The following is a 57,671-nucleotide window of genomic DNA, read 5'->3' as shown; positions in this document are numbered from 1 at the left end:
AGGGTCTTGCCAGCGAGAGACCAGCCAGGCGCTGTGCCTTATCAACCGGTAGGCACGCAGTGGTTCAATCAGCTCTATCTGCTGATGGGGAAAGGGCCGCGTTTCTTCGTACCCTTCGACAATCTCACTCATCTGACGCTGCCACTCAACGGGCTCATTCGCCGATAGCAGCATCCAGATATCCTGGATCGCTGGCGCCATCAGGCAATCATCAAAATCCACCAGTGAAAACTGCTCATCGCGCCCCAGAATATTGCCCAAATGACAGTCACCGTGACAACGTATCATTGTTTCATCACCCCATTGATAGGGACGAAGCGCTTCCAGCATGCGGGTAATGACGCTTTCATAACCCCGACGCTGGTAACGATCCAAACGCTGGCTATCGAAGACCCGTTGCTGAGCATCTTTCACTCCTTCCACTAACTCCAGACGTGGACGATGGATAAAAGTGCCCTTGCTTGACGACTCGTGCAACTGCCCCATCAGTTCACCAAGCGCGAAAAGGTGGGCATCATTGTCCAACTCGGGGGCCTGTCCAGGGCAGTGGCGGAATAACGCAAAACGATACCCTTCATAGCGATGCAGGCTTTGCCCGCGACGATCACGCCAAACGGTGGCTACCGGCACTCCGGCCTGGCTAAGCTCGACAAGAAAATCGTGCTCTTCCTGGATAGTGGCGTCCTGCCAGCGTTCTGGACGATAGAACTTGATAATCCATTGACCGCCTTGCTCATCGCGGAACATCATCACGCGGTTCTCATAGCTGTTTAGCGCAAATGGTTCCGACGTTGGCCATATATCCAACGACTCCACCGCTGACATCACAAGGCCAGGAGAAAGCTGGTGAAAAGCATGCGTCATGGTGTCTCCAGGGATCAATCAGTAAAAGCGTATCATCGACGAGGGCATCGTGCTGTCAGGCGTCATCAACCACCAGAGGTGTGCGCGCCGCCGCCCACACATCAACACGCTGCGCTCCAGCCCGGCGCAATGCCAAAGCGAGTGCATGGGCCGTAGCCCCCGTGGTGACAACGTCATCAACAATCGCGACATACGCAGGCGGCGGTTTATCAATCACGAAAGCACCCGCCAGATTGGCAAAACGCGCCTGCCGGTTCAAGCGGCGCTGCGAAGGCCCCTGCTTGAGTCGACGGGCTTCGAGCACGGGCAAGCCGCTTCGCTTGGCGAGCTCGAAAGCCAACCAGTGCGCTTGATTGAACCCGCGGTCGCGAGCGCGCTCTGGCGTCATTGGCACGGGCAGTATCGCATCAAAGGGTGGCGACGGCAGGCTTTGTTGCATTAACTCACACAACAACATGCCAGCCCGAGGCCGGGCGTTAAATTTGAAATCGCGCACCAGTGCATTAACGGGAAATTCATAGCGTAACGCCACATAAGCAGCCTCGAAGGCAGGCCGCTTACTGAGGCAATGCCCGCACAAGAATTGGTGATCGTTCGTTAACTGATCACCACAGCACGGACAGGCAGGTCTATTCCAGGGCAACTGCTCGAAACATTCCGAGCACCAGCTTGCGTCCCCTTCAAGCGGTGCCAAACAAAACGCACAATAACCCGGCAGTCCCCGTTTTAGCAGAGCACTACCGGCAGCTACCCAGCGTTTCAATCGCATGAGCACTCCTTGGCTGGCGGCTTGTACACTTTATCATTGACTTTATATAAAAGATTGATAGTATACGCATCGTTCTGCGGATGTGGTGGAATTGGTAGACACGCTAGATTTAGGTTCTAGTGCCGTAAGGCGTGGGAGTTCAAGTCTCCCCATCCGCACCAATTAAGCTTTATTTTTCAATCAGCTAGATTTATCCCCTCCTTGCTTTTAGTGCTCATATAGTCTGTTTTGGGCATGCTTCGGTCAGTTTTTAAGCCAACATTTGCATCCCTTCTAATCGTCTTTATCTGCTTTCTTATGTCCCCGCAATGCTTTTTTATTGCCCAACAAATCAGGTTTACCTGATTAAAATTGAACCACAACTCATTGGCTAACTGGATTTTTTAGCCTGTTGAGCTAGCTTTTGTTCTACTCGCTAACTCCAAACCATTAAACGGGCTAAGGAACAGACCTATGGACTGGCTTAACGGAAATAGTCAGGCGATTTCCGCCGCCACAAGCATCTTCACCGTTCTCCTTTGGTTATTTTACCTGCAGCTACTCTATAACGGCTACGTTCGCCAGCGGCGTCCACGCATCATTATCAATCGCGGCCTTGGCACCGGCCAGAATGCGCTTTGTCTAATAAGCAACATGAGTAGTGAATCCATCTACATTCAACATGTGGCAGCACTTCTTCATACCCAAGAAAGCAGCTACATGGTCGACGTCGCGGAGTACCAGGAAGAGAAAGAGAATGAGCAGGAAGGGAAATCCATCAGAAGTCACCAGGGGCCGCTAGCCTCTGGCGATTACCTGCATATGCAACGCTTTGCCGACATTGCCGATCAGATCTGCGCTACCTGGCAACTGGACAACACCATTTACGATCAGACCGGGCTTCAACTGGAGCTGCGAGTGATTGCCATCTATGGCTCGGAAGACAGGCCCGTCGGAGCGTCGCGGTCATTCTATCTAAGCGACCCATCCACTTCCGAAAAGACATTGATCCCCATCAGCGTGGATACCAAACGTCTCAACGGGCGGCTTCAGCGCCGTAAAGTAAAGCGCTGGGCTGAAGAAGTGGATAACCTTGAAACGAATCGCTAGCCCGGCGTTGGCCATACGCCACTATCAACACGGCACCCATGGACTATGGCTACAGCCGCAGCCCACCGTCGCACTCGATGATTCGACCAGAGAAATAATCATTATCGAGGATAAACGCCACGCTTTGCGCAATATTATCCGCCTCCCCCAGACGCCTTAACGGCACCTTTGAGGCAATGCGTTCCAGCATATCGGGGCGCATCGAGGCGGTCATGTCAGTATTGATGAAGCCCGGCGCCACCGTACCGGTGCGAATACCATAGCGCGCCAGCTCGCTTGCCCAGGTGACAGTCAATGCATGTACTCCCGCCTTCGCGGCCGCATAATTGCTCTGCCCGGGGTTACCCGCTTTAGAGATACTGGAAATATTGACGATCACGCCTTCATGCTGGGCTTCGATCATTTGCGTCGCCGCTTCTCGTCCGCACAAAAACACGCCCGTCAGGTTGATATCAATCACGCGCTGCCAGGCCGCCAGGGACATGCGTGTTTCCACCTGCCCCTCTTTGGCTTTCACCATGAGGGCATCGTCGGTAATGCCCGCATTATTGACACACCCGCTGACCGGACCCTGCTTCTCGGCAATTTCCGCAAATGCTTGCACCACTGATGCTTCATCGGCAACATCAACGACCACTCCCTGCGCATCGATCCCCTGCCGTGCCAATGTTGAGACAGCGCTATCCAGAGCTTCACCACTAATATCCAGCAACGCCAGCCGCGCTCCCTTCTGCCCCAGTTGCTGAGCCACGGCATAGCCCAGGCCTTGTGCACCTCCAGTTATCGCAATTACCCGACCATCCAGCTTCATTTAACGCTCCTTCCCGTCCGTTTTGATCACGTTGATACATCTCGTCGTTCAAACTGACACGCAAACCATCACCCGGCAATCCCCTAAAAGCGCAATGCAGCTTCGCTAGGCTATTTAGTCCGGCTTGTTTTTCAACCAGACTGTCACCATATCTATCACGACGTTTATTACGGAGTTAGTTATGCCCATTTTGGTGTTTGTTTCCCTGTTCACGCTGCTTGACTTTGTCATCCTGTTCTCGATTGGCAGCCAGATCGGTTTATTAATGACTCTGCTGCTGGTGATTGGCACCGGGGTCGTGGGTCTGCATCTTATTCGCAAGGAAGGCGTGGCAACGTTTGCCCGCGCTCGTCAGCGCATGCAGGCAGGTGAAATTCCCTCTAATGAGCTGTTTACCGGTGCCGCCCTGATATTTGGCGGTGCGTTATTAATGGCACCGGGTTTTCTCTCCGATGCCCTCGGCCTTGCCTGCCTTGTGCCGAATGCCCGTCGCCTGCTGTTTAAACTGCTTACCGCGCTGGGTTTAAAGGTCGCCACCCACCGCACGACCGGGCATGATCCGTCGTGGGCCTCTCATCAGGATGAGCCCCGCTATCGTCACAGCGAGAGCGCGTCGTCCACCGAAAAGCCGGAAGGACCGATCGAAGGGGATTTTATTAGCCGGGATGAGCCGAAACACCGCGGCTAGCGAATAGACAGCGCTTGAGATTTTTTTATTAGCGCCCCCTTGAAAGGCCACCCGCAGCCCCCACTTTTCAAGCAGCACACAAGTTCGGTAACTGCTTCACTATAAAGTGGTTGCCATTTACAGCGAAGACATCTTGTCTTCATTTTTCGCGGGCACCGCCCACGAAAACTATCAACACTAACCGCCCTGATTGGGGCTTTGACGATACTCAGGAGAACGTAAGCATGAATATCCGTCCTTTGCACGATCGCGTCGTCGTTCGTCGCGTGGAAGAAGAGCAGAAAACCGCTGGCGGCATCGTGCTTCCGGGCAATGCGCAGGAAAAGCCTACCCGTGGTGAAGTTATCGCCGTTGGTAATGGCCGCATTCTGGAAAGCGGCGACGTTCGCCCCTTGGACGTGAAAGTTGGCGATAACGTGATCTTCAAAGACGGCTTTGGCGTTGAAAAGCAGAAAATCGACGGCGAAGAAGTCTTGATCATGAGCGAAGCCGATATTCTGGCAGTTGTCGAAGGCTGATCACCGCCTCGACCTATTACTTTCCCATTTCTTGAAATTTATTAGGAAGTAACGAACATGGCAGCTAAACAAGTCAAGTTTTCCGATGATGCTCGCAAGCGCATGGCGCGCGGTGTTGACGTTCTCGCCAATGCAGTGAAGGTCACACTGGGTCCGAAGGGACGCAATGTTGTTCTCGAAAAATCCTTTGGTGCACCGACCGTCACCAAAGACGGTGTATCGGTGGCCAAGGAAATCGAACTGAAAGACAAGTTCGAGAACATGGGCGCCCAGATGGTCAAGGAAGTTGCTTCGCAGACCTCTGACGTCGCGGGCGACGGCACCACCACCGCCACGGTTCTGGCCCAGGCTATTATCGCGGAAGGCCTGAAAGGCGTAACTGCCGGCATGAACCCGATGGACCTCAAGCGCGGTATTGACCATGCCGTCACGGCAGCCGTCAAAGAAATCCAGGCGATGTCAGTGCCCTGCACCGATACCAAATCCATCGCTCAGGTAGGCACCATCTCCGCTAACGGCGACAAGCGCATCGGTGAGATCATTGCCGAAGCAATGGAAAAAGTCGGTAAAGAAGGTGTCATCACCGTTGATGAAGGTCGTGGCTTCGAAGACGAACTGGAAGTCGTCGAAGGTATGCAGTTCGATCGTGGCTACCTGTCGCCCTACTTCGTGACCAACCAGGACACCATGTCCGTTGAACTGGAAGATCCTTACATCCTGTTAGTGGATAAGAAGATCTCCAACATCCGTGAGCTGCTGCCGGTTCTCGAAGCCGTTGCCAAGCAAGGCAAACCGCTTGCCATCGTTGCCGAAGACATCGAAGGCGAAGCGCTGGCCACGCTGGTCGTGAACAACATGCGCGGCATCGTGAAAGTCGCGGCCACCAAGGCGCCTGGCTTTGGCGATCGTCGCAAGGCGATGCTTCAGGATATTGCGATCCTCACCAACGGCACCGTGATTTCTGAAGAAGTCGGTCTGACCCTCGAGCAGGCGAACCTGGATCATCTGGGTACTGCCAAGCGCATGACCATGTCCAAGGAAAACACCACCATCATCGATGGCGCCGGCGTTGAAGCCGATATCGAAGCTCGCGTGGGTCAGATTCGCACCCAGATCGAAGATACGTCTTCCGATTACGACAAAGAGAAGCTGCAAGAGCGGGTTGCCAAACTGGCAGGCGGCGTTGCGGTTATCCGCGTCGGTGCGGCCACCGAAGTGGAAATGAAAGAGAAGAAAGCCCGCGTTGAAGATGCGCTGCATTCGACTCGCGCCGCCGTTGAAGAAGGCGTAGTGCCTGGCGGTGGTACCGCGCTTGTCCGCGTCATGGCCAAGGTACAGGGTCTGACGGGTGATAACGAAGATCAGAACCATGGCATCAACATGGCACTGCGTGCGCTGCAGTCGCCGCTGCGTCAAATCGTCAGCAACGCTGGCGAAGAACCCGCCGTCGTCATCAACCGCGTGAAGGACGCTGAAGGCAACTTCGGCTACAACGCGCAGACCGGTGAATTCGGGGACCTGTTTGAAATGGGCGTCCTCGACCCCGCCAAGGTAACGCGTTCGGCGCTGCAGTCTGCAGGCTCCGTTGCTGGCTTGATGATCACCACCGAGTGCATGATCGCCGACGATCCGGACGAGAAAGAAGCCGCTCCGGACATGGGTGGCATGGGCGGAATGGGTGGTATGGGCGGCATGATGTAAGCTGCCCCCCGAGCCTTATCGCTCTGACGGCTAGCCGTCATCAAGAACCCCGCCTTGTGCGGGGTTCTTGTCGTTAAAGCGTGGTAAAATCGTCGTTTTCCATTCGCTATTCAGGCTGTCTTATCACCGTGCTTTCCAACATTCGCATTGTGCTGGTGCAAACCTTCCATCCCGGTAATATAGGCGCCACCGCCCGGGCCATGAAAACCATGGGGCTGACGAACCTGGTGCTGGTCAACCCCCGTCAATTTCCCGACGAGGAAGCCACCCGCCTTGCCGCCGGGGCGACAGACGTTATCGACAACGCCCGGGTCGTCACCCGGCTTGACGAAGCGGTGAGTGACTGTGTTCAGGTAGTAGGCGCCAGTGCGCGGCTTCGCAGCCTCCCCCTGCCCCATTTTGAAGAACCCGACGATATGGCCCAGGCGGTGACACAGAACGCGCAGCATGCGCCGGTAGCACTCGTGTTTGGCCGCGAACGCTCAGGGTTGACCAACGACGAGATTCGCTGCTGCACGCATCAAGTCAGCATTCCCGCCAACCCTGACTACGGCATCTTGAACCTCTCTCAAGCGGTGCAAATCCTTGCCTACGAAGTACACCGCGCATGGCGCAGGCGCGACGACAGCCACTATGTTTATCAGCAGCCGACTGAAACCACGCCGCCGAGCCGCGAACAATTCTTGTACTTTCAGGAGCACTTAGGGCGATTGATGCAGCAAAGCGGCTTTATCACCCAGCCCCATGCGCGCACTGAGGAACAGTTGCAAGCCCTGTTTACCCGCGCTCAGCCGAGCCGCAAAGAGCTTTCTCTGCTGCGTGGCTTGCTCAGCGCTTTCGAGTCCCACTTGCCGGATCGATAACTCATGCCACACAGCCATCAACCCATCCATCGGGCACGGTGCGTAATACCTACCCACAAAAAACGGCGAGCTTGTGCTCGCCGTTCGTCTATGCCGCTAACAGTTAGTGTGCGTAACGCTGATTAACGGTCCAACCACGCCACCAGCGCTTCACCGGTGGCCGCTGAGGATGGCGGGTTTTGGCCGGTGATCAACTGACCATCTTCACGCACATAAGGGGTGAAGTCGTCTGCCTTGCTGTAAATACCGCCACATTGCTGAAGCGCATCTTCTACCAGATGAGGAACAACATCCGTCAGCCCCACGGCCTTTTCTTCACCGTTGGTAAAGCCGGTCACTTCACGACCTTTCACCAATGGTTCGCCATTCCTGTCCTTCGCATTGACGAGCACAATCGGCGCATGGCAGACCGAGGCCACCGGCTTACCTTGTGCGATAAAGGTTTCGATCAGCTTGATAGAATCTTTATCATCGACCAGATCCCACAGCGGGCCATGGCCTCCCGGATAGAACACGGCATCAAAGTCATCTGCTTTCATATCGCTCAGGCGATGCGTGGCGGCCAAGGCGGCATTGGCTTGCTCATCCTTTTTGAAGCGCCGCGTTTCATCGGTTTGGCCATCTTCGGCATCGCTTTTTGGATCAAGCGGCGGCTTGCCACCTTTCGGCGATGCCAACGTCACCTCGGCCCCGGCGTCCTTGAACACGTAGTAAGGCGCGGCAAGCTCTTCCAGCCAGAAACCCGTCTTTTCTCCGGTATCGCCCAACTGATCGTGAGACGTCAGTACTACCAAAATACGCTTGCTCATCTAAATTCTCCTAGCGTGATGCGTTCAAAACTCCGCCTAACACTCTTTTAGGTGGGGGCATGCGCCCTGAGTTGCAAGCCGAACCCGTCCGTCCTTGTTAGACGCCGCGCCCTGGATGGTTAAAGCATCATCGTCGCCAGCCAGCCAAAGCCGATAAGCGGTACGTTATAGTGCAAGAATGTCGGTACGACACTGTCCCACATGTGATCATGCTGACCGTCGACATTGAGGCCTGCCGTAGGACCGAGCGTAGAATCTGATGCGGGGGAGCCCGCGTCACCCAAGGCAGCAGCAGTGCCCACAAGTACGACGGTGGCCATGGGCGAGAAGCCGAACTGAACCGCTAACGGCACAAAAATAGCCGCGATAATGGGAATCGTCGAAAATGACGAGCCGATTCCCAGGGTGATAAACAACCCGACCAACAGCATAACCAGCGCAGCGAGCCCGCGATTATCACCAAACAGGTCGACAGCACCCGCGACAAGCGTGTCGATATCGCCGGTGGTTTTCATGACTTCCGCAAAACCGGCCGCCGAAATCATGATAAAGCCAATCAACGCCATCATGCGCATGCCACTGGTAAACAAGTCATCGGCTTCGCGCCATTTAAAAATCCCCCCCAGCGACAGCAGCCCAATCCCTACCAAACCGCCCAGGATCATCGAGCCGCTATAAAGCTGGAGCCCGAGAGCGGCGACAATGGCGACCCCGGACATGACCAGCCCAAGTGTGTGGGGCGTGGCGGGCGTGGCCGAATGCCCTGCCGGTGTATTGGCTAACGGCTTGACCGCATAATCGCGACGGCCGCGGTAGCTGAAAGTAAGCGCCACGACCAAACCAACAAGCATCCCGCCGACCGGTATGGCCATCGCCATGGGCAGCATCTCGCGGGTGATTTCCAGGCCCAGCGGTTCACCCGCACTCCTCAGGTTGGCCAGTAAAATATCATTGAGGAAGATAGCCCCAAAGCCCACAGGCAGTAGCATATAGGGGGCCGTCAAGCCGAATGTCAGGGCACAGGCTACCGCCCGACGGTCCAGCTGTAGGCGGTTCATGACGGCCAACAAGGGTGGTATCAATACCGGGATAAACGCGATATGCACGGGGATCACATTCTGGGACAGAATCGCGACCAGCACTACCGCGGCCAACAGCACCCACTTCACTCGATTCTGGTTGGCTGCATGGGTTTCTTTACCCAGCATCCTGATCAACACGTTGGCCAGCATGTCCGGCAGCCCGGAGCGGGAAATCGCCACGGCGAAAGCGCCCAGCGTCGCGTATGCAAGCGCCACCTGGGCACCGCCGCCCACCCCATCGTTGAATGCTTCGAGCGTCTGATCCAATGAGAGCCCGCCCACGAGCCCACCCACTAACGCGCCCACGACAAGGGCGAACACAACTGAAACTCGCGCGAGCGAGAGCGCGACCATCACAAGTACGGCAATAATTACGGCGTTCATCAATCTTCCTAAAATAGGCAGTGAGAAGTGGTAAGCGAGAAAACGCGGGATTTTATCAGAGAAAATCGCTATTCGCGGCGCCATTTACCCGATATATCACCAAGAACAACAGCTCCGCATTGCTGCTATGCAACACGAAGCCTGATATGTTGGTATCCTGGCTCTTGGATTAACTCAGATTCATGCTGCTCCGGAGCGCCCATGAGCACCTTTGCCATTGTCATTTCGCTGCTTCTGCTCATCTTCCTTGCCTACCGTGGGCTGACAGTTCTGCTGCTCGCCCCGCTGATGGCGGCGCTGGCGGTTACACTTTCGGGTGAAGCCGCCTTTTTGTTGCCGATGTATACCGACACTTTCATGGGGGCCCTCGGCAGTTTTGCCATTCAGTTTTTTCCGCTGTTCTTTCTGGGCGCCCTGTTTGGGCAGCTAATGTCGGATTCCGGCGCGGCTCAATCCATCGCCAACGGCATCGTCAACAAGCTGGGCACCCGCCATGTGGTACTGACGGTCGTGCTGGCCTGCGCCATTCTTACCTACGGCGGCGTTTCGTTATTTGTCGTAGCCTTTGCCATTTATCCCATCAGCCGCGAATTATTTCGCCGCACCGATATTCCCAAACGATTGATTCCAGGCGCGATTGCACTGGGATCTTTCACCTTTACCATGACCGCTCTACCCGGCACCCCGGCCATTCAGAACGCAATCCCCATTCCTTATTACGCCACCAACAGCTTTGCCGCTCCCGGCCTGGGAGTCATCGCCGGGCTCGTGATGCTCGGGCTGGGAATGGCCTACCTGCAATCCCGAGTAAAACGGGCGGCCGCACTGAATGAGGGCTACGGCCTTCATAAAGAACGCGAGACGGATGAAAGCGACTCACAGAATTCGCCACCCACCATGCGGTTAACCACGGCGCTGATTCCGTTGATCATGGTGATCGGTCTGAATGGCCTGCTGACGTACCTTGTTTTCCCATCGATGGACCTGAGTTTTATCAGCGATGAATTCGCCAGCGTAACGCCCGCCCGGCAGAGCGGCCTGTGGTCAATCTTGATCGCCCTGCTGAGCGCTTCCATATGGCTGGTCATCAGCCGCTGGCGACACTGGATAGCCCTGAAAGATACGGTTAATGGCGGCTGTGTCGACTCGTTGCTACCGATTTTCAACACCGCCTCCGTCGTCGGCTACGGTGCCGTGATTGCCAGCCTCGAGGGCTTTACCATCATTCGCGATACGGTGCTCAACGCATCGCCGGGTAATCCGCTGATTTCCGAAGCGCTGGCGATGAGCGTGCTGTCAGGTATTACCGGCTCCTCGTCGGGGGGCCTGTCGATTGCACTGGAAACGTTGGGCGGCGAATACCTGGCGATGGCACAAGCGGCCAACATCGACCCCGAGCTCATGCATCGCGTTGCCACACTGGCCGCCGGCGGCATGGATACACTGCCCCACTCTGGCGCCGTCATTACGCTGCTGACCATCTGCGGACTCACCCACCGACAGGCCTACGGCAACGTGGCCATGGTCACGATCGTGCTGCCTATCGCCGCACTGGTGAGCGTTATCACCCTCGGCACGCTGTTCGGCAGCTTCTAAAATAACCGCGCGCATGAGATAGTTAACCCAAAACCAGCGTTTGCAACCACGGGCCCAGCTTTTCGTGACCATTCCGTACCCTGAACACGTCGTGGTGGTCATCACCACGTCTATCACCGTCGTGCTCGCGGTTCTGCTGCACTACGAAGCCCTCTGGCTTATTTCCCGCCAGATTGAGCGATCACACAGACCCCACCGTCAGCGCATTCTGGCCATGGCATTCGGCGTTCTGATGACCCACATCGCCGAAATCTGGCTGTTTGGGCTTACAGGGTGGTGGTTGGTCGAGCTGCGAGGTATCGGCGCATTAAACGGCTATAGCGTTTTCAACCTGCTGGATCATATATTCTTCGCTGCCGTGACCTACACCACGGTGGGCTACGGCGACATTTATGCAACCGGCCCGATCCGTTTCTTGTATGGCACATTAGCATTGACCGGTTTTGTCTTGATCACCTGGTCGGCGTCGTTCACGTTTGTCGAAATGCAAAAGCATTGGCGAGTAAGAAAATAATCTGTCTGTTCCATACGCTAGGGATTGTGCATGTTTGAAGTCATTATTTTATCGTTTGCCTTTATCTTCGGGATTATAGCTCGCCAACTCAGTCTGCCACCTCTGGTGGGTTTTTTAACGGCCGGTTTTGCACTTAATTTTGCCGGGCCCTATTTGGGTTTACCGACCGAGGCTGGCCCATTGCTCGAACACCTGGCGCATCTGGGCGTATTGCTGCTGTTATTCACCATTGGCTTGAAACTCAACCTAAAAAACCTCGTCGAACCTGCTGTGCTGGGCGGTGCTTTTATACACCTCAGCATCACCACATTTATTTTCACTGCCGGCTTCGTGGTCTTGATGGGCCTGGCGCTTGATACCGCCATTCTGCTGTCCATTGCGCTATCATTTTCCAGCACGGTACTGGCTGCCAAGGTGCTCGAGGGCAAAAGAGAATTGCGGGCGCTGCATGGACGACTGGCTATCGGCATCCTGATTATCCAGGATCTGGTGGCACTGGCCGCCATCAGCATTTACAGCGGCCAGTCTCCCTCCTGGTGGGCACTTTGGATCCTGGCGCTGCCGCTACTACGGCCGGTGCTTTACTGGCTGATGAGCATTGCCCAGCACGATGAAATGCTGGTTCTGATGGGGGCAGTGTTGGCCATTGCCATCGGCGGCATGGGCTTTGATGTCGTGGGGCTCAGCGGCGAAGTGGGCGCTCTGGTGATGGGACTTTTGCTGGCCAAACATCCACGTGCCCAGGAAATGTCCAAGGCGCTCTGGGGGCTAAAGGAAATACTGCTGATCAGCTTTTTCCTGCAGATAGGCATGTCGGGCCTACCCGACGCTAATGCACTGATCTTCGCTGGCGTGATGGCAATGCTGCTGCCACTAAAAACCGCGCTGTTTTTTGCCCTTCTGGTTATATTCAAGATCCGCGCCCGTAGCGCTTTTCTGGGGAGCCTCAGCCTCACAGCCTACAGTGAGTTCGGCCTGATCGTGGCGTCCAGCATTCTGGAAGAGTGGCTGGTACCGCTGGCGCTGACGGTGGCGCTTTCATTTATCATCTCCGCGCCGCTCAACCGAGTCGCCCACGCCCTGTTTGATCGTTACGAAGTCCGCCTGACCCGCTTTGAACGTCATTTACGCCATCCCGATGAGCAGCCCGTCACCCTCGGCGATGCCAAAATGATGGTGATCGGCATGGGCCGGACCGGCAGTGCCGCCTACGACTTTTTCGTCGAGAACCATTTGCGGGTGATCGGCATTGATTCTGACCCGAATAAAGTGGCGGCCTCCGAGCGCGACATACGTTATGCCGATGTGGAAGATGTTGCTTTCTGGTCGCACCTGGATATTCATGCCCTTGAAGCCGTAATGCTGGCAACGCCCAACACTGAGAGTAAGCTGTTTGCCACTCGCCAGCTTCGTAAAGCGGGTTTTAAAGGTACGATCATTGCGGGTATCAACTATCCCGATGAAGAAGCCCCCTTGATGGCGGCTGGCGCTGACCAAACCTATTTGCTGATGGCCGGTGCCGGTATCGGTATCGCCGAAAAAACCTGGGAAAACCTACAGTCTACTGCGCCAATCAGGTTTTGAGGGCGTTAGCTCAACAAAAAAGCACCATGCAAATAGTTTAACCTTGGCTAACAATTATTCCAAAAAATACGTTACCATCCTAATCAACGTTTATACTCACTCTGATATAGCCAACCTATATAGCCATTATGAGCGATCACGAACAGCCGCCATTGCCGCCTAATTCACGCCTAAGTGGCGATGCGCTGCCGCCTGTCGAGCAGCATGCACAACAGTACGAAACCGTGCGCAACGCCCACGAAACTGAACTGATCGAAGATTATGTGGAACTGATCGGGGATCTTTTGCGCCATCGTGGCGAAGCACGCGCAGCTGATATCGCCAGCCGCATGGCGGTTAGCCAGGCCACTGTATCGAAAATGATCCGACGTCTGAATGAGCTGGGGCTGGTAACGAGCCGTCCCTATCGGTCGCTCTTCTTGACTGAGGAAGGCCATAAAATGGCCGAAACCTCACGCGCACGTCATGATATTGTGCTGCATTTCCTGCGCGCCCTGGGCGTTCGCGACAACACCGCCCGCATTGATGCAGAGGGCATGGAGCATCACGTCAGCGATGAAACACTGGCCATCATGCGGCGTTTTACTGAAAAGCATCAGACATAAAACAGCCACTTCATTGTTTTTACGATTTTTTTACGACCTTGATACGGCTGAAAGCCGATTAACCTGGGCGATGTCACCATTCCAGATCATTTCCAGGTGAGTGGTCTGAATCATCTGCTTGACACGACGCGGCGTCATCAGCGCCCAACAGACACCTCCCTCGTGCCGCACCGAGTGATATCGCAGCCCCGTTCCAGTTGAACGACGTAATGCTTCGCCCAAGACCTGCGATGCCCGGTAATCATCAGCGCAATAGATGGGGTGGCTCGGTGCTAACACCAACCCATCTCGGCATCCCCCTTCATCGAACACACATTTCAGCCCTCTAAACACGAAGCGTTCATAGTGCAGCGACGGCACTTTTCGCCAGTACGCTTGCTGGTGATATTTTACTTCCGTAATCGCAGCAGTCAGTGAATCCGCGACATAGAGTACGCCAAAGCTGCCATCGCTAAAGCGCGAGCCATTAGGATTGACATGGGTAAACGGTGCGGTGGCATAAGAGCAGCCGCGAATGCCGAAGGGAATATCTTCAATTGGCAAAAGCCCCAAATCGCCAACCTCGTTTCGCAAGCGTGGATTGGTTAATGCCTGAAGCGCGTAGAGGGCTTCAAACTCCTCGGCATTGGCAACGTCGTCAAACAGCTCAATCGGTGGAAACTTGCTGTTGACCAGGCGGTAACTTTCCACCCGTTTTGCGGAACATGACGGCAGCTCGTCAGGCATTACCACTGGGCACTCCGCAGGCTATCGATACGCTTGAAGGTCTCGTAAAGCGCGGCAAAATCACCGCTACTGATAACGTCAAGCGGCGTGCGGCCGTTAAAATAGGGGTTGTAGTTGGCCATCGAGACAAACCCATACAGGTTATCAGGGTTCTCAAACAGCATGCGCAATGCCGCATGAATATTGAGCAGATAGCTAATTCGCGTAAGTTGATCGTTGTCGAGCTTGATTTCAGCCACGTCACCACGGCGCGCCCGGGCATAGGTACTGTGGGAAACACGCAAAATGGCTTCTCCCTGCTCACCGGTCGCGCGCCACTTATCCAGAATACGCACCGCTGCTTTCAGCCCTACCGCTGCCGCTGCCTTGTTATGAGCAAGTTCGTTTGCCGTTTGCATCGTCATCTCATGGCCTATTCTGCAAATACAATAAATCTATAAAGGTATCTACAGACAGTGTACACCATTAAGCTCTTATCTGCCTTCTTGCTGGCTGCGAGGCAGCCAACAAGCGCGCCAACATTTAATGATTCCCCATGGCCCGGGCGGGCATCCCCAACCGGCCGACACCCGGCAGCTTGATCGCCGGCCGCATGAAATCAATCCCCACGCCAAGCCCCAAGATATTCACCTCAACCCCCTCTTCACGGGCGACAAGCAATCCCACCACACCCCCCAGAGAAAGCTGATAACCGGTACCACTCGGCGCAGGTGCGAAAACACTGTCAAACAGGTAGTCTTTACCAATCGCCGTGATCGGCAGAGACACATTGAACCCAGGCACCTCCCGAGCCACCCAGGCAATAAAGCTATTGCTGTTGGGTCCCGGCCACACGCGGTACAGGTCAGCATAGGGAAAACGTGCCGCCGCATCGGCAATCCGGGGAATCATGGTTTGCGCTGGCTCGCCGCGGTAATCCGCCAGCAGTTCGGGGGAGTTGCCAAACCAAAAGCGATCAGGCATATCGATCGACGACACCACCGTAGGTCGACGCCAACTCAACACCTGATGCAAGCGATAGTAGTCAGCGTTTTGCGCTTTGGTGGCAATCCATACATGAACCCCGAAGGCACCTCGCCAGTTATACGCACGTGCGGCGTAAACCTGCACGACCGCCTCAGAGACATCCTCCGGCGACGGGGCGATATCCGCCGACGAGCGATCAAGCGCGGACCAGTGCCCATCTGTCACGATCTGGTCACTGGCCAGCATCCACACCGGCCCAGCCAGCAGAGCCCCTAGCAGCAAGAGCAACACCGCTGCCCAGCGCCCCAGCAACGCTAGTGTTTTTTTCATAGAAGCCTCTTGTCGCTAACAGCCGTTATGGCAAGACGGTAAAAGTACCGTGAGGTGAGATACAAATCGAGCGATGACTCTAAACGTGGCTCACACGCAACAACGTTATCAGCCAGCTTTATTGTGACGTGACCTTCTGCCAATCTCGGTTCGCGAGGCTAGAGAGGCAATCATTCAACCAATGCCAAATGGAAGAAAACATGAACAGATCATGGAACTGCCATAGCGGTTTGCCGTCGAGCATACAAAGAGGTTGAAAATCAACAGGAGGGAGAATCAAAAAACGGGGGATCAGAAATGGAGGCGGCCCCAAAAGCCACATCCCGGCACACGCATCCACCACTACCGTTGCTCCCTTCCGGGCCTGGCGGGGTTTGCAGTTTAGCGTTGCGGGAGGACCTAAGGGGCCACCATAACAGCTGACTCATTTGCGAGTCTGCCTACGCTGAGTGGTGGCTACGCCCTGATTTGAACAGGGGACCCCATCATTATGAGTGATGTGCTCTAACCAACTGAGCTACGTAGCCTTTCCGACATCAGCGGAGACGCATTGTGCCTATCTTAACGGCAAAAGGCAAGCCGTTATCGACCTGCCTTTTGCTCCAAGCACCTTTTATTGCAATGCGTTACGCACAGCTTCTTCAGCAGGCTCGCCATCGATCGTTTCCACGCCGGCTAACCACTCGCCTAGCAGCTCATCATTTTCCTGCAGGTAAGCACGCGCGGCATCACGGGGGTCTTCACCATCGTCCATGATTTCGCCCATCAACTGATTTTCCATTTCGAGTGTGAACGTCATGTTGTTGAGCAGTTCACCAACATTAGGGCACTCTTCCGCGTAACCACCACGGGTGTTGGTATACACCGTCGCACCACCCAGGTCAGGGCCAAAGTAATCGTCAGCCCCTTCAAGATACGCCATGTCGAAGTTGGTATTCATGGGGTGTGGCTCCCAACCCAGAAATACCATCCAATCTTCATTGGGTACCCGCGCTGTCAGTTCGGCCAGCATGCCGGCTTCACTGGAATCGACCAACTGCCAATCGCCAAGGCCGAAAGCATCGTCATCGATCATTTGCTGGATCAATTCGTTGCCATCGTTGCCTGCTTCAATACCATGCAGTTGCTGGTCAAACTGGTCGGCATGCTCTGCCAGGTCTTCGACCGACGTGACGCCTGCATCGTAAACATACTGCGGCACGGCCAGGGTGTATTTGGCACCTTCTAAATTGGCCGTTAACCGATCAACTGTGCCTTTTTCAACGTAAGGGTCACTGATTGAGGCCATTGACGGCATCCAGTTGCCCAAAAAGACATCAAAGTCACCGTTTTCCATGCCCGAGTACGCGATGGGTACCGATACGGTATCCACTCGTGCCTCGTAGCCCATACCTTCAAGCACTTCGCTGGCAAGCGCTGTGGTCGCAGTGATGTCGGTCCAGCCTACCTCGGCGAAGCGAACAGTGCTGCATTCGTTAGCCATCGCCAGTGAAGGAAGTCCCGCCGTGACGACCATCGCCCCCATCATACCAATATGTGTTTTCTTCATTCAGCGTCCCCTTTTCATCAGATTATCGATCACCCGCTCCGCATTCATATCGCAGCGGCAGCTAACATCTTTTTGTTGATTGAACGTTCAATAAAAAGATGCCATCATTGTTAGGTAATCATGCCTAAAGTCGTTTTTCAAGGTAATGGGTGAATAGGCATTCAACGCGACAGGAGACAGCCATGCCTAAAGTGGGAATGGAACCAATACGCCGCGAGCAATTAATTAACGCCACCATGGCGGCTATTGACGAAGTTGGATTGGCGGAAGCCACTGTCATGCGGATTGCCCGCCACGCGGGGGTGTCAGCAGGTATTATCAGCCATTACTTTGGCGGCAAGGATGGACTGCTGGAAGCTACCATGCGGCAAATTTTGACCGACCTCAACCACGCTATTTCAGTGCGTCGCCAAGCGTTGGAAGACCAGACGCCACGCGCCCACATTGGTGCCATTATTGAAGGCAACTTTGACCGCACTCAGGTCACCGGCCCGGCCGCCAAGACCTGGCTCGCCTTCTGGGCCAGCAGCATGCACAAGCCGACACTGCAACGCCTGCAGAATGTCAATGACCGCCGCCTGTACACCAATTTATGCCACCAATTTCGCCAGATCATGCCGAGGGCTGATGCTCGCAACGCGGCTCGGGGTCTGGCCGCCATGATCGACGGCCTGTGGTTGCGCGGCGCACTTACACCAGAAGGCCTGGACGCCAACGAAGCACGCCACCTGGCCCACACCTACCTTGACCAACTACTTGCTCACCATGGGTGCCAACAGCCTGCATCCATGATCGAATCTTATTAAGGAGACCACCATGGCTACTCATGATGTACTGCCTCTTTTCATTAATGGTCGCCCGGTTGATGCCACCTCAGGCGATACGTTTACCATCACCAATCCTTTCGATGGCAGCCTGCTGGCAACGGTCGGTCAGGCAAGCCAGGCCGACGTTGATAGCGCCGTTGAAGCGGCCCGCGAAGGCCAGCGCAAGTGGGCCGCCATGACCGGCATGGAACGCGCACGCATCATGCTGCGTGCCGTTGCGCTGTTAAGAGAGCGTAATGACGAGCTGGCTGAACTGGAAACTCGCAATACCGGCAAGCCAATCAGCGAAACCGCAAGCGTCGATATCGTCACCGGTGCCGATGCGCTGGAGTACTATGCGGGCCTCGCCCCAGCTATCGAGGGCAGCCAGATTCCACTGCGCGATAGCTCGTTCGTATACACCCGCCGCGAACCGCTGGGTGTGATCGGTGCCATCGGCGCCTGGAACTACCCGATTCAGATCGCCTGTTGGAAAGCCGCCCCGGCACTGGCCGCGGGTAACGCGATTGTCTTCAAGCCCAGTGAAGTCACGCCGCTCACGACGATGAAGCTTGCCGAAATCTTCACCGAGGCGGGTCTCCCCGACGGCGTGTTCAACGTCGTCCAGGGTGACGGCCGCGTGGGCGCCATGCTGACCGGGCATAAAGGTATCGACAAGGTATCGTTTACCGGTGAAGCCGGTACCGGCAAGAAGGTCATGTCAGCAGCGGCCGAATCGACGCTCAAAGACGTCACCATGGAACTGGGCGGCAAATCGCCGCTGCTGGTCTTCGCCGATGCCGATCTGGACCGCGCTGCCGATGCTGCCATGATGGCCAACTTCTATTCCTCCGGCCAAATCTGTACCAACGGCACCCGCGTGTTTGTGGAACGCAGCGTCAAAGACGCCTTTGAGGCCAAACTGGTCGAGCGCGTCAAGCGTATCAAGGCGGGCGACCCCATGGATTCGGCTATCAATTTCGGCCCGCTGGTCAGCTTCGAGCACCAGGAGAAAGTGCTCTCCTACATTGCTCTCGGCAAAACCGAAGGCGCACGCGTCCTGGTGGGCGGCGAGGACTGGAACAGCGGCACCTGGGCCAACGGTGCCTGGGCGGCGCCGACGGTCTTCACCGACTGCACCGATGACATGCGCATCGTCAAGGAAGAGATCTTTGGCCCGGTGATGTCGGTACTCGCCTTTGATGACGAGGAAGAGGTGGTTCGCCGCGCCAATGACACCACCTACGGCCTCGCCGCCGGTGTCTTCAGCGAAAGCCTGAACCGCGCCCACCGGGTGATCCATCAATTGGAAGCCGGTATCTGCTGGGTCAACACCTGGGGCGAATCGCCCTCAGAGATGCCGGTCGGCGGCTATAAAGAGTCGGGCATTGGGCGTGAAAACGGTGTCGAGACGCTCAACCACTATACCCAGACCAAGTCTGTACAGATCGAGATGGGGCCGTTTGAGTCTGTGTTTTAACTGTTTGCAACACACGAACTCATGAACCATGGGCGCTGGGGGTGGCCAAGCTACCTCCAGAGTCGCACCCTCCCCCTATAAGTCCCGGTGAATCAGTATGTCTCAACCACGTGAATTTGATTACATCATTATCGGTGCAGGTTCCGCAGGCAATGTGCTTGCGACTCGCCTAACTGAAGACAGTGACGTCAGCGTGCTGCTGCTGGAAGCAGGCGGCCCAGACTATCGCTTTGACTTCCGAACCCAAATGCCCGCTGCCCTGGCCTACCCGCTGCAGGGCAAACGCTACAACTGGGCATTTGAAACCGACCCCGAACCGCATATGGACGGCCGCCGCATGGAATGTGGCCGCGGCAAGGGCCTGGGCGGCTCCTCGCTGATCAACGGCATGTGCTATATCCGCGGCAATGCGTTGGATTACGACAACTGGGCCAAGCAACCGGGTCTTGAAGACTGGGACTATTTAAGCTGTTTGCCCTACTTCAAAAAAAGCGAAAGCCGCGATATCGGACCAAATGACTATCACGGCGGCGAAGGGCCGGTCAGCGTCACGACGCCCAAGGCGGGCAATAACCCGCTTTACCACACCTTTATCGAGGCCGGAAAGCAGGCAGGCTACCCTGAGACCGACGACGTCAACGGCTATCAGCAGGAAGGTTTTGGTCCCATGGACCGCTTTGTGACGCCTAACGGCCGCCGAGCGTCGACGGCACGTGGCTACCTGGATACCGCCAAGCAGCGCGAAAATCTGACCATCGAAACTCATGCGGTAACCGATGTAATCGAGTTCGAGGGTAAGCGTGCAGTGGGCGTGCGCTATGAGCGAAAAGGCGAGAAACAGCAGGCCTACGTTCGTCGTGAAGTGCTGCTGTGTGGCGGTGCTATCGCCTCACCGCAGATTCTTCAGCGCTCGGGGATTGGCAACCCGGAATTGCTTAAAGAGCTCGATATCGAGACAATTCACGACCTGCCCGGTGTCGGTGAAAACCTCCAGGACCATCTGGAGATGTACATCCAGTACGAATGCAAAGAGCCTATTTCGCTCTATCCGGCGCTCAAATGGTACAACCAGCCGAAGATTGGTGCCGAGTGGCTGTTCAAGGGCACCGGCGTGGGCGCCAGCAATCAGTTTGAATCCTGCGGCTTTATCCGCAGCCGCGATGAGGAAGAGTGGCCCAACCTGCAGTACCACTTCCTGCCCATCGCGATCAGCTACAACGGTAAAAGCGCGGTGCAGGCCCACGGCTTCCAGGCTCATGTCGGCTCCATGCGCTCGGAAAGCCGCGGCCGCATTCGCCTGACCTCGAAAGATCCCCATGCGGCGCCAAGCATCCTGTTCAACTACATGGCCAAGGACAAAGACTGGCAAGAGTTCCGCGATGCCATTCGCCTGACCCGCGACATCATCGCTCAGCCAGCCTTTGACCCATACCGTGGCCGCGAGATCGCACCCGGCCCGGATGTTCAGTCGGATGCCGAACTCGATGCCTTTGTCAAACAGCACGCCGAAACCGCCTATCACCCCTGTGGTAGCTGCCGGATGGGCAACGACGAAATGGCAGTCACGGATGGCCAGGGCCGCGTCCATGGCATTGACGGCTTGCGCGTGGTCGATGCGTCCTTGTTCCCGGTGATTCCCACCGGCAACCTGAATGCCCCCACCATCATGCTGGCCGAAAAGATCGCCGACCGGATTCGTGAACGTGAGCCCCTGCCCCGGGCCAACGTCGACTATTACGTCGCCAACGGCGCACCAGCCAAACGCCACTGAACCAAGTCTGGTTAGCAAAACTCTAAAACGTCGTAGCCCAGCGCTGCGACGTTTTTTTATGTCCCTTTAACGCATCGAAATACTTGCACTGGGTGGCGCAGGTCTGCCAATATTCAAACATCTGTTTAAATCTGTGCATTATTAACCATATCGTATCCTTCAACACTATCCCTCAACATATGGAGAGGCACTATGCTCACCCTACTACTGATCGTGCTGGCGGCTGTTGGCCTGCTCGCGGTGATGCGCCGCGAAGCCGGTGCAACCGCCGCCCTGGTCGTGCTTGCCGTGCTGGGCCTTGTTGGCCTGGTGTTCGATGCCGCCGTCATTGGCGTGCTCTTACTGCTGGGCGCCGCCGCTGTGGCCATTGCCGGGCTTCCTGCGCTACGCCGCCAGTGGCTTACCCCGCGGCTGTTTGCAATGTTCAAGAAAGTCGCGCCCAAAGTCTCTGACACAGAGCGCACTGCGTTGGAAGCGGGCACTGTCTCCTGGGATGGCGAGCTGTTTTCCGGCAAGCCCCAATGGAACAAGCTGCTCAACTTTAAAGACGAAGGCCTGCGTGAAGACGAGCAAGCCTTTCTCGACAACCAGTGCGCAAAAGCCGCCGGCATGTGTAATGCCTGGGATATCGCCATTGAGCGCGCGGACCTTCCCCAGCAACTGTGGGATTACCTGAAAAAAGAAGGCTTCTTCGGCATGATCATTCCGAAGGAGTACGGCGGCCTGGGCTTCTCGGCCAAGGCCCAGTCCATGGTGCTGCAAAAGCTCTCCGCCAATGAAACGCTGATGGTTACCGTCGGCGTGCCCAACTCGTTGGGCCCAGGCGAGCTACTGCTCAAATATGGTACTCAGGAGCAGAAAGATCACTACCTGCCGCGCCTGTCCGATGGCCGTGAGATTCCCTGCTTTGGCCTGACAGGCCCGCGTGCCGGTTCAGACGCTACCTCGCTGCCGGACACCGGCGTCGTGTGCAAGCAAATGGTCAACGGTGAAGAAGTCCTCGGCCTGCGGCTCAACTTTGAAAAGCGCTGGATCACCCTGGCGCCCATTGCCACCGTTGTCGGTCTTGCCTTCAGGCTGTTTGATCCCGAGAACCTGCTCGGCGATGAAGAAGACCGCGGCATTACCCTGGCGTTGATTCCCCGCGATACCGACGGTATGGAGATTGGTCGTCGCCACCATCCGATCGGCAGCCCGTTTATGAATGGTCCGATCAAGGGTAAGGACGTTTTTGTCCCGCTGGATACGATCATCGGCGGCCCCGACATGATCGGCCAGGGTTGGCGCATGCTGGTCGAGTGTCTCTCCATCGGCCGTTGTATTACGCTTCCCTCAGGCGCCACCGGCACGGCGCGCTATGCGTTGGGCTGGAGCGGCGGTTTCACCCGTGTGCGCCGTCAGTTCAACGTGCCCGTGGCGGAAATGGAAGGCGTGCAGGAACCTCTGGCGCGCATGGCAGCCCTCGGGTACATCGCCCAGGCAACGGTCTATCAAACCGCCAACCTGATCGACCATGGCGAAAAGCCCGCAGTCCCCTCGGCGATTCTGAAAAGCCAACTGACCGAATTCCAGCGCGATATTCTTGCCGATGCCATGGACGTACATGGCGGTAAGGCGGTCACTCTGGGCCCACGCAACTACCTGGGTATTGGCTACAGCGCCAATCCGGTGGCGATCACCGTGGAAGGCGCCAACATCATGACCCGCAACCTGATGATCTTCGGTCAGGGAGCTATCCGCTGCCATCCCTATGTGCTTGAGGAGCTAGCCGCGAAGGACGCCAACGATATCAAGGCATTCGACAAGGCGTTCTTCAGCCATGCGGGACTCATCTTTGGCAACGCGGCCCGCGCCTTCACCCTGGGCTTCGGCATCGGCAAACCCAATGTGCCGTTCGACGGCCCGGCGGCCGCCTACGCCCAGGACATCGCCCGCCTCTCGGCAGGCTTCGGACTGTGCGCCGATGCGGCCATGGCAAGCCTCGGATCGGCCTTGAAGAAACGTGAAATGCTCTCCGCCCGTCTTGGCGATGTGCTTTCCAACCTCTACCTGGCCTCGATGGTACTCAAGCAATGGCAAGCGGGTGACAAGGTGGAAGGCGAAGAAGCCCTGCTGCATTACAGCTGTCGTTTCCTGCTCCAGCGGGCTGAACAGGCCTTTGTCGAGATTTTCGATAACCTGCCCAACCGGGCGCTGGGCAAGACGCTGAAAGTGATCGTCATGCCGACCGGTCGCCGCTGGGACAAGCCCCACGATGACGATGCGCGGGATATCGCCAAGCGCGTCTCCACCCACAGCGCATTGCGTACCAAGCTGTTGCACAATACCTGGGACGCCGACGACGGCGAACAGCGCAACCCGCTCGCCCGCTATAACGCGCTGCTGGTGGACTACGAGCGTGCTGAGGCAATCTATCGCACGGTCAACAAAGCCTATGCCAAGGGTGAACTGCCGCAGACGGCACTGCATCCTGAAGCACGGGTGGAAGCGGCATTGGAAGGCCGTCTAATTAGCGAAGAAGACGCCCAGTTCATGCGTGAATTCGAAGCTGAGGTATTGGAAATGCTCACTGTAGACGATTTCCCTTACGAAACCTTTGCTACCGACAAGTCGACGCTGATTGATCACAATGCCAAGCCGCAGTCGACACAAGCATCTGAGACGGCAGACAGCATTAAATAGCCACTCGCTCGCACCAACCTTCAACCGGCCTCCCTGAGGCCGGTTTTTTTTGACCCTAGACTTTCGTTTAATTTTCGATTTTTCATCCAAAAACTGCAAACGAAAGCAAATAAAGGCATTGCAGGTTCGAAAACGATCAACTAGGATTTCGTAAACGAAAGCTAGATATTCTCCAATAACAACGACGCTAGCGAGATTCGCATGTCACTACATTTGCAAAATATCGCCCATACCGTAGGCGGTGTTCCCTATATTAGCGACGTTGACCTAGCACTCGAGCCGGGCTCCTTCAATGTGCTATTGGGCAGAACACTCGCAGGCAAGACCACACTGATGCGCTTGATGGCCGGCCTTGAACCACCTACCCAAGGTCGTATTCTGATGGATGGCAAGGACGTCACCGGAGTACCGGTACGCCACCGTAACGTATCGATGGTATATCAGCAGTTCATCAATTACCCCAGTTTGACCGTCTACGACAATATTGCCTCGCCGCTTAAACTCGCCAAACAGCCAAAAAGCGAAATTAACAAGCGCGTCGGCGAAATTGCTGAGATGCTGCATATCGAGCATCTGCTTGACCGCTATCCTCTGGAGTTGTCCGGTGGCCAGCAACAGCGCACCGCCATGGGCCGCGCTCTGGTAAAAGACGCCGATGTCATTCTCTTCGACGAGCCGCTGGTCAACCTGGACTATAAACTCCGTGAGGAATTGCGCGACGAGCTGCGCGACTTGTTCAAAGTGCGTAACTGTATTGCCGTGTACGCCACCACTGAGCCTAATGAGGCTCTTGCACTCGGCGGCAACACAGCCATCCTTCACGAAGGTAAGCTGCTGCAGTACGGCCCCACCGATCAAATCTATCGGCAACCCAACGGCATTCTCAGCGCCGAGATGTTTTCTGAGCCGCCGATCAATATCGTGCCGGGTCGGCTCACCGACAACGACATCACCTTCGATAACGACACTCACTTTACCTGCGACGATGCCTTGCGAAAGCTGCCCCCTGGTGACTACCAGTTCGGGGTTCGCGCCTCGCATTTGAGCCTTACACCGCAAGCCGCGGATGATCTGGAACTGCCGGTCACCGTGGATGTTGCCGAAATCAGTGGGTCCGAAACTTTTCTTCATGCGCGTCATGCGCACTTCCCACTGGTATTGCATCTCCTGGGAATACACGAATTGAAGGTCAATCAGCCCATCAAGGTTTATTTCCCCATTCATAAACTGTTTGTTTTCGACCAGCAGGGCCACATTGTGCATACCCCGTTGGCTCAGACGGAGGGCGCCGCGCATGGCTGAGATCGTGCTTAAAACACTCGCGCACACATACAGCGCCAACCCGCAATCGGCCGAGGATTACGCCATCCGCCATATGGAACACGTATGGCATCAAGGCGGCGCTTATGCCTTGCTGGGACCGTCCGGATGCGGCAAATCAACCCTTCTGAATATTATTTCAGGGCTATTGGCGCCCACCGAAGGCGATGTGCTCTTCGATGGCCACCGGGTCAACGAACTGCCACCGGAAGAGCGCAACATCGCCCAGGTGTTCCAGTTCCCGGTGATCTACGACACCATGACGGTGTTCGATAATCTCGCCTTCCCGCTGCGCAACATGAACACTCCCGAGTACCGGGTTAAACCCAAGGTACTGGAAGTCGCCGACATCCTTGAGCTGACACCGCTGTTATCGCGCAAAGCCAAAAACCTGACCGCCGATGAAAAACAGAAGGTCTCCATGGGGCGCGGTCTGGTCCGCGACGACGTTACCGCCATTCTGTTTGATGAGCCGCTTACCGTCATCGACCCGCAGTTGAAGTGGAAGCTGCGCCGCAAGCTCAAGGAAATCCACGAGCGCTTTAACATCACCATGATCTACGTCACTCACGACCAGCTTGAAGCCTCGACCTTCGCTGACAAGATTGCCGTGATGTACGAAGGCCAGGTGGTGCAGTTCGGTACGCCACGGGAACTGTTCGAAACACCCGCGCATACTTTCGTGGGTTATTTCATCGGTAGTCCAGGCATGAATTTTTTCGAGCTTCGCTACGATGAGGCACAAAATACGGCCTACTTCGGCGACCAGCCACTGCCGTTAAGCAATGCTTATCTGGCCACGCTTAAAAAGACCGAGAGCGACAACCTCAAGCTCGGCATTCGCCCGGAATTCATCGACGTTCACGCAAGCGCCGCACCCGACACGATTGCCGTGCAAAAAGAGAACCTGCAGGACCTTGGCACCTACACCATTCTCACCTTCTCGTTCAATCAGCAAACATTTAAAGCCAGGTTGCCCGAAGACCATCCTGCCCTGGGTGATACCGTCTATATCCGTTTTCCCGACGACAAACTGAGCCTTTACGTCGATGAATACCGAGTCGAGGTAGATCATGAATAAAGTCTATAACAACCGCGCCTGGCTATTGGTACTGCCAATGCTTGTCCTGGTCGCGTTTTCCGCGATCGTGCCACTGATGACCGTCGTCAACTACTCGGTGCAAGACGTGCTTGGGGCTAACGCCCGCTTCTTTACCGGCACCGAGTGGTTCGAAACCATGCTCAACGACCCGGCCCTGCAAGCGGCTTTTCTACGCCAGATAATATTCTCGCTCACCATTCTTGCCATCCAGATCCCTCTGGGAATCGGCATTGCGTTGATCATGCCCAAACGTGGTTGGCAAGCATCGGCAGTGCTGATCCTGATTACTCTGCCCCTGCTGATTCCCTGGAACGTGGTGGGCAGTATCTGGCAGATTTTCACACGCGGTGATATCGGCCTGATGGGTTGGGGACTTCGCCAGTTGGGCATCGAGTACAACATTACCCGTAACGCCGCCGATGCCTGGGTGACGATCATCCTGATGGACGTTTGGCACTGGACCCCGCTGGTCGCCATGCTTTGCTACAGCGGCCTGCGCTCCATCCCCGAAGCCTACTATCAGGCGGCGCGCATTGACCGTGCCTCAAAATGGGCGGTATTTCGCTACATCCAGCTGCCCAAGCTGACCAATGTGCTGGTCATTGCCGTGCTGCTGCGCTTCATGCACTCGTTCATGATTTACGCCGAGCCCTTTGTACTGACCGGTGGCGGGCCTGGCAGCTCAACGACTTTCCTGAGTCAATCATTGACCACCATGGCGGTGGGTCAGCAGGACTTGGGACCCTCCGCTGCTTTCTCGATTATCTACTTCCTGGTCATCCTGCTGGTGAGCTGGGTGTTCTACACCGCCATTATGAACATGCAGAAAGACAAGCATTCCCAGGGAGGAGCCTGATATGAGCTACCAACTGGAAAACACCCAGCAGGGTGAAAAATACAACACCATTTTCAGCCGCACCACACCCGCACAACGCCGCAAGCGCAACGCCAGAACCAAGCTGCGCTCGCGCCTGTTGCTGGGCGTCTATCTGCTCTTGATGATTCTGCCCATCTATTGGCTGCTGAACATGTCGCTGCAAACCAACAGCGAAATACTGGGCTCCATGACCATGTGGCCGGAGAACCTTACCTTTGACAACTATATCGGTATCTTTACCGACTCAAGCTGGTACATGGGCTATGTCAACTCGATTGCCTATGTGCTGATGAACATGCTGATCACCATCTGTGTGGCACTACCGGCTGCGTATGCCTTCAGCCGCTACAGCTTCATTGGCGATAAGCACCTGTTCTTCTGGCTGCTGACCAACCTCATGGCGCCGCCCGCTGTGTTCCTGCTGCCCTACTTCCAGCTTTATTATTCGGTCGGTCTCTTCGACACGCACATTGCCGTGGCGCTGGCGCACTGCCTCTTCAATATTCCACTGGCCATCTGGATTCTTGAAGGCTTCATGAGCAGCGTTCCCAAGGAGATCGACGAAACCGCCTACATCGACGGTTACAGCTTTCCACGCTTTTTCATCAAGATTTTTATCCCGATGATTCGCTCGGGTATCGGCGTCACGCTGTTCTTCCTGTTCATGTTCTCGTGGGTTGAACTGCTCCTGGCCAGAACGCTGACGGCCACCGAGGCACAGCCCATTGGCATGATCATGACGCGCACGTCCACCGCGTCGGGGATTGACTGGGGCACGCTCGCCGCAGCCGGTGTGCTGACCATCTTGCCAGGCATTCTGGTGGTCTACTTTGTCCGCAACCATATCGCCAAGGGCTTTGCCCTGGGTCGTACCTAAGGAGGTGATGTATGTCTTGGATGGTATGGACGGTGCCCACCGCTATTTTCTTTTCCGCCATTGCCGCCATGTTGGCGGGGATGACGGTCTGGGAAATTGTCTCGCCCACCATAGAGCGTAAGGGCTTTCTGCCCATCACGACCACACGCGGAGACCGGCTGTTTGTTGGCCTTCTGTCTGCTGCGTTTATTCATCTTGGCGTGATTGGCTTTACCTCATTATCGATTTGGTTAGCACTGGCAGCTTCGCTGGTCTGGCTGTTGGTGCTGATGCGCTGGGGGTAACCGGTGCGAGAACCAAAAGCGGTCTCATGGACGGATTCGCCATTAGGGAAGATCACAACACAACGAGGTCTATATGCGACATAACAATTTCAAACTTACCACCCTCGCCGCCAGCCTGCTGCTAGCATCCGGTTCGCTAGCCGCAGACGACCACGATGCGCGGGCGGTGGCCGAGCGGCTGGTCGACGAGCATTTCCAAAACTCGACCCTGAGCCGCGAGGAACAGATCGAGGAACTGATGTGGTTTGCCAAAGCGGCCGAACCATTTCGCGACATGGATATACAGACCGTTGCGGAGGGGTTAACCACCCACGTCTATGAAAGCGAAGTGCTTGCTGAAGCGTTCAGTGAGCTAACCGGTATCAACGTCACTCACAACATCATTGGCGAAGGCGATGTTGTCGACACCATGCAAAACCAGATGCAGTCGGGTAACAGCATCTACGATGGTTTCGTCAACGATACCGATGCCATCGGTACCCACATCCGCTATGGCACCACCATCAACCTCTCCGAGGCGATGGAAAACGAATGGGCCGACTACACGCTACCCACGCTGGATCTGGACGACTTCATCGGGCTGCAGTACGGCACCGGGCCAGATGGCAGCATCTATCAATTGCCAACCCAGCAGTTCGCCAACCTTTACTGGTTCCGCTACGACTGGTTCCAGCGCGAAGACCTGCAGGAGCAGTTCCGGGATATTTACGGCTACGACCTGGGCGTACCCACCAACTGGACGGCCTATGAGGATATCGCCGAATTCTTCACCGACCATGTTGGCGAGCTCGACGGCAAAGAGATCTATGGTCACATGGATTACGGTCGCCGCGACCCCTCATTAGGCTGGCGTTTCCACGACTCCTGGCTCTCCATGGCAGGTATGGGCAGTCCTGGCGTTCCTTCCGGCAACCCGGTAGATGACTGGGGTATTCGTGTCAACGAAGACAGCCAGCCGGTGGGGGCCAGCGTTAGCCGTGGCGGTGCGACCAACTCTCCCGCCTCCGTCTTTGCCATGCAAAAGGCCGTTGACTGGCTCCGCGACTTCGCTCCACCCGAAGCCCAAGGCATGACCTTCGGTGAAGCGGGTCCGGTGCCTGCTCAAGGCCATATTGCCCAGCAGATTTTCTGGTACACCGCCTTCACGGCCGACATGACCGACCCCGATGTCGCCGTGACCGATGACGAAGGCAATCCGCTATGGCGCATGGCCCCCTCGCCCACCGGCCCGTATTGGGAAGAAGGCATGAAGGTTGGCTATCAAGACGTAGGCGCCTGGACGTTCTTTGACTCCACCCCCGAAGACCGTCGCACAGCGGCGTGGCTGTTTGGTCAGTTCACCGTTTCCAAGACGGTATCGCTTGAGAAGTTGATGCACGGCCTGACGCCGATCCGCGAGTCCGACATCTTCTCTGAGCAGATGACCGAAATGGCGCCCAAGCTCGGCGGGTTGGTCGAATTCTACCGCAGCCCCAACGAGTCCAACTGGACCCCAACGGGCACCAACGTCCCCGATTATCCCCGCATGGCGCCCCTATGGTGGCAAAACCTTGCACCGGTCATGAGCGGAGATGTATCGCCACAGGAAGGCCTCGATGCACTGGCGGCGGATATGGATAGCACCATGCACCGTCTTGCCCGTGCCGATGTCTTCGACAGCTACGCCCCCGTGTTGAACGAAGAGCGTGACCCGCAATACTGGCTGGACCAGGATGGCGCGCCGAAAGCCAAGCTGGATGACGAAATGCCACAAGGCACCACCGTGCCTTACGACGAAATGATGGAAGAATGGATGTCGGCCGGGACGCGCTAATACCGGCTGGGCGGGCCCCACGGCCCGCCCTTTCCGGCTTCATCGGCGGCACCCTCTATCGACACTTACCAACAGCGCGGTCGCCCATACAGCACCGTGAACGGGGCTTTCTTTGTTAATTTGGATCCGCTATGAAACTGCGTAACCGTAATATCGAGAAACTACATTCCGATGAATTCGATGTACTGATCATTGGTGGTGGCATCAATGGTGCCGCCACCGCTGCGGCGCTGTCAGGTAAAGGCGCCCGGGTTGCCTTGATCGATCGTGGCGACTTCGCTGGCAGCACCAGCATGCACTCCTCAAATCTCGTTTGGGGAGGCATCAAATATATGGAAAGCAAAGACTTTGCATTGGTTCGAAAGCTTTGCAAGAGTCGTAATCATTTAATTAAAAGTTACCCATCCACTGTTCAGGAAATTCGTTTTCTGACCAACATCACCCGGGGGTTTCGCCATTCACCGCGTTACTTGTGGATTGGCACCTGGCTCTACTGGCTGATGGGCAATGGATTTACCCGGCGACCCCGCTTGCTGTCCCCCAAGGATATAAAGCAGGAAGAACCGATTATCGATGTCGATGACTCCGTCGGCGGCTTTGAATATTCGGATGCCTACCTGCACGACAACGATGCCCGTTTTGTCTTCAATTTCGTTCGTCATGCACTCAATCATGGTGCAATTGCCGCTAACTATGTCGAATCACTGGGGGCAGAGCGTGAAGGAAATGTCTGGGTCACCAAGGCGCGTAACGTGATGGATGGCCAAACCTTCGATATCCGCGCCAAGGTGCTGATTAATGCAGCAGGCCCCTGGGTCGACCAGCACAACACCCTGACCGGGCAAAAGACCACCCACCAACACCTGTACTCCAAGGGTATTCACCTGATCGTGCCCCAGTTGACGGATTCCCAGCGCGTGCTGGCCTTCTTCGCCGACGACGGGCGGCTGTTCTTTGTCATTCCCATGGGCAACCGCACCTGTATCGGGACCACCGATACGCACATGGAACACCCCGAGGTGGATGTTACCGGTGACGACATTGACTTCGTGCTGGAAAACATCAACAAGCGCCTGACCCTCGACAAGCCACTGGGTCAGGCCGATATCATCTCGACCCGCTGTGGCGTGCGTCCCTTGGCCATCAAGGCGGATCAAGGCAACGACCGCGACTTTCTCCAGCTATCCCGCAAGCATGTGATCGATACCAATCAGGATAGCGCGCACATCAGTATTTTTGGCGGCAAGTTGACCGACTGCCTGAACGTGGGCGATGAAATCGCTGAAGCCGTCGCAAAGCTTGGGGTCGAACTACCCGACCAGGGCTTCCGCTGGTATGGCGAGCCCCCCAATGCCGTGAAACAACAGTTCATGGATCATGCCAAGCGCATGAACCTGGACGCCATGACAGCGGCGACATCCTCAGAGCCTCTCTCATCACGCCTTTGGCGACGTTATGCCGAACAGGCGATGCCCATGCTCGAAAAAATCCGCCAGGACCCGGCAGAAGCCGACATTCTGATCGAGGGCACGGAATACATTCGCTGCGAGCTTGAACATGCCCGCGACCATGAGATGATCACCCAGCTTGAGGATTTCCTGCGCCGCCGAGCCAAAGTATCGCTCGTAGTGCACCACGAGCAACTGCGCCACTCCAAGGGGTTGAAAGAAGCCTGCCGTGTTCTATTTGGCGAGCAAGCCGAAGAGCGTTTTGAGGCGTATTTCGCCCAGAACCGGGATACCGCCCAACCCTATACACCCAAACAGGAAGTTCCCTCCTAGAAAGTGGCGGCAATGGGAGCGCAGTGGCAAATAAAATCCCCCTCACGGTGGCCGCCAGGGGGATAGAGGAAAGTGAAGAGCGTCAGAAACTAATCTTTAGTCGCTATTCTTCGTTTTCAACCAGCAGTTGGGAATCCCCTGCCAGCACCTCGTCCCACGCCTCTTCAATAGTGTACCCCATACGGCTATCAATGGTGTCGATGACTTCAACCGCGTGCTGAAGCGACTCCCGCTGGCCTTTTAGCGCTACTACCAGCTTGGCCAGGTCTTGCTTGCTGAACGTATTCGCGATTCGGTCGGCTTGTTGGCTTAATTCGATGCAGTTCATGGTTCAACCCTCATGGTATGGTCATCCGCTGCTTACTATTGTCGTTAATCGTTAAGCAGCCATCTTGTTAATGACGAATGGTGACGTTGCTACTCATGCTGGACCGGATAAGTGTCCAGTTCGGTGACTGCGATAAGGTCACAAGCGTTACAAGACCTTCGCTTCAAGCGCCCGGGTAATTCAAAAGCGCATCAAATGTAGCAGTGGTCAGAAGGGGTCAATCGGGATAACGAAACACCGCCCTGATCCATGACTTCACTATGGTGCACTGCCATAAAGCTCACAATGCGTCATTGGCCGCAGGCAGCGTTGTAGCTCGACTACATAAGCGTCGAATAACCCCGAAAGGTGTCATAGAATTTCACGATGGAGGGACAATACGCAGGGAACGCATTGATAACGTCGGGAAACTTACCCGAGGTGGCCTGGATAAGCGGTGGCAGTATACGCCATCAACCCAACGACGCCAGTCGACCATGGGTTAATAAAATGAGGCCGCTATCACCACCGCCATGGCGATAGCGGCCTCTGGCGGGAATAGGTTAATCCGTTGAACGCACGCGGGAAACCGCGTCCAACCATCCTTGGTAAAGTTGTTCGCGGTTCGCCTCCTCCATACTCGGTATAAAGCTTCGCTCGCAGCGCCAGAGTTGCTCTATCTCGTCCAGGGTCTGATACCAGCCTAACCGCAGGCCGGCCAGGTAGGCGGCGCCCAGAGCGGTGGTTTCCAGAATCGTGGGGCGGTCCACTTGCACGTTCAGCATATCGGCCAGAAACTGCATGACCCAGTTATTCTTGACCATGCCGCCATCAACACGCAGGTTGCCGGGCGGGGCTTCCATATCGTCATTCATGCAATGCTGAAGATCACGCGTCTGATAACAGACTGCCTGAAGGCCAGCGGCGACAATTTCTGCAATCCCGGTATCGCGGGTCAGACCAAAAATCGCCCCGCGGGCTTTCGGATCCCAGTGCGGTGCCCCCAGGCCAGTAAAGGCAGGGACTAGATAAACGCTATGCCCGCGGCGGGTTTTACGGGCAAGGGCTTCGGTCTCCGCCGCATCCGCAAATAAATTCAGCCCATCGCGCAGCCACTGGACCGTGGCGCCGGCGACAAAAATACTGCCTTCCATGGCGTAGGTCGGCTTGCCGTTCAGGCGATACCCAATGGTCGTCAGCAACCGGTTGCGCGACAGAGACGGTGTGTCTCCGGTGTTGACGATCATGAAACATCCGGTCCCGTAGGTACTCTTCCCCATGCCCGGCTGAAAGCACGCCTGACCGACCAGCGCTGCCTGTTGATCCCCCGCCACACCCGCAATCGGCAGCTCAACACCCAGCCAGCGGGCATCCATGGTGCCAAAATCATCGCTCGAGTCTTTCACCTCAGGCAGCAAGCTTGCCGGGATATCGAACAGGTCGAGCAGTTCGTCGTCCCAGCACTGCTCGTGGATATTGAACAAGGCGGTGCGCGAGGCATTGGTCGCATCAGTTACGTGATGGTGACCACCGGTCAATCGCCAGATCAGGAAGCTATCGACGGTACCAAAGAGCAATTCGCCTTTCTCAGCCCGGGCTCGGGTCCCTTCGACGTTGTCCAGCACCCATGCAAGCTTGGTGGCGGAAAAGTACGGGTCGATCAGCAGGCCGGTCTTGGCCTGCACACGCTCGGTATGGCCACCATCGCGCAGCTGTTGGCAGAGCGACGACGTACGCCGGTCCTGCCACACAATGGCGTTATAGACCGGCTTTCCGGTGCGCTTGTCCCACACAATGGTGGTTTCGCGCTGATTGGTGATCCCCACGCCAGCAATTTGCTCTGGCTTGATAGCTGCCTTTTTGACAACTTCCTGGCAGGTGGCAACGACCGTGTCCCAGATATCTTCAGGATCGTGCTCGATCCAACCGTCGTAGGGATAGTGCTGGGTAAATTCCTGCTGCGCGACAGCAGTTACTTGACCTTCACGGTCAAACAGGATGGCACGGGAACTGGTCGTACCTTGATCGATGGCAAGTATATAGGAGGACATGGCACGTTCACTTTGTTGTTGGTAGTTTCGATTCTGTACATTTATTTTCGAATTATTATCACCAAAGGCTACGCCAGCCGCCAGCAATGCTCAAGTATGAAAACATAACCGCCTTCACCTGATCAGGCCAGGTGCAACGCGACATCGTGCTGGGTCAGCAGGCGCTGAATGGCCTCAGGCGGTTTACGGTCGGTAAACAGTGCGTCCAACTGGGCAATATTGCCTTGGCGTACCACCGGGTTGCGGTGAAACTTTGAATAGTCGGCCGCCAGATAAACGCGCCGTGAATTGGCAATAATGGCCTGGGCAACGCGCACCTCCTGGTAGTCGAATTCCAGCAAAGAGCCATCTTCGTCGATGCCGCTGATACCGATAATGCCGTAATCGACCTTGAACTGATTGATAAAGTCGATCGTGGCCTCGCCAATAATCCCGCCATCCCGGGAACGCACCTGCCCCCCTGCGATGATCACCGTGAAATCTTCCTTGTGCTGCAGAATCGCCGCGACGTTGAGGTTATTGGTAATAATCTCCAACCCCTGATGATCGAGCAGCGCCTGAGCAATCACCTCGTTGCTGGTACCAATGTTGATGAATAGTGACGCGTCATTGGGAATATGGTCAGCCAGGCAGCGTGCGATCCGCTCTTTCTCTTCAAGATGCAGGGTTTTACGAGTGCTGTAGGCGGTATTCACGGTGCTGGATTCAATCCCCACTCCCCCATGAACTCGCCTCACGCGGCCTTCGTTCGCCAGTGTGTTCAGATCTCGGCGAATGGTCTGAGGCGTTACGGCAAAATGATCAGTGAGCTGCTCGATGCTCATGTATCCATGCTGGCGGACCAGCTCGATGATCGCGTCTTGACGAAACTGTTGATTCATAAGCTAGCCCGTGGCGTTATTTTTTCGTTTTAGAACGTATTTACTTTAAAACTATTTATTTTAAAAACCATTTACTTTGAAACCATTTACTTTGAAACCATTCACTTTTAAACATAGCAGCGTAGCAAAATTTCTATCAAATAACGCTTATTGATGCTCGAAGACGAACGTTATGTCGACAGCGGCCATACCCACAGGATCATCGGTATCGACACCAGCAGCACGATGACCGACAGCGGCAACCCCAACTTCCAGTAATCGCCAAACCGATACCCCCCCGGCCCCAGCACCAGCGTATTGGACTGATGGCCTATCGGGGTCAGAAAGGCACAGGACGCACTGACAGCGACCACCATCAGGAAGGGATCGAGCGATACCTCGAACCCTCTGGCCAGGCTGACGGCAATGGGCGCCATCAGCAGCGCCGCTGCCGCATTGTTGATGACATTGGAAAGCAGCATGGAAAGGATAAACAGCCCCACCAGGGTAACCACCACCGGCCAGTCGGCTCCCCATTGCAGCAACGCCTGGGCGATCAGATCCGCCCCGCCGCTGGTCTCCAGGGCCTCGCCGACCGGAATCATGGCCCCCAAGAGAACAATCACAGGCCCGTCGATCGCCTGATAGCCCTCCCGAAGTGGCAGCACACCAATCAATAGCGAAACCAGTGCCGCACTACTCAACGCCACCGCAGCCGGCAATACGTCCAGCAGCATGGCAACAATCGCAGCCGCAAAGATAGCCATCGAAAGCAGCAATTTGCGCGGCTGACCAAGGCTTAAATTGCGGTTAGCCAGCGGTAAACAACCCAACGCTGGCAGGCTTTCGGCAATTTCATTCTCCTCGCCCTGTAACAACAGGATATCCCCGGTCTGAAAGCGAATATCCCGCAGACGCTGCTTTAACCGGGTGCCATCCCTAGCCACCGCCACCAAATGCAAACCAAACTGGTGATTGAGACGCAACTGACGAACACTCCGATTGATCATCATGGAGTCATTACGTACCACCACTTCCACCAGCTGTAGCCCTTCGGTATCCACCGGCGGATGCGAATCCGACGCTTCTTCTGCAGCCAGGTCGCGGGCTTCCTCATCCTCGTCATCCCCTTCAAGCTCGGCGACGGCGCTCAGCCCTGCCTTGTCTTCCAGCAGTTTCAGTTCTTCAGGTCCGGCTTCCAAAAGCAGGATATCGCCTGCCTGTAACATACCGTGGAACGAATAGCCTGCCTGGCGGTTGTCATCGCGCACCACTGCCAGTACCGGAATAGACTCTTCAAGCTCGTCGCGAAGCTGCTGCAACGTCAACCCTTTGGCCTTGGATTCATCATTGACCTTGAGCTCTACCAGATAGTTGGCAGTGTCAAACATATCCGCGGCTGATGCCTGGCCGCTACGCTTGGGCGTTAGTCGCCAGCCGACCAATACGATAAATGCCAACCCGGACAACGCCACGACGCCTCCCACAGGGGCAAAGCTGAACATGCTGAAGGTATCGCCGGATACGTTCCCCCGGTAACTGGAAATAATGATATTCGGAGGGGTACCGATAAGCGTCATCAGCCCACCCAGCAGTGAGCCAAATGCCAGTGGCATCAGCAATAGCGATGGAGAGGTGTCATGCTCCCTTGCCATACGCATGGCGACGGGCAACAACAGCGCCAGCGCCCCGACATTGTTCATGATGCCCGAGAGTACCAAGACGGTTCCCACCAACGCCAGCAACTGGAGTATCAAGCGATCACCCACCTTGAGTATCTGGTCGGCGATAATATCGACCAGACCTGAGCGTTCGAACCCTTTGCTCAGCACCAGCACGGCGGCAACCGTGATCACGGCAGGGTGGCCAAACCCCATAAAGGCATCTTCGGCAGGCACCAAGCCAAGCATGACCGAACCCAATAGCGCTGAAAGGGCGACCAGATCATAGCGAAACCGCCCCCATACAAAGGCCGCCAATGTTAACCCCAGCACTAAAAACACCAGCGTGCTCGTCGCCAGCCCCACGTCCTCGATTGCCATATATTGAATCACCTCCCTGTAGAGCACCGTCACTATCGTCGGCTTGCTTTACTGTAAATCAGATGGTGGCAAGCAGGTAAATCATATTAGACATTGACTATACGCCAATAAAAAGCCCGGCGATGCCAGGCTGAGAAAGATTATTGATTGAGTCCGCAGACCTGGGGCGCTATTTTTTCATGCGATCCAACATTTGCTGAACGGCTTCCAGATGCTCGGGTTCGTTATGAGACATGCCCTGAAAAACGGCGCAGACGTCCAGAAATCCTTTTAGCTCCATGTCGGGCGCCATTTTCATTAGCCGCTTGGTCAACCGAGTCGCCTTTGGTGGTTGGGCAGCGATCCGCCCGGCATGCTCATACGCCGTCTTCATCAACACATCGGGCTCGGCAACCTCCAGTACAATTCCGTACGCCAAGGCTTCCTGGGCATCGATCACCCGGCCGGACAAGGTCAGCTCAAAGGCACGCTGGTAGCCGATCTGGCGTTGCATGAACCATGCGCCGCCGTCGCCGGGAATAATGCCCAGGTTGAGAAAGGTCTCACCAAACTTGGCCTGGCGCGAGGCAATGCGCAAATCCGCCATATTGGCCAGGTCAAACCCGGCGCCGATCGCAGGCCCGTTGATCGCCGCAATGATGGGCACTTCCACCGCTTCAAGCGCCAGCGGCATACGCTGTATGCCCCGGCGGTATCGCTCAGCGACTTCCGCCACGTCGCCCGCGAAGTCGCCGTCGCGGTGGGCCATATCCTTGACGTTACCACCGGCGGAGAACGCCGATCCGGCCCCGGTAATCACCAATACCGACACGTCGGCAGCGTGGTTAACCCAGTTAGCCGTAGCGACAATGTCATCGACCAACGCAGTGCCGGTAAGCGCATTGCGCACGTCGTGACGATTCATGGTGAGCGTAGCCACCCGTTCTTCAAGCGTTAAAGTCGCATCCGTCAGTGTCGGCAACGATTGACTCATTCTTCACGCTCCAAAATGATGCGGGCATCCACAATGGCATACCCGTGGGGGTGGCTTTCTGGATACACCATTACCGGGTTTAAATCCAACTCACGAATGCTCGGATAGGCGTCCACCAACTTTGAAATGCGCATCAACAGCAATACCAGTGCCTGCTTATTGACCGCCTGAGCACCGCGGACCCCTTCAAGCACTTTTTGCGCCTTGATTTGGCTCACCATGGATTCGGCATCGGCTTGCGTGATAGGTAGTGAACGAAACGCCACGTCCTCCCACACCTCAACGAAAACGCCGCCCAGGCCAAACATGAGCACCGGGCCAAAGACCGGATCCCGCAGCATACCGATGATCACCTCCACCCCTTTCTCTACCATCGGCGTGACCAGCACCCCCTCGAGTCGTGCGCCAGGGTCGTAGTACTGGGCATTAGCGACGATGGTTTTGTAGGCATCGCGTAATGCGGCTTCGCCTACCAGGCCAAGCTTGACCCCACCGGCGTCGGATTTGTGCAGAATATCTTTGGAAACCACTTTCATGGCCAATGGCTGTTCGCCAAAGTGACGGGCAACTTCCTCCATCTCATCGCTACCTTGCACCCACCGTTCGTCGGGCACATGAATGCCATGCTCGGCCAGCAGTCCCTTGGCTTCGAACTCTAGCAAGTTCCGCTTTTGTTCTTTTGCGTTGGTTAATATTGCCTGGCCGTTACGGGATGCCTGCATCGGCAGATTTGCGGGTTGAACGGCGCATTTCGCCAGGTATTCACCGCGCTCGCCCAGCGCCGCCAGCACTCTTACCGCGTGTTCGATGGAGGCGTAAACGGGCAACCCCGCCTCGTGCAAACGGCTCAGCGCTGGGGGGTTAATGGGCGCGTAGAGGCTGTAGATGACCAGCGGTTTACCGCTCGAATGGGCAAGCTCAATCATGGATTCGGCCCCGCGCATTTCATCCCCCAGCAAGGACTCGGCAAAACGGAGACTGTAGCCGCCAAACATGCCTACCAGAAACACGCTATCGACATTCGCATCAGCGGCCACCACGGCCATGCATTCTGCCAGGAGGGAAGGATTCGCATCCGAAGACCCCGCCACATCGACAGGGTTCAGCGTCGAGGCCTGGGGCAGCAAAAGCGCCTCGAGTTTCACCTGGGTATCTCGGCTAAGCGTCGCCAGTGTCAAGCCCGCCTCCGCCAGCCGATCGGCGGCGATCGTTGCCTGACCACCACCGTCGGCAATCACCGCCACGCGTTTACCTTCTGACTTTTGCAAGCGGCCCAGCCCTTCCGCCACCGGGAGTATTTCATCGGAGTATTGCACCACGCTCACCCCAGCCTGGCGCAACAGGTCCACGGTCATCCGGTAGCTGCCTGCAAGAGCCCCGGTGTGAGAACTGGCGGCCTTTTGGCCCTGCTCGGTAGAGCCCGACTTATATACCACGACGGGCTTCATGGTAGTGACTTCACGCGCCGCATCGAGAAACTGGCGACCGTCCCGAAAGCCCTCCACATAAAGCGTCGCCACCCGAGTATGCTCATCTTCCCCCAGATAGCGGAGGTAGTCGTTGAAGCCGATATCGGCCTGATTGCCCGGCCCGATGTAGGTACTGAACCCGACCTGCCCGTTGTGCTGGGCCTCCAGCGCCAGGGAAAGCAGCATGTTGCCCGACTGGGAGACAATTCCGATGTCGCCGGTCTTGAGGTTATCAAGCGCCAGCAGATTAACCCGATGGTGCAGGTTGAACAGCCCCGACGTGTTGGGCCCGATGATGCGCACGCCATGGGCCCGGGCGTTGGCCATCATGCGGGCTTCCAGCGCAGCGCCTGCCTCGCCAGTCTCGCCAAAGCCGCTGGCCAACACCACGGCCCCCTTGATGCCGAGGCGGCCACACTCAGTAATCAGGTCGGGCACCGTGGCGGCGGGAGTACAAATCAGCGCCAGCGCCGGGGTGCCCGGGATAGCACTGATCGAGGCAAAGGCTTTGACCCCTAAAATCGAGGTCGCCTTGGGATTGACCGGGTAAATCTCACCGCCATAGCCGCCCTTGATCAGCCCGACCATGGCCTTATAGCCGCGCTTGGTGGGATCAGACGATGCACCAACGACGGCAATGCCCGACGGCGCCAGGATGGCATGCAGCGGGCTTTGAGAAGGAAGATGACCTTCGATGGATTGCATGGAGTTACCTTTAGGAAGTAAGACAAGTCGACAATGCGTGTTGGAGCGGACGCCTAACGGCCCTTGAACTGGGGCGCGCGTTTTTCGGCGAAGGCGGTGACCCCCTCCTGCCAATCCTCGGTGGTCGAACAGGTAAAGACGGCATCAAGCTCTTGCTGAAGCTGGCTTGGCATGTCGGTTTGCGCGGCTCGATTGACCAGCGGCTTCAACATGGCCAATGACACCGGCGCCTTTTCCGCCAGCTGCAACGCCAGTGACTCGACCTCGGGCATCAACTGATCCGCTGGATAACTGGCCAGCGCCAGACCCAGCCGTGCTGCCTCGGTTCCATTGATTCTTTCGCCGATATACAGAAGCCGACGAGCCTGGGCCAGCCCGACAAGTTGGGGTAACCACTTGGAAACGCCACCGCCTACGCAGGTGCCAATACTGGTTTCGGGAAAACCGATCTGAGCATCATCGGCCATCAGTATAAAATCGCAGGCCACCGCCATTTCGGCGCCCGCCCCCAGGGCATAGCCGTTCACGGCGGCAATCACCGGCTTGCTCAGTTGAGCGATTGCCTCGCCCACGTCGTTCCCCAACTGGAGATATTGGCGCCGCTGGAAAAGCGTCCGACCCGCGCCTTCGTGGGCTTTCATGTCAGCGCCGACGCAGAAGGCACGCCCTTCCCCGGTGATTACCACGGCGCGAATATCCGGCTCGCGCTGGGCAACGGCCAGCACGCCAAGTAGCTCGTGATATAGCGATTCCACAACGGCATTGAGCCTGTCGGGCCGATTGAGTCGCACCGTCATTACATGGTCTTGCTGGGTGACTACAAGATGGGAACAGGAAGGTAAATCAAGCGGCATGGTCATAACGGTCGGGATACCTGGCGGAAAGGTGAATAAGTAGACACATACGTTTCTATATTTTTCATAAAAAGAAACATATGTAACAAATTCAATCCTAGGACCACCCTGCGCCCCAGTCAACACGATTGTTTCATTAAAAAATAAAAAAGATACAAATGTATCGATCAAGTGTGATGGTCTAAACTACCCACCTGAATGCGCTGGAGCCTTACATGACATCCAAGAACAGTGAAACGATCACTTCATCTGCCTCGCCGCTGGATACCATCAATCAACGTCTTGCGGCGGTTTACCCGACGCTCAGCCCACAGTTGAAACAGGCGGCAGGCTATGTGATGGAACACCCCCCGAACATCGCATTTCAATCCATCCGCAAAACCGCAGAAGCGGCACAGGTCACGCCCTCAACCCTGGTGCGTCTGGCCAAGCGACTGGATTTCAAAAGCTATGAAACGTTTCGCGAGGTGTTTCAGTCGGCGGTTAAGACACCGTCTGTGGAACTATCAGGGCGCGCCAACCGGCTTCGTTACCAGGCAAGTCAGCCTGATGACCCTCTCTTTGTTGATGTCGGCGATGCCGCCTTCGACAACATTGGCCGCCTGTTCACCGCGGATAACCAGGCACGGGTACGCGATGCCGCTCAGCAGCTTTTAGCGGCGCGCAATATCGCCGTGGTGGGTTTTCGCGACACCTTTGCCTGCGCCTACCACTTTGCTTATGTGGGTCGCATTGCCATGCCCAACATCAGCCTTATTCGAGGCTTGGAAGGCGGGTTATTAACCGAGCTGGACGGCTTCGATGAAAACGATATTGTCGTCGTTTTTGGCTTTGAGCCCTACTGCGCAGAAACGGTAAAAGCACTGGAAGTTACCCGCGCAAATGGCGTCAAGGCCATTGTCGTAACGGATACCATGCGTTCACCACTGGCACCCGGCGCACAGATCACATTTAATCTTGCCAACGCGACCCCACACTTTTTTCCTTCGATTCTGTCGGCCATCACGCTCATCGAAGCCATTCTGGCGGAGTGTGTCGCCTTCGGTCCTGATTCTCTGGTCGACAACGTGTCCAGATTCGAACAGCGTATGCGCCATATGGGGGCGTATGTTGAGACCGACTAAAGATAAGACTATTGATGGAGACCAAGCAGGTATTTCGACATTCGACATTCGCTGTACTATGGCAAACGTTGAAAATATTAATTGGCGCTTAGCTCAGGACTCGCTAAATTCTGTTTACGTAAAGTGATGCCTTCACGCTTGGCATCACCTTGCCTGTGCCACAGGGAACTCAAAAGTGACACGACGTTTAGTATGGGAATACAAAAACAAACAGTGGCAATGATCACTGCTGGAGCTTCCAACATGCATAACAAAGAGCAAAACACGAAGTCAGAATCTTTAATCTCCACGTCAACAGAGCTACCTTCCTCTATCACCAAGGGATCCTCAACGCGACGTAATTTCCTTAAAACCGCAGCAGTCGGTTCCGCCGCTGCCGTCGCCGCCCCCTGGATCGGCAATGTTCAGGCCCAGGAAGGCATTCGCATCCGCATGCAGTCTTCCTGGCAGCCTGGCACGACGGGCTACAGAATCTTTGAGGAGTGGGCTGCCGGCGTCGCCGAAGCAACGGGAGGCGAGGTGCGCATTGAGCCCTTCCCTGCCGGCGCCGTGGCGGGAGCCTTTGAGGTTGCCGATGCGGTACGTAACGGCGTGCTTGACGGCCAGAACTGGTTCACCGTTTATTGGCCAGGCAAAATGCCAGCCGGCGTATTCCTGACTGCCTATCCGATGGGGCTTTCCGTCCCTCACCAGTGGGATATGATGTTCGGAGCCTATGGCGGTTTTGGCATTGCCAAGGACCTTTATCGCAAGCAGGGCCAGGAACTGCTGGGCTATGTTCATCATGACCTTAACCTGATCCACTCCAAGATTCCGTTACGCAGCTTCGATGACTTCAAAGGCGTTAAGATCCGCATGCCAGGCGGCATCGTGGCTGAAACCTTCGCCTCTATTGGTGCACAGACGACTCTGCTCCCGGGCTCCGAGGTATATCCGGCACTTGAGAAAGGCACTATTGATGCGGCCGATTACACCGGCGCCGCGGTCAACTACGAGTTAGGCTTCTGGCAGGTAGCTGACTACATCATCATGGGGCCGCCCTCCACGCCCTGCCTACATCAAGCTGTTGACTTAATGGATATTTCTGTCAACCGTCGAGTCTTTGAGCGCATGTCGCCACAAACTCAGGATCTGATGCATGATCTGGTGGCTGCCTATTCCCGCGAGCATTATGCGGCAATCCAGAAGGCCAATGCTGAAGCATGGCCCAAATATCGCGAAAAAGGCGTGGAAATCATCCACCTCACCGAAAACGATGCCAGCCGTTTCCGCGATGCCGCCATCCCGCTGTGGTTCAAGTGGGCCAACAAGGATCCAGATGCGGCTCGGCTGTTTAGAGCGCACCTCAACACCATGATGGATCCTGCAGTGGGACTGGTCACTGACGAAGACATTCAGGGCTACGAACTTAACGCCTGATGCTCAACGCCTGACTTATTTGCTCGACAACATCGGATGTTGCGATGAAATCGCAACATCCGATTTGACTGGAGCAACCCTTTTTCCGCATCCCGTCGGCTTGATGATCCGGTTCCATCGCCAGGAGGTGATGGTGTCACGGAGGAGTGTCCATGAATCTTGATATCGAATTCGTTCTTCCGCACTGGCTATACTGGTCAGTGCTGTTGCTTTTGCCACTGGTGGTCATGTTTTTCGTCGACCGTAGCTTCCGTCGAGGTGCCACGGTCAGCGGCGGCGACACCGCCGAGATACCCGCAGGTGAGGCCACCAACGTCGCCTATCAACCGCCAGGCAACGTATTTACGACCATTGTCGACCGTCTTTCCGGCTTTTCCGGCCGTTATGTGGCCTATTGGGCGCTGATTGCTCCTTTCATCTTCGCCTACGAAGTCCTCGTACGCTATGCCTTCAACTCCCCGACTAACTGGGCCCATGAGTCGATGACGTTGATGTTCGGCATGCAGTACCTGATTGCCGGTGCTTATGCGCTTCGCGAAGGTGGACATGTTCGCGTCGATATCCTGTACAGTCGGGCAAGGCCCCTCAACCGAGCGGCACTGGATATTGTCACCTCGATATTCTTCTTCATCTTCACCCTCGCTTTACTAACGACCGGCTGGACGTTCTTCTCCCAGTCGGTGAGCGACGCGTACTTCTTTGGGTCCAGCTATTCCAATGAGACCTCTTTCACCGAATGGGCCATCCAGTTCTATCCGGTGAAATTCATGCTCTTCTTTGGCGCACTGCTGCTGTTGCTACAGGGGTTCGGCCAACTGATTCGGGACATTCAGGCGTATCGGTACCACTGGCGCTTACATGAGGGTAGCCGAACCTTCGCACGCGTGATGGTGGTTATCGCCGCCATTCTGGCAGCTTGGCTGTTGTTCGAGATGGTCAATATCGCCGTCACCGACTACGAGAGTCTGGCAGGTAGCATTTCAGGTAGCCTAAGCTCATTCGGCATCGGGGCCCTGACATTGGTCATGTTCGGTTCGCTGATGGTGGTGCTGGTCGCAGGCCTGCCATTGGCCTTCGTCACCGGTGGCCTAGGGGTGGTATTCCTGTATACGGTTGGCGATCAGGCGATGCTCAACCTGATGCCATCGCGCATTTTCCCGATGATGACCAACTATCAGCTTTCAGCCATTCCGCTGTTCATCTTCATGGCGTCAGTCCTTGAGAAAGCCGGGATCATCGAAGAGCTGTTCGACGTCGTCTACAAGTGGATGGGCGGCCTCAAGGCAGGTTTGGCCATTGCCACGATTATTGCCTCAACGCTTCTGGCAGCGATGGTCGGCGTGATTGGGGCGGCAGTGGTAACCATGGGTCTGATTGCCCTCCCAGCGATGCTCAAGCGCAATTACGATCCGGAAATTGCCATCGGGTCGATCATGGCCGGCGGCACCCTGGGCATCCTTATCCCGCCCTCGATCCTGGCGATCATCTACGGCGTTATCGCCCAGCAGTCAGTGGGTGAGCTCTACCTCGGCTCGCTGATTCCAGGCTTGCTGCTCGCCTTCATGTATGGCTTCTACTGCTGGATGCGAGGAACGCTGAACGTCAAGATGGCCCCGCCAATGCCGGTTGAAGACCGTGTTGATACAAAAGAGAAGCTCCGCCTGTTGCGCAACATGCTGGCGCCCATCGTGCTGGTGATACTGGTACTCGGCATCATCTTTACTGGCATCGCAACGCCCGTGGAGGCAGCGGGTATCGGTACCTTCGGTGCCCTGGTGGTCGCGGCCATGCACAAGCGCCTGACCTGGCCCAACCTGCACGCCGCCTGCATGACCACGCTGGTCGCCTCTGCCATGGTGATGTGGATCATCTTCGGCGCCAGCATCTTCGTCGGCTTCTACATCCTGCAGGGCGGACAGACGTTCGTGCAGGAGCTGATCTCCGGCGCGGGACTGGGTCCCTATGCGGTGCTGATGGTGATGATGGTACTGCTGGTAGCACTGGGCATGTTCCTCGACTGGGTCGGCATCCTGCTGCTGGCGGTGCCGATCTTCGTGCCGTTGATCAAGGGAATGACCTTCGATGGCGTGTTTGGCCTGCCCGGTGTCGACGCCGCGGATGTTTCGCTTTGGTTCGGCGTCATCTATCTGGTCAACATGCAGATGTCGTTCCTCAGTCCGCCGTTCGGCTATGCGCTCTTCTATATCAAGGGGGTCTGCCCACCTCATATCACCATGGCGCAGATATTCCGCTCGTCCTTCCCATTCCTGGGCATTCAGGCGCTGGGACTACTGCTGGTCATTCTCTTTCCGGCACTGGTCACCTGGCTCCCCAACCTGGCCTACGGCTAACCACGCTTGACCGTTCGCCCTTCTGCCGCCCTCGCTCAGCGAGGGCGGTTTTCGTTCCGGGGAGGCAACCTCAGGGCAGCAGCACCGTGGAGCCGGTGGTCTTGCGGCTTTGCAGCGCGTCCTGGGCGAGGCCCACATCTTTAAGCGGGTAGCGGTTGGCCACATCAATTTTGATCTTGCCGCTTTCCAACATGGCAAAGAAATCCTCGCACATCATCTCGAAGCGCTCACGGGTATCCGCGTAGCCGTTCAAGCTCGGGCGTGTCACGAATAGCGAACCTTTCTGGTTGAGAATACCGATGTTCACACCGTCGACGGGGCCTGATGCGTTGCCAAAGCTGACCATCAAGGCGCGCGGCTTGAGGCAGTTCAGCGACATTTCCCAGGTATCCTTGCCTACCGAGTCGTAGACCACGTCGCACATCTCGCCGTTGGTGAGTTCGCGCACACGGTCGACCACGTCTTCCTGGGTGTAGTTGATGGTCGCCCAGGCACCGTTGGCCATGGCAAGGTCGGCTTTCTCCTGTGAGCTGACGGTCCCGATCAGCTTGACGCCCAGCGCCTTGGCCCACTGGCAGGCGATCGAACCAACGCCACCGGCGGCGGCATGAAATAAAATCGTTTCGCCGCCCTTGAGTTTATAGGTCTGGCGCAGCAGGTACTGCACCGTCAGCCCTTTGAGCATGCTGGCCGCGGCGGTTTCAAAATTAATGAAGTCCGGCAGCTTGACGACTTTGGAAGCCGGTAGCGTATGCAACTCGGCGTAGGCGCCGAGTGGCCCCTGGGCATACGCGACCCGATCGCCCTCTTTCAGATGGGTAACACCTTCGCCCACCGCATCCACAATACCAGCACCTTCGGTACCCAGGCCCGAAGGCAAAGAAGGCGCCGGGTAAAGCCCGGTACGGAAGTAAATATCAATAAAGTTAAGGCCAACCGCCTCGTTGGCAACACGGACTTCGCCAGCGGCAGGTGCCGCCGGCGTCACATCCACCAGTTCGAGCACCTCTGAACCGCCGGTGCGAGCAAATTGAATTCGTTGAGACACATGTTCTTGGGACACAGGGAACTCCTTTTTATTGGGTAGTGGTCAAGCTAACGCTATCGGCCCGGCAGCGCAACGCGGTTGTCATACCCCCCATGCTAGACTGGGATTTGTTGATCGCCGACGGCTAACGGAACATTGCTAATGCACCCTGCTATTTCACTGCCCACGTTAATTGCCCACCGCGGCTACTCTGCCGCCGCCCCGGAAAACACCCTCGCGGCCGTCCGCGCCGCCCATCAGGCCGGGGTTGACTGGGTTGAGCTCGACGTTCAGTTGCTGGGGGACGGCACGCCCGTGATCTGGCATGATGCCGACGTCGCGCGCTGTTCAGACGGCCGCGGCAGGCTGCGCCGCATGACCTGGCCCCAGGCACAGACCCTCGATGTCGGCCGCTGGTTTGGCAAGGCTTTCGAAAGGGAAAGGATGGCAAGCCTTGAGGCCATGCTGGCACTGCTCAACAAGCTGGGGATGGGCGTCAATCTGGAACTCAAGGTCAATCGCGGCCACGACCCCATCGCGCTGGTCGACCGCGTTCTGCCAGCCGTGCTCGAGGCCTTGCCCGCCGAGCGGCTTGTACTGTCGTCTTTTGATCAAACGGCGCTACGCCACAGCCGCTCCTTTGCAACGGCCGACAAGCTGGCGCTCGGCTTGCTGGTCAACCGCCTGCCCAAGGATTGGCGGACACTGTGCGCCGAGGTCGAGGCGTTCAGCCTTCATGTCCACTGGGGCCGCCTGAAGCCCGCACAGGCCGACGCCATTGTGCAGGCGGGCTATGTGCTGCTCTGCTATACCCCCAACGATCCCCACGCCTTCCACCCGCTCTGGGCCTGGGGGGCTGCCAGCGCGATCACCGATGAACCCGAGGCCTTCCAGCGTTATTTATCGGCCTCGGCCAGCGCCGCACACGGCAGATAATGGATGACGTCGTGAAAGCGTAGCGGTGTATCGCCGTCATTACGCATGACATGCGGCCGGTCAGCGGCGAAACGAACGCCCTGGCCCGCCGTCACCGTTTGCCAGGCGTCGTCGATGCGCAGCGCCATGGTGCCCTCGATCACCACGATATGCTCCACCACGCCGGGCGCGTGGGGTGCCGATTCGCTGGCGCAATTCGGCGCCAGCTCGATCGCCAGCATTTCAAACCCGAGTAGCGGGTCGTAGGCAAACAGCACCTGCGCCTGCATCCCGGCGCTATCCTGCCAGGTGGGCGGATGCGGCGGCCTGGCCTCCACCTCTGCCCCCGCATCAAACAGGCTGGAAAACGACACGCGAAAGCCGCTGGCCATGCGCCACAGCGTGGCAATGGTCGGGCTCGACTCGCCCCGCTCGATCTGGCCCAGCATGGCTTTACTGACGCCGGTGGCCTCCGCCGTGCGGGTCAGGCTCCAGCCACGCTCACGGCGCAGTTGCTTCACGGTCGCGGCGATATGCGCCGCCAGAGTGTGAGGCTCAGCAGTCATAAAACGCTCCTTAGGTACGTGGCGTTTTTTGCCCACCACTTATCACAGGACATGTACCAGCCACTGACGTTGATGTTAAGTAATACGCGGAGGCCGGTTAGACGCTGACCGCCCCGTCCACTAGGCTCTATTTAGCCCTTTTGAGCCATGACCAACAAGGACAGTGACATGAGTGATACAGACCTCGGCACCATGGATGCGCAACCCCTCAGGCAGCTCTTCGAAACGCGCCAGGCGTCTCCACTGGAGGCGACGCGAGCAGCGTTGGCACGCATTGACCAATTCAACGGTGCCGTCAACGCCTACGTCCATGTGGATGCTGAGGGCGCCGAGCAAGCCGCGAAAGCGTCGGCCCGGCGCTGGGGCCAGGGCAAACCACTTAGCCCGATTGATGGCATTCCGGTATCGATGAAGGATTTGACCGAGGTGGCCGGTATGCCCTGCCGCGCGGGGTCATTGACGACGTCCGATGAACGTTGCGATACCGATGCGCCCCCGGCGCGCATGCTGCGTGAGGCCGGGGCGATTTTTCTCGGCAAAACCAATACGCCCGAATTTGGCTGGAAAGCCGTTACCGATAACCGCGTGTTTGGCGCCACTAATAACCCCTGGGACACGCGCCTCACCCCCGGAGGGTCGTCGGGCGGTGCCGCCGCGGCCGCCGCTCTCAACATGGGTGTGCTGCACCAGGGCGGTGACTCGGGTGGGTCTATTCGTATTCCCGCTGCCTTTACCGGCGTTTTCGGCTTCAAGCCCACCTTCGGCTGGACGCCCCAGTGGCCGCCTGCCAAGGAACCGACCCTTTCGCATCTCGGGCCGTTGACGCGTTCGGTGCGCGATGCGGTGAGCATGCTCGATGTGATGGGCCGCTACGACTACCGCGACCCCTACGCCACCCGAGGGCAGCCTGACTGCTGGGGTGCCGACCTCGACAAGGGCCTTACGGGATTACGCATTGGCTATTCGGCCGATCTGGGCTACGCCGACGTTGACCCGCAAGTTGCCAGCCGGGTAAAAGAGGCCGCTCAGAAAATGGAAGCGCTGGGGGCGGAGATCGTCGAGGTGGACCCCGGGTTCTCCTCGCCGCTGGATACCTTTCGCAAGATCTGGTTTACCGCCTCCCTGGATCAATGGCGGCAGATGACTCCATCCCAGCGCGAGCAGCTGGACCCCGGCATGGTGGCCAACGCCCGCGAGGCCGAGGCGTGGAACGCCCTCGACCTCTTCCGTGCGCTGTCGGATCGTGCCCTGCTGACCCGAGAGCTCGAGCACTTCAACCAGCACTATCACCTCATCATGACCCCGGCCGTGGCCGTCCTGCCGTTCGAAGTCAATCAGGAGGTGCCGCCGGGCAGCGGGATGGGCGACTGGGAAGAGTGGGCGCCTTTTTCCTACCCGTTCAACCTCAGCCAGCAGCCCGCTGCCTCGGTGCCCTGCGGGTTTACCGACAACGGGCTGCCGGTGGGTTTCCAACTGGCGGGCGGCAAGTTCGACGACGTACGGGTGCTGCGCGCCTGCCATGCCTTCATGGAAGCGCACCCGCCGCGCTTTCCCACCGTGCCCAATCCCTCACAGTTCGCATGAACAGGCGCAGTACTCACCACCGTTGTGCGTTATAGCGCACGATGATAGGCTGATTTGTACGTTATAACGCTCGGCCTCATTGACGAGGCTGAGCGTTTTTCCAGACGCCAGCCGCGAACGAGTCACTGCCATGCCGACGCCTTCTTCCGATACCCCATGTCTCAAGCGCGATATCTCGCTCTCCAACGTGACGGCGGGTATTGTCGCGGTACTTATTGGCTACACAAGTTCAGCGGCGATCATCTTTCAGGCGGCCTCAGCCGCCGGCGCCTCTAGCGCTCAGACCAGTTCCTGGCTGTGGGCGCTGGGCATTGGCGTCGGGCTGACGTCGCTGGGGCTATCGTGGCGTTACCGCATGCCGCTGGTGACCGCCTGGTCGACGCCCGGGGCAGCGTTTCTGGCGACCAACCTGCCAGGCGTGCCGCTGGGGGAGGCGATTGGCGCCTTCATCGTATCGGCGGGGTTGATCACCCTGTGTGGCCTCACCGGTGTGTTCGAACGGCTGATGCGGCATATCCCGAGCAGCCTGGCCTCGGCCATGCTGGCGGGCATCCTGCTCAATTTCGGCCTGGAGATTTTTACCCGGCTCGAGCAGCACTGGCTCATGCCCCTGGCGCTGCTGGCCGCGTGGGGCATCGGGCGGCGCTTCTGGCCGACGCTTGCCGTACCCGGCGTGGTGTTGACCGGCATTATCTGGGCCATTCTGCAGGGTCAGCTGGCGATTGAGGGCCTGCCGCTGTCGCCTACCCTGCCAGTACTCATGACGCCTGAGTTTTCTCTGGCGACGCTGATCAGCGTGGCAATTCCGCTGTTTATCATCACCATGGCCACCCAGAACGTTCCGGGCATGGCCGTGCTGAACGCCGCCGGCTATACGCCAAACAGCTCGCCGCTGTTGGTAGCGACCGGCGGCGCTACCCTGGCCCTGGCGCCCTTCGGCGGTTACGCACTCAACATGGCCGCCATCAGCGCCGCCGTGTGTACCGGCCCGGATGCCCACCCGGATCCCAGGCGCCGCTACCCGGCCGGCATCGTCGCCGGGCTGTTGTATCTGCTGCTGGGAGTCTTTGCGGCCACCGTCACGGCGCTGTTTGCCGCGCTACCCGTGGCCATGGTGGCGGTCGTGGCGGGCATTGCCCTGCTGGGAACGTTGAGCAGCGGGCTGGCCGATGCGTTCTCGAAGCCCGACGAACGCGACGCCGCGCTGGTGACGTTTCTGTTCGCCGGGTCGGGCATTACCCTGCTGGGCATCGGCGGCGCCTTCTGGGGACTGATCGCCGGGATGGTCACCCGCCATCTCATCGCCAGACGACGCTGATGCGTCTGGCGCCTGGTCTTTGCGGGCAGGCGTGACTACATGGCCGAGAGGCGATCGTCATCCATTACGCCCGACATGCGCACCATGGCCAGCGCCTCTTCAAGGCTATCCACTTGTTCAACCTTGACCAATTCATTCTTCAGCGCCACCGGCTTCCCTGCCTGCTCAGACAACACTTTTTCCAGCGACGCTATGTCCATGTCGTCACCCAGCGACTGCATCTCGATATCGCTGTTGGTCCGGCTGGGTAGATAGATCGTGCCATTAGAGAAATCCACCGCGTAGGCAATCACGCCGGGGACAATAAAGAAAAGCAGTCCAACGCCATTGGCCACCGCTACGGCAGGATCAATATCGCCACCCAACTGACCTTTCCTTTCCGGGTGAAAAAGCGTCCCGCAACCGCTGATGGCGACAACCGCCGCGCCAATGACGGCCCCCTTCAACCACTGGTTAACTGTGCGTTGCATGCAGGGTCTCCCCGTTGATAATCGATTGTATATAGGGTTAAAACGGGATGATTTTAGCACACCGAACGGATAAGTCAGCGCGGGTAATCTCAGCGCAATTTTGCCGCCTTAACCGCTTGGCCGTACAATGTCCCAACGAATGATAACGGGTCCACCCCATCAACAAGGAATGCTCTCGCCCATGCGCGCCAGCCAACTACTCATTGCCACCTTGAAAGAAACCCCGGCGGACGCCGAGGTGATCAGCCACCAGCTCATGCTACGCGCGGGCATGATCCGCCGTCTCACCTCGGGCCTTTATACCTGGCTGCCGCTGGGTTTGCGCACGCTGCGTAAAGTGGAAACCATCGTGCGCGAGGAAATGAACAACGCTGGCGCCCAGGAAGTGTTGATGCCTGCGGTTCAGCCAGCCGAGCTCTGGCAGGAGTCCGGGCGCTGGGAGGAGTACGGTCCTGAACTTTTACGCTTGAAAGACCGCCACGCCCGCGATTACTGCGTTGGCCCCACCCACGAGGAAGTCATCACAGATCTGGTGCGTAAAGAAATCGCCAGCTACAAACAGCTGCCGATCAATTTCTACCAGATTCAGACCAAGTTCCGCGACGAGATTCGCCCACGCTTCGGGGTCATGCGTTCGCGGGAATTCATCATGAAAGATGCCTACTCCTTCCATCTGGACGAGACATCGCTCAAGGAAACTTACCAGGGTATGTACGATGCCTATACGCGCATCTTCCACCGTTTGGGCCTCGACTTCCGCCCGGTGATCGCCGACAACGGTTCGATCGGTGGTACGGGTTCGCATGAGTTTCACGTCCTGGCCGACTCGGGCGAGGACGATATCGTGTTTTCCGATGGCTCGGATTATGCCGCCAATATGGAAAAAGCCGAGGCAATACCTGCACCGCTGGGTAGTGACGCCTTGCGCGAAGCCCCCAAAGAAGACATGCGTCTGGTCGACACGCCAGACGCTAAAACCATTGCGGCACTGGTCGAGCAGTTTGGCCTGCCCATCGAGAAAACCATCAAAACGCTGATCGTGAAGGGTGCCGATGGCCAACTCATCGCCCTGCTGGTGCGCGGTGACCACGAACTGAACGAAGTCAAGGCGGAAAACCTTCCCCAAGTGGCAACACCATTGACCATGGCCAGCGAGGAAGAAATTCGCGCCGTGGTTGGTGCAGGCCCTGGCTCCCTTGGCCCGGTAGGCTTAGATCTGCCCATCATCATCGACCGCAGCGTGGCATTGATGAGCGATTTTGGAGCCGGTGCCAATACCGATGACAAACACTATTTCGGTATCAACTGGGAACGCGACACGCCCTTGCCCGAGATTGCCGACCTGCGCAATGTGGTTGATGGTGACCCCTCACCCGACGGACAAGGCACGCTCTCGATCAAGCGCGGTATCGAAGTGGGCCACGTCTTCCAATTGGGCCAAAAATACTCGCAAGCCATGAATGCCAACGTGCTCGGCGATAATGGTAAAACCAGCCACCCCTGGATGGGTTGCTATGGCATTGGCATTACCCGTGTGGTGGCCGCCGCTATCGAGCAGAATCATGATGATGCCGGTATCATTTGGCCCAACGCCATAGCGCCTTTCCAGGTTGCGCTCGTCCCCATGAACGCTCACAAGTCGCAGCGGGTGCGCGAAGAGTCTGAGCGCCTTTACCAAGCGCTCAGTGCCGCTGGCCTGGATGTGTTACTGGATGACCGCGACACGCGTCCCGGGGTTAAATTTGCCGACCTGGAACTCATGGGCATCCCCCATCGCCTGGTCATTGGCGACCGCAGCCTGGACAACGGCGAACTCGAATACAAAGGCCGCCGTGACAGCGATGCCACCATGGTGCCTGCCGAGCAGATTATTGACTTCCTTCGAGAAAAGGCCGGCCTTGCCCCGACTGCTCAATAGACGCTCAACCTGCATCGCCCGGCCATTGTCACGGCCAACACTGGCGGCCTGCCTGGCCGCCAGTCTCTTCTTAGGCCCACCGGTCAAGGCCGAGGAGCCACTACCCGGGTCTCTTCGCCCGACCTTGGCGGATACCCATCAGCGCCATCAGACACCTCAACAGCAATGGCTGATGCGACAGTGGCGACAGCGTATGGACACCGATCTGGCTGACTTTATCAGCGAGCCAGCCGAGCGCCGCAAGCTGCTTACCCAAGTCTACCAGGAGGCACGTCTTGCCAGGCTGCCGCCCGAGCTTGTTCTGGCATTGATTCACGTGGAAAGCGGCTTTGATAAACAAGCCGTATCGTCCGCGGGCGCTGTGGGCCTCATGCAGGTCATGCCGTTTTGGATCAAAGAACTGGGGTTGCCGATGGATGACTTGACGAACCCAAACCGCAATCTGCGCTATGGCTGCACCATCCTCGCCCACTACCTCGCCGTCGAACAGGGCGACTTTACCCGGGCGTTGGCACGTTACAACGGCAGCTTAGGCAAAACCTGGTATCCAGAACGGGTACTGCGTACCTGGCGTGACCACTGGCGATAAGTCTGATACCTGCGTGTGGTATATCTGTGAGCCTATCGTTAAGTAAGTGGCATGACTTTCCTGACATAAACTCGCATGATAGTGGTTCGATATCCGGCTCTGCTAACCAAGGATGCTTATGGTGTATCTCAAACGTGCGTATTGGGCGCTTTTATGCGGCGGCGCCTCGCTTGTTCTTCTCAGTGTCAGCCCTGATACGCTTGCCAGTGATACCCGTATCAGCGTATCCGACAGCAATGGTGAACCGCTGAGCAATGCCGTGGTGGAAGTCTATTTTCCATACTCGGCATCGCGCGATACCAGCGTAAAGCAAATTTATCAGCGCGGTGCGGCTTTTCACCCCGAGGTGCTGACAATCCCGGTGAATAGCCAGGTAACATTTCCCAACGAAGACACGACACGTCACCATGTATTTTCTTTTTCCGACGCCAAAACCTTTGATCTCAATCTTTATCTGAACGAAACGCCACCGCCCGTTCATTTTGATACGCCTGGCGTGGTGGTGCTGGGATGTAACATTCACGATCACATGCAGGCCTTTATAGTGGTCAGCGATGCCCCTTTTTATGCCATGACCGATAACAACGGACAGGTCATCCTGCCATCGATGCCACCCGGCCAGCATCGCGTAAGGGTTTGGCATCAACGCCTCCACGATAGCCAGCAGCGCTGGTGGGAAGGCGAAATTGCCCCAACCGAGCAGTTGTCGGTCCCTCTGGAACTGCGCGCCACCCCGAAGCCACCCGAAAAGCCGTCGCCGTTGCAGCAACGTTTCAGAGAGGCCACCTAGTGCCTAGCGACAACTTGAGGGCCAGATAACAACGATATGCGCTTTCGTACCCGTTTGATGCTCGTGCTGTTAACCGTGGTGGTGGTCTCACAGCTGGCCACTGGCCTGGCGTTTCTGCGCGCCACTCAGCAAGATGCCCTGGCCAAGGGTACTCAACGCCTTGAGGTGGGAGCCCGTGTTCTCGACCAACTACTCGAAAGACGCGGCGATCAGCTACACGATAACGTGGCGATTCTGGCCGATGATTTTGGCTTTAAAAGCGCGGTCGCCTCCCAGGATCGTGAAACGCTACAGTCGGTATTAGTTAATCACGGTACTCGGGCTGATGCCGACATCGTGCTGTTAAGCGACCTGGACGGCCAACTGCTTGCCAGCAGCCATCATCCCTCACAAACGCCCATGCCCTTTCCCGAACTGTTTGAAACCGCTCGCCAGCAGGGTTCTGCGTTCAGCGTCGTGATTGCTGATGGACAGCCCCACGAGCTTGTCATGTTGCCGGTACAAGCGCCCAACGTGATTGGTTGGGTGGGCATGGGCTTTTTGATTGACGACGACGTCGTCGAGGAAATCAATGCCCTCACCGGCCTGGAAATCAGCGTGGTCAATTACACCTCTGACCAGACATCAACGTATCTAGCCAGTTCGCATTCCCAAAAAGCAGCCGAGCCATTAAGTCAGTTCAATAATGCAGCTGAGGCAGGGGCGTACTCAGAAACCAGTCAGATGACGCCTGACGATGGTTATCTGACCTATGCGAGCGAGCTATATAAGGACTCAAGGAATCAAACGTTCGCGCTCATTCAGCTGTCACGTAACGAATTACTAGCCGCCTACGACGACCTACAGTGGCAGCTAGTCATTATCGTGGCACTTATATTGCTGTTCACAATCGCTATTGCGGCCTGGAGTGCCCGTAGCATCAGCCGCCCGCTCGTCGCGCTGGCCGACGTTGCCAGACGGATTGGTCAAGGTGAGCGTGTCACTGACGTCCCAGCAGAATCATCCCAAAGTGAAACCGGGCTGCTCGCGGGGACGCTGCGCTCGATGCAAGACGATATTGCCGAACGTGAAGCGATCCTGCGGCATCAGTCACGCCATGACCTGCTCACCGATTTGCCCAATCGCATCAGCGCACTGGAAGACATCAATGCCCGCATAGACGACGGTCACCCCTTCACCCTGCTGCGCCTGGCCATTAAGGACTTTCGCAACATCAACGATACCTTCGGCTACGAACTGGGCGATCATGTGCTGGTAACCCTTGCCCACCGTATGAAAGCGCTGACATCCCCTATTCAATCCGCCTATCGCTTGGCCAGCGACGAATTCTTACTGCTGATCAATCAACCTGACACCACGCCAAACTGGCGCATCAGTGAACTCGCAGCACTCTCAACGCCCATCGATCTGGATAATTCGTCAATCGGCATTTCACTGGCTGCAGGTGAAGTGAGCTATCCAGCACACGGTGCGAAGGCGCAGTTGCTGCTACGCCGCGCCGATATTGCTCTCGACATGGCGCGTCATCACCCGGATGCCCACCAGCGTTACGCCGAAGGCCAGGACGAACGCCACTTACGCCAGCTGACGCTGATTCATGATCTCCGCGATGCCGTGAGCAACAATCAGCTTTGGATGGCCTATCAACCCAAAGTGGCAACGCATGATGGGGAGGTATGCCAGTTTGAAGCACTGATGCGTTGGCGGCACCCTTCGCTTGGTTTTGTGCCCCCGGATGAGTTCATTGGCCTGGCCGAGCGCTCGGGCAATATTCGCAAGCTTAGCCAGTGGATGCTTGAACACATAACCTCACAGCTCCAACAGTGGCAGCAACAAGGCTCTCGAATCAGTGTGGCTGTCAATTTATCCGCCAGCGATGTCACCGACCCCGATCTTCCGGGGCAGTTAGCCGAGTTGCTGGCGCGCCATGATTTAGCAGCGGAGCAACTGAGCCTGGAGGTTACTGAAAGTGCCGTCATGCAGGACATCAATGCCGCTGCCAGAACGCTGGATGAGCTGAGCCGCCTCGGCGTGTCCATCGCGATAGACGACTATGGCACCGGGTATTCGTCCCTGGCACAGATCAAGCGATTGCCGG

General features: G+C 56.8%; 49 protein-coding genes, 2 tRNA genes and 1 other RNA gene (2 of these 52 running past the window's edge). 31 read left to right on the top strand and 21 right to left on the bottom strand.

What is annotated here, in order from left to right; genetic code table 11:
* Together QC816_RS05485 and QC816_RS05480 are read right to left on the bottom strand one after the other, a co-directional pair.
* Positions 1 to 864 carry the 5' portion of a serine/threonine protein kinase gene (locus QC816_RS05485; protein WP_309781321.1) on the bottom strand. It extends 111 nt beyond the left edge of the window, so 864 of the gene's 975 nt are visible here — the first part of the coding sequence; its start codon is at positions 862 to 864; its stop codon lies off the left edge, out of view.
* Positions 865 to 919: 55 nt separating this feature from the next.
* Positions 920 to 1,633, bottom strand: a complete 714-nt coding sequence (locus tag QC816_RS05480; protein ID WP_268901380.1) for a ComF family protein — start codon at positions 1,631 to 1,633, stop codon at positions 920 to 922.
* A 76-nt stretch (positions 1,634 to 1,709) separates the two neighbouring features.
* On the opposite strand from QC816_RS05480, the gene QC816_RS05475 reads away from it, so the two are divergent.
* Together QC816_RS05475 and QC816_RS05470 are read left to right on the top strand one after the other, a co-directional pair.
* A tRNA-Leu gene (locus QC816_RS05475) sits at positions 1,710 to 1,794 on the top strand.
* A 292-nt stretch (positions 1,795 to 2,086) separates the two neighbouring features.
* Positions 2,087 to 2,722: a hypothetical protein gene (locus tag QC816_RS05470; RefSeq protein WP_085918666.1), complete on the top strand. Its 636-nt coding sequence runs from the start codon at positions 2,087 to 2,089 to the stop codon at positions 2,720 to 2,722.
* A 49-nt stretch (positions 2,723 to 2,771) separates the two neighbouring features.
* On the opposite strand, the gene QC816_RS05465 is transcribed toward QC816_RS05470, so the two are convergent.
* Positions 2,772 to 3,533 carry an SDR family oxidoreductase gene (locus tag QC816_RS05465; RefSeq protein ID WP_309781320.1) on the bottom strand — a complete coding sequence of 254 codons (762 nt, stop codon included), beginning with the start codon at positions 3,531 to 3,533 and terminating at the stop codon, positions 2,772 to 2,774.
* A gap of 181 nt (positions 3,534 to 3,714) precedes the next feature.
* On the opposite strand from QC816_RS05465, the gene QC816_RS05460 reads away from it, so the two are divergent.
* From QC816_RS05460 to QC816_RS05445, 4 genes are all read left to right on the top strand, one after another.
* The gene (locus QC816_RS05460; protein ID WP_085918668.1) at positions 3,715 to 4,221 is read left to right on the top strand and encodes an FxsA family protein; all 507 of its coding nucleotides are present in this window, start codon (positions 3,715 to 3,717) and stop codon (positions 4,219 to 4,221) included.
* 224 nt (positions 4,222 to 4,445) lie between these two features.
* Positions 4,446 to 4,739 (top strand): co-chaperone GroES, encoded by a 294-nt coding sequence (locus tag QC816_RS05455; RefSeq protein WP_066320359.1) that lies wholly within the window; start codon positions 4,446 to 4,448, stop codon positions 4,737 to 4,739.
* Positions 4,740 to 4,796: 57 nt separating this feature from the next.
* A complete protein-coding gene (groL, locus tag QC816_RS05450; protein ID WP_085918669.1) occupies positions 4,797 to 6,440 on the top strand; it encodes a chaperonin GroEL in 1,644 nt (547 codons plus the stop codon).
* 128 nt (positions 6,441 to 6,568) lie between these two features.
* Positions 6,569 to 7,303, top strand: a complete 735-nt coding sequence (locus tag QC816_RS05445) for an RNA methyltransferase (protein ID WP_085918804.1) — start codon at positions 6,569 to 6,571, stop codon at positions 7,301 to 7,303.
* A gap of 122 nt (positions 7,304 to 7,425) precedes the next feature.
* Here QC816_RS05445 and QC816_RS05440 read toward each other — a convergent pair whose 3' ends face one another.
* Positions 7,426 to 8,112, bottom strand: coding sequence for a type 1 glutamine amidotransferase domain-containing protein (locus QC816_RS05440; protein WP_085918670.1), 687 nt, complete (start codon positions 8,110 to 8,112; stop codon positions 7,426 to 7,428).
* A 119-nt stretch (positions 8,113 to 8,231) separates the two neighbouring features.
* A complete protein-coding gene (locus QC816_RS05435) occupies positions 8,232 to 9,578 on the bottom strand; it encodes a Na+/H+ antiporter family protein (protein WP_264823154.1) in 1,347 nt (448 codons plus the stop codon).
* 201 nt (positions 9,579 to 9,779) lie between these two features.
* On the opposite strand from QC816_RS05435, the gene QC816_RS05430 reads away from it, so the two are divergent.
* The 4 genes from QC816_RS05430 to mntR all read left to right on the top strand — a co-directional run bounded on the left by QC816_RS05430 (position 9,780) and on the right by mntR (position 13,877).
* A complete protein-coding gene (locus tag QC816_RS05430) occupies positions 9,780 to 11,174 on the top strand; it encodes a GntP family permease (protein ID WP_085918672.1) in 1,395 nt (464 codons plus the stop codon).
* A gap of 64 nt (positions 11,175 to 11,238) precedes the next feature.
* Complete coding sequence (locus QC816_RS05425; protein ID WP_085918805.1) at positions 11,239 to 11,688, top strand: ion channel; 450 nt, start codon at positions 11,239 to 11,241, stop codon at positions 11,686 to 11,688.
* 30 nt (positions 11,689 to 11,718) lie between these two features.
* Positions 11,719 to 13,272, top strand: coding sequence for a cation:proton antiporter family protein (locus QC816_RS05420; RefSeq protein WP_199283356.1), 1,554 nt, complete (start codon positions 11,719 to 11,721; stop codon positions 13,270 to 13,272).
* Positions 13,273 to 13,400: 128 nt separating this feature from the next.
* A complete protein-coding gene (gene mntR / locus QC816_RS05415) occupies positions 13,401 to 13,877 on the top strand; it encodes a manganese-binding transcriptional regulator MntR (protein WP_085918673.1) in 477 nt (158 codons plus the stop codon).
* Positions 13,878 to 13,907: 30 nt separating this feature from the next.
* Here mntR and QC816_RS05410 read toward each other — a convergent pair whose 3' ends face one another.
* The 6 genes from QC816_RS05410 to QC816_RS05385 all read right to left on the bottom strand — a co-directional run bounded on the left by QC816_RS05410 (position 13,908) and on the right by QC816_RS05385 (position 17,448).
* Positions 13,908 to 14,603: an RES family NAD+ phosphorylase gene (locus tag QC816_RS05410; RefSeq protein ID WP_309781429.1), complete on the bottom strand. Its 696-nt coding sequence runs from the start codon at positions 14,601 to 14,603 to the stop codon at positions 13,908 to 13,910.
* Positions 14,603 to 15,001 carry an antitoxin Xre-like helix-turn-helix domain-containing protein gene (locus QC816_RS05405; protein ID WP_085918675.1) on the bottom strand — a complete coding sequence of 133 codons (399 nt, stop codon included), beginning with the start codon at positions 14,999 to 15,001 and terminating at the stop codon, positions 14,603 to 14,605. The genes QC816_RS05410 and QC816_RS05405 overlap by 1 nt, the downstream gene beginning before the upstream one ends.
* A 124-nt stretch (positions 15,002 to 15,125) precedes the next feature.
* Positions 15,126 to 15,899: a DUF3750 domain-containing protein gene (locus QC816_RS05400; RefSeq protein WP_199283357.1), complete on the bottom strand. Its 774-nt coding sequence runs from the start codon at positions 15,897 to 15,899 to the stop codon at positions 15,126 to 15,128.
* A 307-nt stretch (positions 15,900 to 16,206) separates the two neighbouring features.
* Positions 16,207 to 16,303, bottom strand: an RNA gene (ffs, locus tag QC816_RS05395) — signal recognition particle sRNA small type.
* 46 nt (positions 16,304 to 16,349) lie between these two features.
* Positions 16,350 to 16,426: transfer RNA gene (locus QC816_RS05390), tRNA-Met, on the bottom strand.
* A gap of 86 nt (positions 16,427 to 16,512) precedes the next feature.
* A complete protein-coding gene (locus tag QC816_RS05385; protein WP_199283358.1) occupies positions 16,513 to 17,448 on the bottom strand; it encodes a choline ABC transporter substrate-binding protein in 936 nt (311 codons plus the stop codon).
* A gap of 182 nt (positions 17,449 to 17,630) precedes the next feature.
* On the opposite strand from QC816_RS05385, the gene betI reads away from it, so the two are divergent.
* The 11 genes from betI to QC816_RS05330 all read left to right on the top strand — a co-directional run bounded on the left by betI (position 17,631) and on the right by QC816_RS05330 (position 32,241).
* Entirely contained in the window at positions 17,631 to 18,254 is a 624-nt protein-coding gene (gene betI / locus QC816_RS05380; RefSeq protein WP_176243662.1) for a transcriptional regulator BetI, read from the top strand.
* A 10-nt stretch (positions 18,255 to 18,264) separates the two neighbouring features.
* Positions 18,265 to 19,734 (top strand): betaine-aldehyde dehydrogenase, encoded by a 1,470-nt coding sequence (gene betB / locus QC816_RS05375; RefSeq protein ID WP_309781315.1) that lies wholly within the window; start codon positions 18,265 to 18,267, stop codon positions 19,732 to 19,734.
* Between the two features lie 97 nt (positions 19,735 to 19,831).
* The gene (gene betA / locus QC816_RS05370) at positions 19,832 to 21,505 is read left to right on the top strand and encodes a choline dehydrogenase (RefSeq protein ID WP_085918691.1); all 1,674 of its coding nucleotides are present in this window, start codon (positions 19,832 to 19,834) and stop codon (positions 21,503 to 21,505) included.
* 192 nt (positions 21,506 to 21,697) lie between these two features.
* Entirely contained in the window at positions 21,698 to 24,187 is a 2,490-nt protein-coding gene (locus QC816_RS05365) for an acyl-CoA dehydrogenase (RefSeq protein WP_085918692.1), read from the top strand.
* Positions 24,188 to 24,388: 201 nt separating this feature from the next.
* Positions 24,389 to 25,489 (top strand): ABC transporter ATP-binding protein, encoded by a 1,101-nt coding sequence (locus QC816_RS05360; protein WP_085918693.1) that lies wholly within the window; start codon positions 24,389 to 24,391, stop codon positions 25,487 to 25,489.
* Positions 25,482 to 26,588, top strand: coding sequence for an ABC transporter ATP-binding protein (locus QC816_RS05355; RefSeq protein WP_309781312.1), 1,107 nt, complete (start codon positions 25,482 to 25,484; stop codon positions 26,586 to 26,588). Before QC816_RS05360 ends, QC816_RS05355 begins: the two co-directional genes overlap by 8 nt.
* Positions 26,581 to 27,465 (top strand): carbohydrate ABC transporter permease, encoded by an 885-nt coding sequence (locus tag QC816_RS05350; protein WP_176243663.1) that lies wholly within the window; start codon positions 26,581 to 26,583, stop codon positions 27,463 to 27,465. The genes QC816_RS05355 and QC816_RS05350 overlap by 8 nt, the downstream gene beginning before the upstream one ends.
* A 1-nt stretch (position 27,466) precedes the next feature.
* A complete protein-coding gene (locus tag QC816_RS05345; RefSeq protein ID WP_199283363.1) occupies positions 27,467 to 28,363 on the top strand; it encodes a carbohydrate ABC transporter permease in 897 nt (298 codons plus the stop codon).
* An 11-nt stretch (positions 28,364 to 28,374) separates the two neighbouring features.
* Complete coding sequence (locus tag QC816_RS05340) at positions 28,375 to 28,647, top strand: DUF2160 domain-containing protein (protein WP_085918697.1); 273 nt, start codon at positions 28,375 to 28,377, stop codon at positions 28,645 to 28,647.
* A gap of 73 nt (positions 28,648 to 28,720) precedes the next feature.
* Positions 28,721 to 30,460: an ABC transporter substrate-binding protein gene (locus QC816_RS05335; RefSeq protein ID WP_085918698.1), complete on the top strand. Its 1,740-nt coding sequence runs from the start codon at positions 28,721 to 28,723 to the stop codon at positions 30,458 to 30,460.
* Positions 30,461 to 30,591: 131 nt separating this feature from the next.
* Complete coding sequence (locus tag QC816_RS05330; protein ID WP_264823171.1) at positions 30,592 to 32,241, top strand: glycerol-3-phosphate dehydrogenase/oxidase; 1,650 nt, start codon at positions 30,592 to 30,594, stop codon at positions 32,239 to 32,241.
* A 103-nt stretch (positions 32,242 to 32,344) separates the two neighbouring features.
* On the opposite strand, the gene QC816_RS05325 is transcribed toward QC816_RS05330, so the two are convergent.
* The 7 genes from QC816_RS05325 to QC816_RS05295 form a co-directional block, all read right to left on the bottom strand.
* Positions 32,345 to 32,569 (bottom strand): hypothetical protein, encoded by a 225-nt coding sequence (locus QC816_RS05325; protein WP_085918700.1) that lies wholly within the window; start codon positions 32,567 to 32,569, stop codon positions 32,345 to 32,347.
* Positions 32,570 to 33,111: 542 nt separating this feature from the next.
* Positions 33,112 to 34,599, bottom strand: a complete 1,488-nt coding sequence (gene glpK / locus QC816_RS05320) for a glycerol kinase GlpK (RefSeq protein ID WP_309781310.1) — start codon at positions 34,597 to 34,599, stop codon at positions 33,112 to 33,114.
* A gap of 122 nt (positions 34,600 to 34,721) precedes the next feature.
* The gene (locus QC816_RS05315; protein WP_309781309.1) at positions 34,722 to 35,480 is read right to left on the bottom strand and encodes a DeoR/GlpR family transcriptional regulator; all 759 of its coding nucleotides are present in this window, start codon (positions 35,478 to 35,480) and stop codon (positions 34,722 to 34,724) included.
* A gap of 170 nt (positions 35,481 to 35,650) precedes the next feature.
* Positions 35,651 to 37,501, bottom strand: coding sequence for an SLC13 family permease (locus QC816_RS05310; RefSeq protein WP_309781308.1), 1,851 nt, complete (start codon positions 37,499 to 37,501; stop codon positions 35,651 to 35,653).
* 169 nt (positions 37,502 to 37,670) lie between these two features.
* Positions 37,671 to 38,474, bottom strand: coding sequence for an enoyl-CoA hydratase-related protein (locus QC816_RS05305; protein ID WP_085918704.1), 804 nt, complete (start codon positions 38,472 to 38,474; stop codon positions 37,671 to 37,673).
* The gene (locus QC816_RS05300; RefSeq protein ID WP_085918705.1) at positions 38,471 to 40,648 is read right to left on the bottom strand and encodes an acetate--CoA ligase family protein; all 2,178 of its coding nucleotides are present in this window, start codon (positions 40,646 to 40,648) and stop codon (positions 38,471 to 38,473) included. The genes QC816_RS05305 and QC816_RS05300 overlap by 4 nt, the downstream gene beginning before the upstream one ends.
* 53 nt (positions 40,649 to 40,701) lie before the next feature.
* Positions 40,702 to 41,445, bottom strand: coding sequence for an enoyl-CoA hydratase/isomerase family protein (locus tag QC816_RS05295; RefSeq protein ID WP_309781305.1), 744 nt, complete (start codon positions 41,443 to 41,445; stop codon positions 40,702 to 40,704).
* A gap of 272 nt (positions 41,446 to 41,717) precedes the next feature.
* Here QC816_RS05295 and QC816_RS05290 point away from each other — a divergent pair, with 272 nt between their 5' ends.
* From QC816_RS05290 to QC816_RS05280, 3 genes are all read left to right on the top strand, one after another.
* Positions 41,718 to 42,626 carry a MurR/RpiR family transcriptional regulator gene (locus tag QC816_RS05290; RefSeq protein ID WP_085918706.1) on the top strand — a complete coding sequence of 303 codons (909 nt, stop codon included), beginning with the start codon at positions 41,718 to 41,720 and terminating at the stop codon, positions 42,624 to 42,626.
* Positions 42,627 to 42,869: 243 nt separating this feature from the next.
* The gene (gene dctP / locus QC816_RS05285; RefSeq protein WP_085918707.1) at positions 42,870 to 44,045 is read left to right on the top strand and encodes a TRAP transporter substrate-binding protein DctP; all 1,176 of its coding nucleotides are present in this window, start codon (positions 42,870 to 42,872) and stop codon (positions 44,043 to 44,045) included.
* Between the two features lie 152 nt (positions 44,046 to 44,197).
* The gene (locus tag QC816_RS05280) at positions 44,198 to 46,396 is read left to right on the top strand and encodes a TRAP transporter large permease subunit (protein ID WP_085918708.1); all 2,199 of its coding nucleotides are present in this window, start codon (positions 44,198 to 44,200) and stop codon (positions 46,394 to 46,396) included.
* A 70-nt stretch (positions 46,397 to 46,466) separates the two neighbouring features.
* Here the strand turns inward: QC816_RS05280 and QC816_RS05275 are convergent, their stop codons facing one another.
* Positions 46,467 to 47,444, bottom strand: a complete 978-nt coding sequence (locus QC816_RS05275; protein ID WP_309781428.1) for an NADPH:quinone reductase — start codon at positions 47,442 to 47,444, stop codon at positions 46,467 to 46,469.
* A 141-nt stretch (positions 47,445 to 47,585) separates the two neighbouring features.
* Between QC816_RS05275 and QC816_RS05270 the strand changes: the two genes are divergently transcribed.
* Positions 47,586 to 48,359 carry a glycerophosphodiester phosphodiesterase family protein gene (locus tag QC816_RS05270; protein ID WP_309781303.1) on the top strand — a complete coding sequence of 258 codons (774 nt, stop codon included), beginning with the start codon at positions 47,586 to 47,588 and terminating at the stop codon, positions 48,357 to 48,359.
* On the opposite strand, the gene QC816_RS05265 is transcribed toward QC816_RS05270, so the two are convergent.
* Positions 48,320 to 48,904, bottom strand: coding sequence for a helix-turn-helix domain-containing protein (locus tag QC816_RS05265; protein WP_085918710.1), 585 nt, complete (start codon positions 48,902 to 48,904; stop codon positions 48,320 to 48,322). The genes QC816_RS05270 and QC816_RS05265 overlap by 40 nt on opposite strands.
* A 168-nt stretch (positions 48,905 to 49,072) precedes the next feature.
* Here QC816_RS05265 and QC816_RS05260 point away from each other — a divergent pair, with 168 nt between their 5' ends.
* Complete coding sequence (locus QC816_RS05260; RefSeq protein ID WP_309781302.1) at positions 49,073 to 50,488, top strand: amidase; 1,416 nt, start codon at positions 49,073 to 49,075, stop codon at positions 50,486 to 50,488.
* A 130-nt stretch (positions 50,489 to 50,618) separates the two neighbouring features.
* A complete protein-coding gene (locus QC816_RS05255; protein ID WP_309781301.1) occupies positions 50,619 to 51,806 on the top strand; it encodes a benzoate/H(+) symporter BenE family transporter in 1,188 nt (395 codons plus the stop codon).
* Between the two features lie 35 nt (positions 51,807 to 51,841).
* Here the strand turns inward: QC816_RS05255 and QC816_RS05250 are convergent, their stop codons facing one another.
* Positions 51,842 to 52,276, bottom strand: coding sequence for a hypothetical protein (locus QC816_RS05250; protein WP_085918713.1), 435 nt, complete (start codon positions 52,274 to 52,276; stop codon positions 51,842 to 51,844).
* A gap of 181 nt (positions 52,277 to 52,457) precedes the next feature.
* On the opposite strand from QC816_RS05250, the gene QC816_RS05245 reads away from it, so the two are divergent.
* The 4 genes from QC816_RS05245 to QC816_RS05230 form a co-directional block, all read left to right on the top strand.
* A complete protein-coding gene (locus QC816_RS05245; protein WP_309781300.1) occupies positions 52,458 to 54,194 on the top strand; it encodes a proline--tRNA ligase in 1,737 nt (578 codons plus the stop codon).
* Between the two features lie 25 nt (positions 54,195 to 54,219).
* Positions 54,220 to 54,783, top strand: coding sequence for a transglycosylase SLT domain-containing protein (locus tag QC816_RS05240; RefSeq protein WP_422823725.1), 564 nt, complete (start codon positions 54,220 to 54,222; stop codon positions 54,781 to 54,783).
* Positions 54,784 to 54,901: 118 nt separating this feature from the next.
* Complete coding sequence (locus QC816_RS05235; protein WP_085918716.1) at positions 54,902 to 55,573, top strand: cupredoxin domain-containing protein; 672 nt, start codon at positions 54,902 to 54,904, stop codon at positions 55,571 to 55,573.
* Positions 55,574 to 55,609: 36 nt separating this feature from the next.
* Positions 55,610 to 57,671: the 5' portion of a bifunctional diguanylate cyclase/phosphodiesterase gene (locus QC816_RS05230; RefSeq protein ID WP_309781299.1), read on the top strand. Its footprint extends 266 nt past the window's final position; the window shows 2,062 of its 2,328 coding nt (coding positions 1–2,062); the start codon lies at positions 55,610 to 55,612; the stop codon falls past the right edge of the window.

This window comes from Vreelandella janggokensis, from assembly GCF_031451615.1.
In the GTDB taxonomy this organism is placed as follows: Bacteria; Pseudomonadota; Gammaproteobacteria; order Pseudomonadales; family Halomonadaceae; genus Vreelandella; species Vreelandella janggokensis.
This window is presented reverse-complemented; position numbering and strand designations above follow the sequence as displayed.

Coding starts and splice junctions, on each gene's coding strand:
- QC816_RS05480 (WP_268901380.1), bottom strand. CDS start 1,633: ATGCGATTGAAACGCTGGGTAGCTGCCGGTAGTGCTCTGCTAAAACGG.
- groL (WP_085918669.1), top strand. CDS start 4,797: ATGGCAGCTAAACAAGTCAAGTTTTCCGATGATGCTCGCAAGCGCATG.
- mntR (WP_085918673.1), top strand. CDS start 13,401: ATGAGCGATCACGAACAGCCGCCATTGCCGCCTAATTCACGCCTAAGT.
- QC816_RS05455 (WP_066320359.1), top strand. CDS start 4,446: ATGAATATCCGTCCTTTGCACGATCGCGTCGTCGTTCGTCGCGTGGAA.
- QC816_RS05365 (WP_085918692.1), top strand. CDS start 21,698: ATGCTCACCCTACTACTGATCGTGCTGGCGGCTGTTGGCCTGCTCGCG.
- QC816_RS05245 (WP_309781300.1), top strand. CDS start 52,458: ATGCGCGCCAGCCAACTACTCATTGCCACCTTGAAAGAAACCCCGGCG.
- QC816_RS05300 (WP_085918705.1), bottom strand. CDS start 40,648: ATGCAATCCATCGAAGGTCATCTTCCTTCTCAAAGCCCGCTGCATGCC.
- QC816_RS05400 (WP_199283357.1), bottom strand. CDS start 15,899: ATGAAAAAAACACTAGCGTTGCTGGGGCGCTGGGCAGCGGTGTTGCTC.
- QC816_RS05235 (WP_085918716.1), top strand. CDS start 54,902: ATGGTGTATCTCAAACGTGCGTATTGGGCGCTTTTATGCGGCGGCGCC.
- QC816_RS05315 (WP_309781309.1), bottom strand. CDS start 35,480: ATGAATCAACAGTTTCGTCAAGACGCGATCATCGAGCTGGTCCGCCAG.
- QC816_RS05460 (WP_085918668.1), top strand. CDS start 3,715: ATGCCCATTTTGGTGTTTGTTTCCCTGTTCACGCTGCTTGACTTTGTC.
- QC816_RS05260 (WP_309781302.1), top strand. CDS start 49,073: ATGAGTGATACAGACCTCGGCACCATGGATGCGCAACCCCTCAGGCAG.
- dctP (WP_085918707.1), top strand. CDS start 42,870: ATGCATAACAAAGAGCAAAACACGAAGTCAGAATCTTTAATCTCCACG.
- QC816_RS05350 (WP_176243663.1), top strand. CDS start 26,581: ATGAATAAAGTCTATAACAACCGCGCCTGGCTATTGGTACTGCCAATG.
- QC816_RS05440 (WP_085918670.1), bottom strand. CDS start 8,112: ATGAGCAAGCGTATTTTGGTAGTACTGACGTCTCACGATCAGTTGGGC.
- QC816_RS05465 (WP_309781320.1), bottom strand. CDS start 3,533: ATGAAGCTGGATGGTCGGGTAATTGCGATAACTGGAGGTGCACAAGGC.
- QC816_RS05325 (WP_085918700.1), bottom strand. CDS start 32,569: ATGAACTGCATCGAATTAAGCCAACAAGCCGACCGAATCGCGAATACG.
- QC816_RS05385 (WP_199283358.1), bottom strand. CDS start 17,448: ATGAAGAAAACACATATTGGTATGATGGGGGCGATGGTCGTCACGGCG.
- glpK (WP_309781310.1), bottom strand. CDS start 34,599: ATGTCCTCCTATATACTTGCCATCGATCAAGGTACGACCAGTTCCCGT.
- betB (WP_309781315.1), top strand. CDS start 18,265: ATGGCTACTCATGATGTACTGCCTCTTTTCATTAATGGTCGCCCGGTT.
- QC816_RS05270 (WP_309781303.1), top strand. CDS start 47,586: ATGCACCCTGCTATTTCACTGCCCACGTTAATTGCCCACCGCGGCTAC.
- QC816_RS05430 (WP_085918672.1), top strand. CDS start 9,780: ATGAGCACCTTTGCCATTGTCATTTCGCTGCTTCTGCTCATCTTCCTT.
- QC816_RS05435 (WP_264823154.1), bottom strand. CDS start 9,578: ATGAACGCCGTAATTATTGCCGTACTTGTGATGGTCGCGCTCTCGCTC.
- QC816_RS05340 (WP_085918697.1), top strand. CDS start 28,375: ATGTCTTGGATGGTATGGACGGTGCCCACCGCTATTTTCTTTTCCGCC.
- QC816_RS05330 (WP_264823171.1), top strand. CDS start 30,592: ATGAAACTGCGTAACCGTAATATCGAGAAACTACATTCCGATGAATTC.
- QC816_RS05355 (WP_309781312.1), top strand. CDS start 25,482: ATGGCTGAGATCGTGCTTAAAACACTCGCGCACACATACAGCGCCAAC.
- QC816_RS05405 (WP_085918675.1), bottom strand. CDS start 15,001: ATGCAAACGGCAAACGAACTTGCTCATAACAAGGCAGCGGCAGCGGTA.
- QC816_RS05295 (WP_309781305.1), bottom strand. CDS start 41,445: ATGACGGTGCGACTCAATCGGCCCGACAGGCTCAATGCCGTTGTGGAA.
- QC816_RS05335 (WP_085918698.1), top strand. CDS start 28,721: ATGCGACATAACAATTTCAAACTTACCACCCTCGCCGCCAGCCTGCTG.
- betI (WP_176243662.1), top strand. CDS start 17,631: ATGCCTAAAGTGGGAATGGAACCAATACGCCGCGAGCAATTAATTAAC.
- QC816_RS05310 (WP_309781308.1), bottom strand. CDS start 37,501: ATGGCAATCGAGGACGTGGGGCTGGCGACGAGCACGCTGGTGTTTTTA.
- QC816_RS05360 (WP_085918693.1), top strand. CDS start 24,389: ATGTCACTACATTTGCAAAATATCGCCCATACCGTAGGCGGTGTTCCC.
- QC816_RS05255 (WP_309781301.1), top strand. CDS start 50,619: ATGCCGACGCCTTCTTCCGATACCCCATGTCTCAAGCGCGATATCTCG.
- QC816_RS05290 (WP_085918706.1), top strand. CDS start 41,718: ATGACATCCAAGAACAGTGAAACGATCACTTCATCTGCCTCGCCGCTG.
- QC816_RS05470 (WP_085918666.1), top strand. CDS start 2,087: ATGGACTGGCTTAACGGAAATAGTCAGGCGATTTCCGCCGCCACAAGC.
- QC816_RS05345 (WP_199283363.1), top strand. CDS start 27,467: ATGAGCTACCAACTGGAAAACACCCAGCAGGGTGAAAAATACAACACC.
- betA (WP_085918691.1), top strand. CDS start 19,832: ATGTCTCAACCACGTGAATTTGATTACATCATTATCGGTGCAGGTTCC.
- QC816_RS05250 (WP_085918713.1), bottom strand. CDS start 52,276: ATGCAACGCACAGTTAACCAGTGGTTGAAGGGGGCCGTCATTGGCGCG.
- QC816_RS05420 (WP_199283356.1), top strand. CDS start 11,719: ATGTTTGAAGTCATTATTTTATCGTTTGCCTTTATCTTCGGGATTATA.
- QC816_RS05305 (WP_085918704.1), bottom strand. CDS start 38,474: ATGAGTCAATCGTTGCCGACACTGACGGATGCGACTTTAACGCTTGAA.
- QC816_RS05280 (WP_085918708.1), top strand. CDS start 44,198: ATGAATCTTGATATCGAATTCGTTCTTCCGCACTGGCTATACTGGTCA.
- QC816_RS05265 (WP_085918710.1), bottom strand. CDS start 48,904: ATGACTGCTGAGCCTCACACTCTGGCGGCGCATATCGCCGCGACCGTG.
- QC816_RS05410 (WP_309781429.1), bottom strand. CDS start 14,603: ATGCCTGACGAGCTGCCGTCATGTTCCGCAAAACGGGTGGAAAGTTAC.